This window comes from Natronorubrum halalkaliphilum, from assembly GCF_009834785.1.
Classification (GTDB): Archaea; Halobacteriota; Halobacteria; order Halobacteriales; family Natrialbaceae; genus Natronorubrum; species Natronorubrum halalkaliphilum.
In genome coordinates this window covers 55,441-108,106 of sequence record NZ_WUYX01000060.1, presented here as the reverse complement: position 1 = coordinate 108,106, position 52,666 = coordinate 55,441, and the positions used below count along the sequence as shown (strand labels likewise).

At 64.2% G+C, this 52,666-nt stretch carries 46 protein-coding genes (1 of these 46 cut by a window edge); 19 read left to right on the top strand and 27 right to left on the bottom strand.

What is annotated here, in order from left to right:
• Nucleotides 1-155: 155 nt before the first annotated feature.
• Nucleotides 156-1,013 (bottom strand): SDR family NAD(P)-dependent oxidoreductase, encoded by an 858-nt coding sequence (locus tag GS429_RS17370; protein ID WP_160066608.1) that lies wholly within the window; start codon nucleotides 1,011-1,013, stop codon nucleotides 156-158.
• A gap of 160 nt (nucleotides 1,014-1,173) precedes the next feature.
• On the opposite strand from GS429_RS17370, the gene GS429_RS17365 reads away from it, so the two are divergent.
• Both GS429_RS17365 and GS429_RS17360 read left to right on the top strand, forming a co-directional pair.
• A complete protein-coding gene (locus tag GS429_RS17365) occupies nucleotides 1,174-1,890 on the top strand; it encodes a helix-turn-helix domain-containing protein (protein ID WP_160066607.1) in 717 nt (238 codons plus the stop codon).
• 100 nt (nucleotides 1,891-1,990) lie between these two features.
• Nucleotides 1,991-2,920 carry a hypothetical protein gene (locus GS429_RS17360; RefSeq protein ID WP_160066606.1) on the top strand — a complete coding sequence of 310 codons (930 nt, stop codon included), beginning with the start codon at nucleotides 1,991-1,993 and terminating at the stop codon, nucleotides 2,918-2,920.
• An 89-nt stretch (nucleotides 2,921-3,009) separates the two neighbouring features.
• Here GS429_RS17360 and GS429_RS17355 read toward each other — a convergent pair whose 3' ends face one another.
• Both GS429_RS17355 and thiC read right to left on the bottom strand, forming a co-directional pair.
• Complete coding sequence (locus GS429_RS17355) at nucleotides 3,010-3,909, bottom strand: PhzF family phenazine biosynthesis protein (RefSeq protein ID WP_160066605.1); 900 nt, start codon at nucleotides 3,907-3,909, stop codon at nucleotides 3,010-3,012.
• 147 nt (nucleotides 3,910-4,056) lie between these two features.
• The gene (thiC, locus tag GS429_RS17350) at nucleotides 4,057-5,550 is read right to left on the bottom strand and encodes a phosphomethylpyrimidine synthase ThiC (protein ID WP_160066604.1); all 1,494 of its coding nucleotides are present in this window, start codon (nucleotides 5,548-5,550) and stop codon (nucleotides 4,057-4,059) included.
• A 116-nt stretch (nucleotides 5,551-5,666) separates the two neighbouring features.
• Here thiC and GS429_RS17345 point away from each other — a divergent pair, with 116 nt between their 5' ends.
• Nucleotides 5,667-6,389, top strand: coding sequence for a class I SAM-dependent methyltransferase (locus tag GS429_RS17345; RefSeq protein WP_160066603.1), 723 nt, complete (start codon nucleotides 5,667-5,669; stop codon nucleotides 6,387-6,389).
• A 102-nt stretch (nucleotides 6,390-6,491) separates the two neighbouring features.
• On the opposite strand, the gene GS429_RS17340 is transcribed toward GS429_RS17345, so the two are convergent.
• Nucleotides 6,492-7,841 (bottom strand): chymotrypsin family serine protease, encoded by a 1,350-nt coding sequence (locus GS429_RS17340; RefSeq protein ID WP_160066602.1) that lies wholly within the window; start codon nucleotides 7,839-7,841, stop codon nucleotides 6,492-6,494.
• Nucleotides 7,842-7,975: 134 nt separating this feature from the next.
• Between GS429_RS17340 and GS429_RS17335 the strand changes: the two genes are divergently transcribed.
• Nucleotides 7,976-8,674 carry a phosphoribosyltransferase gene (locus GS429_RS17335; RefSeq protein WP_160066601.1) on the top strand — a complete coding sequence of 233 codons (699 nt, stop codon included), beginning with the start codon at nucleotides 7,976-7,978 and terminating at the stop codon, nucleotides 8,672-8,674.
• Between the two features lie 58 nt (nucleotides 8,675-8,732).
• On the opposite strand, the gene GS429_RS17330 is transcribed toward GS429_RS17335, so the two are convergent.
• From GS429_RS17330 to GS429_RS17300, 7 genes are all read right to left on the bottom strand, one after another.
• Nucleotides 8,733-8,924, bottom strand: coding sequence for a hypothetical protein (locus tag GS429_RS17330; RefSeq protein ID WP_160066600.1), 192 nt, complete (start codon nucleotides 8,922-8,924; stop codon nucleotides 8,733-8,735).
• Nucleotides 8,925-9,085: 161 nt separating this feature from the next.
• Nucleotides 9,086-10,549, bottom strand: a complete 1,464-nt coding sequence (locus tag GS429_RS17325) for an MATE family efflux transporter (RefSeq protein ID WP_160066599.1) — start codon at nucleotides 10,547-10,549, stop codon at nucleotides 9,086-9,088.
• Nucleotides 10,550-10,938: 389 nt separating this feature from the next.
• On the bottom strand, nucleotides 10,939-11,973 hold the full coding sequence (locus tag GS429_RS17320; RefSeq protein ID WP_328821455.1) for a ScpA family protein: 1,035 nt from the start codon (nucleotides 11,971-11,973) through the stop codon (nucleotides 10,939-10,941).
• On the bottom strand, nucleotides 11,966-15,559 hold the full coding sequence (gene smc, locus GS429_RS17315; RefSeq protein WP_160066598.1) for a chromosome segregation protein SMC: 3,594 nt from the start codon (nucleotides 15,557-15,559) through the stop codon (nucleotides 11,966-11,968). The genes GS429_RS17320 and smc overlap by 8 nt, the downstream gene beginning before the upstream one ends.
• A 79-nt stretch (nucleotides 15,560-15,638) precedes the next feature.
• Entirely contained in the window at nucleotides 15,639-15,971 is a 333-nt protein-coding gene (locus GS429_RS17310) for a DUF7518 family protein (protein ID WP_160066597.1), read from the bottom strand.
• Nucleotides 15,972-16,150: 179 nt separating this feature from the next.
• Nucleotides 16,151-16,459: a transcription factor S gene (locus tag GS429_RS17305; protein ID WP_160066596.1), complete on the bottom strand. Its 309-nt coding sequence runs from the start codon at nucleotides 16,457-16,459 to the stop codon at nucleotides 16,151-16,153.
• Nucleotides 16,460-16,738: 279 nt separating this feature from the next.
• Nucleotides 16,739-18,307 carry a CARDB domain-containing protein gene (locus GS429_RS17300; RefSeq protein WP_160066595.1) on the bottom strand — a complete coding sequence of 523 codons (1,569 nt, stop codon included), beginning with the start codon at nucleotides 18,305-18,307 and terminating at the stop codon, nucleotides 16,739-16,741.
• A gap of 680 nt (nucleotides 18,308-18,987) precedes the next feature.
• Here GS429_RS17300 and GS429_RS17295 point away from each other — a divergent pair.
• Nucleotides 18,988-19,998, top strand: coding sequence for a cell surface glycoprotein (locus tag GS429_RS17295; RefSeq protein ID WP_160066594.1), 1,011 nt, complete (start codon nucleotides 18,988-18,990; stop codon nucleotides 19,996-19,998).
• A gap of 143 nt (nucleotides 19,999-20,141) precedes the next feature.
• A complete protein-coding gene (gene glmM / locus GS429_RS17290) occupies nucleotides 20,142-21,476 on the top strand; it encodes a phosphoglucosamine mutase (RefSeq protein WP_160066593.1) in 1,335 nt (444 codons plus the stop codon).
• Nucleotides 21,477-21,511: 35 nt separating this feature from the next.
• Here glmM and GS429_RS17285 read toward each other — a convergent pair whose 3' ends face one another.
• From GS429_RS17285 to GS429_RS17275, 3 genes are all read right to left on the bottom strand, one after another.
• Nucleotides 21,512-22,699, bottom strand: coding sequence for a DHH family phosphoesterase (locus GS429_RS17285; RefSeq protein WP_160066592.1), 1,188 nt, complete (start codon nucleotides 22,697-22,699; stop codon nucleotides 21,512-21,514).
• A 136-nt stretch (nucleotides 22,700-22,835) separates the two neighbouring features.
• The gene (locus GS429_RS17280; RefSeq protein ID WP_160066591.1) at nucleotides 22,836-23,741 is read right to left on the bottom strand and encodes an SDR family oxidoreductase; all 906 of its coding nucleotides are present in this window, start codon (nucleotides 23,739-23,741) and stop codon (nucleotides 22,836-22,838) included.
• Nucleotides 23,742-23,801: 60 nt separating this feature from the next.
• Complete coding sequence (locus tag GS429_RS17275) at nucleotides 23,802-24,227, bottom strand: DUF5791 family protein (RefSeq protein ID WP_160066590.1); 426 nt, start codon at nucleotides 24,225-24,227, stop codon at nucleotides 23,802-23,804.
• 239 nt (nucleotides 24,228-24,466) lie between these two features.
• Between GS429_RS17275 and GS429_RS17270 the strand changes: the two genes are divergently transcribed.
• The 6 genes from GS429_RS17270 to GS429_RS17245 all read left to right on the top strand — a co-directional run bounded on the left by GS429_RS17270 (nucleotide 24,467) and on the right by GS429_RS17245 (nucleotide 32,327).
• Nucleotides 24,467-25,555: a tubulin/FtsZ family protein gene (locus GS429_RS17270; protein ID WP_160066589.1), complete on the top strand. Its 1,089-nt coding sequence runs from the start codon at nucleotides 24,467-24,469 to the stop codon at nucleotides 25,553-25,555.
• Nucleotides 25,556-25,606: 51 nt separating this feature from the next.
• Nucleotides 25,607-27,541: a glycoside hydrolase family 2 protein gene (locus GS429_RS17265; RefSeq protein WP_160066588.1), complete on the top strand. Its 1,935-nt coding sequence runs from the start codon at nucleotides 25,607-25,609 to the stop codon at nucleotides 27,539-27,541.
• 316 nt (nucleotides 27,542-27,857) lie between these two features.
• A complete protein-coding gene (locus tag GS429_RS17260) occupies nucleotides 27,858-28,739 on the top strand; it encodes a coiled-coil protein (protein WP_160066587.1) in 882 nt (293 codons plus the stop codon).
• Nucleotides 28,740-28,937: 198 nt separating this feature from the next.
• Nucleotides 28,938-29,933 carry a signal peptide peptidase SppA gene (gene sppA / locus GS429_RS17255; RefSeq protein WP_160066586.1) on the top strand — a complete coding sequence of 332 codons (996 nt, stop codon included), beginning with the start codon at nucleotides 28,938-28,940 and terminating at the stop codon, nucleotides 29,931-29,933.
• 108 nt (nucleotides 29,934-30,041) lie between these two features.
• Nucleotides 30,042-31,544, top strand: a complete 1,503-nt coding sequence (locus GS429_RS17250; RefSeq protein ID WP_328821454.1) for a DUF373 family protein — start codon at nucleotides 30,042-30,044, stop codon at nucleotides 31,542-31,544.
• Nucleotides 31,545-31,598: 54 nt separating this feature from the next.
• Nucleotides 31,599-32,327, top strand: a complete 729-nt coding sequence (locus GS429_RS17245; RefSeq protein ID WP_160066585.1) for a diphthine--ammonia ligase — start codon at nucleotides 31,599-31,601, stop codon at nucleotides 32,325-32,327.
• A gap of 68 nt (nucleotides 32,328-32,395) precedes the next feature.
• Here the strand turns inward: GS429_RS17245 and GS429_RS17240 are convergent, their stop codons facing one another.
• Nucleotides 32,396-33,898, bottom strand: a complete 1,503-nt coding sequence (locus tag GS429_RS17240) for a carboxypeptidase M32 (RefSeq protein WP_160066584.1) — start codon at nucleotides 33,896-33,898, stop codon at nucleotides 32,396-32,398.
• Between the two features lie 99 nt (nucleotides 33,899-33,997).
• On the bottom strand, nucleotides 33,998-34,186 hold the full coding sequence (locus GS429_RS22515; protein WP_328821453.1) for a hypothetical protein: 189 nt from the start codon (nucleotides 34,184-34,186) through the stop codon (nucleotides 33,998-34,000).
• Between GS429_RS22515 and GS429_RS17235 the strand changes: the two genes are divergently transcribed.
• Nucleotides 34,103-34,513 (top strand): DUF892 family protein, encoded by a 411-nt coding sequence (locus GS429_RS17235; RefSeq protein ID WP_328821456.1) that lies wholly within the window; start codon nucleotides 34,103-34,105, stop codon nucleotides 34,511-34,513. The two genes, GS429_RS22515 and GS429_RS17235, sit on opposite strands and share 84 nt — an antisense overlap.
• A 59-nt stretch (nucleotides 34,514-34,572) precedes the next feature.
• Here GS429_RS17235 and GS429_RS17230 read toward each other — a convergent pair whose 3' ends face one another.
• Complete coding sequence (locus GS429_RS17230) at nucleotides 34,573-35,265, bottom strand: hypothetical protein (RefSeq protein WP_160066614.1); 693 nt, start codon at nucleotides 35,263-35,265, stop codon at nucleotides 34,573-34,575.
• A 94-nt stretch (nucleotides 35,266-35,359) separates the two neighbouring features.
• On the bottom strand, nucleotides 35,360-36,334 hold the full coding sequence (locus tag GS429_RS17225) for a nucleotidyltransferase family protein (protein WP_160066583.1): 975 nt from the start codon (nucleotides 36,332-36,334) through the stop codon (nucleotides 35,360-35,362).
• Between the two features lie 189 nt (nucleotides 36,335-36,523).
• On the opposite strand from GS429_RS17225, the gene GS429_RS17220 reads away from it, so the two are divergent.
• Together GS429_RS17220 and GS429_RS17215 are read left to right on the top strand one after the other, a co-directional pair.
• The gene (locus GS429_RS17220) at nucleotides 36,524-36,820 is read left to right on the top strand and encodes a transcriptional regulator (RefSeq protein WP_160066582.1); all 297 of its coding nucleotides are present in this window, start codon (nucleotides 36,524-36,526) and stop codon (nucleotides 36,818-36,820) included.
• 217 nt (nucleotides 36,821-37,037) lie between these two features.
• Nucleotides 37,038-37,400 (top strand): DUF7344 domain-containing protein, encoded by a 363-nt coding sequence (locus tag GS429_RS17215; protein WP_160066581.1) that lies wholly within the window; start codon nucleotides 37,038-37,040, stop codon nucleotides 37,398-37,400.
• A gap of 7 nt (nucleotides 37,401-37,407) precedes the next feature.
• On the opposite strand, the gene GS429_RS17210 is transcribed toward GS429_RS17215, so the two are convergent.
• Nucleotides 37,408-37,887: a Rieske (2Fe-2S) protein gene (locus tag GS429_RS17210; RefSeq protein ID WP_160066580.1), complete on the bottom strand. Its 480-nt coding sequence runs from the start codon at nucleotides 37,885-37,887 to the stop codon at nucleotides 37,408-37,410.
• A 91-nt stretch (nucleotides 37,888-37,978) separates the two neighbouring features.
• Between GS429_RS17210 and GS429_RS17205 the strand changes: the two genes are divergently transcribed.
• Nucleotides 37,979-39,091 carry a saccharopine dehydrogenase family protein gene (locus GS429_RS17205; RefSeq protein WP_160066579.1) on the top strand — a complete coding sequence of 371 codons (1,113 nt, stop codon included), beginning with the start codon at nucleotides 37,979-37,981 and terminating at the stop codon, nucleotides 39,089-39,091.
• Between the two features lie 73 nt (nucleotides 39,092-39,164).
• Here the strand turns inward: GS429_RS17205 and GS429_RS17200 are convergent, their stop codons facing one another.
• The 6 genes from GS429_RS17200 to GS429_RS17175 form a co-directional block, all read right to left on the bottom strand.
• Nucleotides 39,165-40,547, bottom strand: coding sequence for an MATE family efflux transporter (locus tag GS429_RS17200; RefSeq protein ID WP_328821452.1), 1,383 nt, complete (start codon nucleotides 40,545-40,547; stop codon nucleotides 39,165-39,167).
• A gap of 400 nt (nucleotides 40,548-40,947) precedes the next feature.
• Nucleotides 40,948-41,844, bottom strand: a complete 897-nt coding sequence (locus GS429_RS17195; RefSeq protein WP_160066578.1) for an aminotransferase class IV — start codon at nucleotides 41,842-41,844, stop codon at nucleotides 40,948-40,950.
• Nucleotides 41,837-42,520, bottom strand: coding sequence for an anthranilate synthase component II (locus GS429_RS17190; protein ID WP_160066577.1), 684 nt, complete (start codon nucleotides 42,518-42,520; stop codon nucleotides 41,837-41,839). The genes GS429_RS17195 and GS429_RS17190 overlap by 8 nt, the downstream gene beginning before the upstream one ends.
• The gene (locus GS429_RS17185) at nucleotides 42,513-44,183 is read right to left on the bottom strand and encodes an anthranilate synthase component I family protein (RefSeq protein WP_160066576.1); all 1,671 of its coding nucleotides are present in this window, start codon (nucleotides 44,181-44,183) and stop codon (nucleotides 42,513-42,515) included. Before GS429_RS17185 ends, GS429_RS17190 begins: the two co-directional genes overlap by 8 nt.
• A gap of 154 nt (nucleotides 44,184-44,337) precedes the next feature.
• On the bottom strand, nucleotides 44,338-45,174 hold the full coding sequence (locus GS429_RS17180) for a helix-hairpin-helix domain-containing protein (protein ID WP_160066575.1): 837 nt from the start codon (nucleotides 45,172-45,174) through the stop codon (nucleotides 44,338-44,340).
• Nucleotides 45,175-45,253: 79 nt separating this feature from the next.
• A complete protein-coding gene (locus GS429_RS17175) occupies nucleotides 45,254-46,060 on the bottom strand; it encodes a shikimate dehydrogenase (RefSeq protein ID WP_160066612.1) in 807 nt (268 codons plus the stop codon).
• 170 nt (nucleotides 46,061-46,230) lie between these two features.
• Between GS429_RS17175 and GS429_RS17170 the strand changes: the two genes are divergently transcribed.
• Nucleotides 46,231-46,647 carry a universal stress protein gene (locus GS429_RS17170; RefSeq protein ID WP_160066574.1) on the top strand — a complete coding sequence of 139 codons (417 nt, stop codon included), beginning with the start codon at nucleotides 46,231-46,233 and terminating at the stop codon, nucleotides 46,645-46,647.
• An 83-nt stretch (nucleotides 46,648-46,730) separates the two neighbouring features.
• On the top strand, nucleotides 46,731-47,675 hold the full coding sequence (locus tag GS429_RS17165; protein ID WP_160066573.1) for a calcium/sodium antiporter: 945 nt from the start codon (nucleotides 46,731-46,733) through the stop codon (nucleotides 47,673-47,675).
• Between the two features lie 55 nt (nucleotides 47,676-47,730).
• On the opposite strand, the gene GS429_RS17160 is transcribed toward GS429_RS17165, so the two are convergent.
• Together GS429_RS17160 and GS429_RS17155 are read right to left on the bottom strand one after the other, a co-directional pair.
• Entirely contained in the window at nucleotides 47,731-49,077 is a 1,347-nt protein-coding gene (locus GS429_RS17160) for a DUF7344 domain-containing protein (RefSeq protein WP_160066572.1), read from the bottom strand.
• Between the two features lie 86 nt (nucleotides 49,078-49,163).
• Entirely contained in the window at nucleotides 49,164-51,683 is a 2,520-nt protein-coding gene (locus GS429_RS17155; RefSeq protein WP_160066571.1) for a PAS domain S-box protein, read from the bottom strand.
• Nucleotides 51,684-51,862: 179 nt separating this feature from the next.
• On the opposite strand from GS429_RS17155, the gene GS429_RS17150 reads away from it, so the two are divergent.
• Nucleotides 51,863-52,666, top strand: partial view of a D-aminoacyl-tRNA deacylase gene (locus GS429_RS17150; RefSeq protein WP_160066611.1) — the 5' portion only. 549 nt of this gene lie beyond the right edge of the window; 804 of the gene's 1,353 nt are visible here — the first part of the coding sequence; its start codon is at nucleotides 51,863-51,865; its stop codon lies beyond the right edge, outside the window.

Here is a 52,666-nt window from a genome sequence, read left to right as displayed (position 1 = left end):
GGTCGTGGTCCGCTCGATGAGCGCGTCGTAGTCGTCGATTCCGTACGCCTGCATAAACTCGGAGACGTTGGTCGACTCGACGAACTCGTCGCTGGGTTCGTGAACGATTTCGTCGACGTCCTCGAGACTCGGGTCGGTCGTGTTCTCGCTCATTGTCACTCGTAGGTAAGAGTCATACCCCCATCAAACAACAGGTCGCCGCCGTCCAGATGACGGCCGAGATCGGAAAAGCCGAGGACGAAGAGGTTGCCGACGTCGACCGGTTCCATCATCTCCGTGACGCGGGACTGGCCGAGCATCACGTCCTGAATCACCTCGTCGACCGAAATCCCGCGCTGTTCGGCGGTGTCCTCGAGTTGGGCCGTCACCAGCGGCGTCTTCACGTAGCCGGTGCTGATCGAGAACGAACGAATATTCCCCTCGCCCTCGGCGGCGATCGACTGGGTGAGTCCCCGGAGCCCGAACTTCGCGACGTTGTAGCCGACCTTGTCGCTCGTGACGTAGTGGCCGTGGACCGAGCTCATGTTGCCGACACAGCCCCGGCCGTCCTCGGTCTCTTGGAAGTGTGGAATGCAAAGCTTCGAAAGGTACAGCGGGGCCCGAAGCATGACCCGATGCATTCGGTCGTAGGTCTCCATCGGAAAGTTCTCGACCGCGTCGATGTGTTGCATCCCGGCGACGTTCGCGAGGTACTTGATGACACCCAGCCCTGCGGCCTCCTCGACGATCCGCTCGAGGTCGCCGTCGTCGGTGAGATTACCGACAATCGGCTCGATATCGCCCTCGAGAGCGAGTTCCTCCCCGTGTTCGATCGTTCCCGCGAGCCCGTCCTCGTCGATATCCGTCGCCGCAACGGTGAGGCCGTTTCCGGCGGCGACGAGCGCCGTTGCCCGCCCGATTCCGGAGCCGGCACCCGTCACGAGGCAGACGTTTCGGTCGGTAAACGACTCGTCGTCGACCGTATGAATATCGTCGCGAGACACCGTCGGCGGCGTCACCTGGTTCTGAGACATAGCTCACTCACGATGTATGTACCCTCGACGCATGCTAAAACACAGTTGTTAACATATCAACAGCGTTGTCGTCGATCGACCGTGAGACCACCGCTCGAGGCACTCGACCGTGATAACCGATAGCAAATATTAAGACATTGTATGTGATTCGTTCCCTAGTATGATCGATCTCGATATCGACATGCGGCAGTACGACTGTCCGTTTATCGACACGACTGACGACGTCGATATCGCGTTCTCGGCCGTCCAGTGGCAACTGGACACCGACGACGGGAAACTCGAGACGCGGCTCATCGCAAAAGGGGAGTCGACGGGTACACTCGAGCGGGGGCTACACGAACTTCGGGATCACCCGAACATGACGGAGTGTTACATTCTCTCAAAGCTCGAAAACGTCGCCCAGATCGGCACAACGATCGAGGAAACGAACGCGATGCACACCATTCAGGAAAACGGCGGCTACATCACCGGACCGTTTCAGATCGAGAACGGCCGCGAACGGTGGCACGTCGGCTTCGACGATGACGACGCCGAGGATCGGGCCCTCGCCGAACTCGACCGACACAACGAGTACACCGTCGAGGATCGCGACCAGTTCGGACCGACGGCGCTGTTTGACCTGCTGGAGAACTCGGACAGCGCGCTCCGGTTGCTCGAGGGCTGCCGGTCGCTCACCGAAACCGAACGCGACACGTTCGAGGCCGCCGCTCGGAAAGGATACTACGAGACGCCACGAGAGACGACGCTCGACGAACTGGCGGCTCACTTCGACATCTCGAAGACGGCTGTCTCGATGAATCTCCGCCGAAGCGAGCGAAAGGTTCTGAAGGCGGCGCTGACGGCGCTCGATAATATGGACGCTAGTCGCCAGTTTTGACGGCGCCGACTAAGTTCGGTTTCCGCCGGAGCGAACCGTTCTCTCACTCGCTCGGTATGTGGTCCGAAGTGATTATTCCCCTCGAGTAACTCGTCGGGGTATGGACGTTCGCTATCCGTTCAAGTGGGCACTCGTCTACCGGGCGGTCGCAGCGGGGGCGCTGATATTGGGGCTGGTACTCGTCGTCGTCGGCTTTCTCGCCGGGTTCGGAAGCGCGATCACGTCCCTCGTCGGCGATCCGTTGAATCCGGGCTCCGCGATCGAGCGAGCGAATCCGTCGATCACGGTCCTGTTCTGCGTGCTCGGCGTGATCGTCTGGCAGGTCGGCAAGACGTACGCGCTCTTTCTGACGGTTCCCCGCGCGGCCGGCCGGGCCGCTGCTCGGAGGTTTGACACCGAGCAGGTTTCGAACGAGGTCCTCGCCGGCCTCGACGACCGACTCGCCGAACTCGAGTCCGAACTGGCCGACACCCGACGCGAGATACGGGCGCTCGAACGCGCCGAGCACACCGCGCGGTTCGACGAGCGCGAGCACCTCGAATCGAACCCTGAGAGCGCGGATTCGATGGTCGACGCGAGCGATGCGGACGAGGGAACCGACGAGCGTGTCGATACCGACGTTACTGACGTAACTGCCGATACCAACGATACCGACTCGAGCGCCGCAACCGAGACTCGGCCGGTTCCGACCTCGGTAGCCTCGAGTGAGGTCGAGTCAGCGAGCGACGCGAGCGCAACCCGCGACCACGCGGCCGCGGAGGCCGGTGACGAGGCTGGCGAGGATGACGAAGCTGACGAAAACGGAGACGCTGGCGCTGGCACTGATACTATCGACGGAACGGGCGACGGCGACGACGTTGAGGACGCTCTCCCTGGAACTGGCGACGCGACGACTGCGACGGGTGCTGCAGCGTCGACGACCGACTCGGAGTCCGAAACTAAGGCGCAAACCGAAACCGAAACCGAAACCCGAACCGAAGCGGAAGCCAACCCCGACGCCGCCGGTACTGGCGACACACCAGCCGAATAGTCCCCCCAGCACGCCACCGTCGCGCACAGTCACTCTCTCTCTCTCAGAATCCGATACCCCGCAAGCCCGCAACGACCGGACGGTCCCGATCAGGCCTCGAGTATCTCGTCGTCGTCGTCCTCGGGAACGACGAGCGAGCCGTCGAGCACGGTCACGCCGCGGCCCCCTACCTGCACGCTACTCCCGACGCGAGCGCGAACCAGCCCCGGACGGTCGACGTAATGGCCCTGCTCGAGGCGGAGTTCGTCGGGCAGGTCGCCGTCGAACGCGGCGAAGCGATCGAGGTACACACCGACGGCTCCGCTGGCGGTGCCGGTGACCGGATCCTCCGGGACGCCGGCTCCCGGCGCGAACATCCGTCCGTGCAGCGTCGACTCCCGATCGAGTGCGTCGAAGGTAAAGAGGTAGACCCCCGTGGCGTCGACCGACTCGGCGAGGTCCTCGACGGCGCTCATGTCGGGATCGGCGTCCCCGAGGTCCGAGAGGTACGTGATCGGAACGATCAGGAACGGCAGTCCCGTCGAGGCCACCGCGAGCGGAATATCGTCGCTCGCGCCCTCGAGTGCGGCCTGGTCGACGCCGAGGGCGTCGGCGACGCGGTCGTACCCCACGTCGACCTCGCGGATCTGCGGCGCGTTCTGTGTCATCCAGACCGTCCCGTCCTCGGTCAGTTCGATCTCGAGACGGCCGACGTTCGTCTCGAGGGTTGTCGTGCCGGGTTCGAGTCCTTCGTCGTGGAGGTGTGCGAAGCTCCCGATCGTCGCGTGGCCGCAGAGATCGACCTCCTGAGTGGGGGTGAAGTAGCGAATCCGGCGATCGGCGCTCTCGCTCGAGCGGAGGAAGGCCGTCTCGCTGACGGCCATCTCGGCGGCGATCGCTTGCATCTGATCGTCCGAGAGGCCGTCCGCGTCCGGAATTACACCCGCCGGGTTGCCGGTCAGTGGTTCGTCGGTGAAGGCGTCGACCTGTAGCGCGCGAACCGTGTCCATACCCTCGGGTCGGCCGGGCGTGGTATCAATCCATCGTCGCGTGCCGGCCCCTGTTGCTATCGGGGAGTCATCGATAGCGCCTGATCAACGACAGAAAAGCTCACGGCTGTGCCGTGACCACACCGAGAACCGGGACAGCGGACCGTATCAGTCGTCGCCAGTCCCTTCGACCGCGCGGTCGGGCCAGTTCTCGTCACCTGAGTCGTCGGACGATTCGTGGGTTCCCACGGGCGGGCGATTTACCTCCGCTGCGGGCGAGGACTCGAGATCGGTCGTCGACTCGAGGTGCTTCATCTCGCCTGCGTCCCCGGGCTGTTCAGATCCCTTCGGACTCTGACTGCTTCGGGAATCGCGACGCGATTCCCGTGCGTCCTGATCGATCCGCATCGAGCAGAACTCGACGCCACACATCGAGCAGAACCGGGCTTCCTTGTAGTTGTCGCCGGGCAAGGTCTGATCGTGGTAGTCCCGGGCCCGGTCAGGGTCCAGCGCGAGGCGGAACTGCTCGCGCCAGTCGAACTCGTATCGCGCTTCGGAGAGGGCGTCGTCCCAGTCTCGAGCGCCGGGACGGCCGTTGGCCACGTCGCCCGAGTGGGCGGCGATCCGGTAGGCGGCGAGTCCGTCGCGGACGTCTTCTTCGTCGGGGAGGCCGAGGTGTTCTTTCGGGGTCACGTAACAGAGCATCGCCGCGCCGGCCTGAGCCGCCATCGCCGCGCCGATAGCGCTCGTGATGTGGTCGTAGCCGGGTGCGATGTCGGTCACCAGCGGCCCGAGGACGTAAAACGGCGCGCCGTCGCAGACCTCCTGCTGGCGTTCGACGTTCTCGGCAACCTTGTCCATCGGGACGTGGCCCGGCCCTTCGACCATCACCTGGACGTCGTGCTCCCAGGCGCGACGCGTCAGGTCGCCCAGCGTATCCAACTCGGCGTACTGGGCGTCGTCGCAGGCGTCAGCGATACAGCCCGGCCGGAGGCTGTCGCCGAGGCTGAAGGTGACGTCGTGCTCGGCGAAGATCTCACAGATTTCGTCGTACACCTGAAAGAGCGGATTCTGCTCGCCGTTTTCTTCCATCCACTTCGCCATGATCGAGCCGCCGCGGGAGACGATCCCGGTCTTGCGCCCGTTGGTCAGCGGCAGATGCTCCGCCAGAATCCCGGCGTGGATCGTCATGTAGTCGACGCCCTGCTCGGCCTGTTTCTCGATGATCTCGAGCAGCAGATCCGTCGTGATCTCTTCGGGACTCTCTGCCCGTTTGACGGCCTCGTACAGCGGCACCGTCCCGATCGGCACCGGCGAGTAGTCGACGTGGGTCTCGCGAATCTCGTCTAAGTCGCTTCCGGTCCCGAGATCCATGACGGTGTCCGCGCCGTAGTGAACCGCGGTGTGGAGCTTTCCCAACTCCTCCTCGAGATCGCTGGTCGTCTCGCTGTTGCCGATATTCGCGTTGACCTTCGTCGCGAACTCGCGGCCGATGATCATCGGATCCAGCGCCTCGTGATTGGTGTTGGCCGGGATCACGGCCTGTCCCTCCGCGACCTGCTCCCGAACGAACTCCGGCTCGCGGTTCTCTCGCTCGGCGACTCGTTCCATCGCGTCGGTGACCGTTCCCTCGCGGGCGGCTTCGATCTGGGTTCGCGCCATCGATAACTAGGTTGTATGACCTAGTTATATAGCTCTGACGTTGCCCGTCGTCGGACGGCCGGCACGGACAGGGTCGAACGGACGATTTTTACGCTCCTGTCGCTTCCGCCCGACCAATGTCGAATCCGACCGGCCGTCCAGTCGCCCAGGGGGCCTACGACGAACTCGCGGCGGGGTACGATCGTGAGGGCGATACGAAGCCGTCGAACGCGTACCTCGAACGGCCGGCGACGTGTTCCTTGCTTCCCGATCTCGAGGGGGCGCGCGTTCTCGACGCCGGCTGTGGTGCCGGACACCTCGCGGCCGAACTCCGAACTCGCGGAGCGACCGCGGTCTGTCTCGACGCGAGTCGCGAGATGCTCGCGTACGCACGAGAACGAATCCCCGCTGCTGACGTCTTGCAGGCCGATCTCGGGAGCGGGTTCCCCGTCGCCGACGACGCCTTCGACGGGGTCGCTAGTTCGCTTGCATTTCACTACGTCGAGGACTGGACACCACTGTTTCAGGAACTCCGCCGCGTTCTCAGGCCCGGCGGCTGGCTCGTGTTTTCGGTGCAACATCCCCACGCGGACTTCGAAGAGTACGCCGAGGCCGAAAACTATCACGAGCGGGAACTGGTGTCGGCGGTCTGGGACTCCTTCGGTACCGAGGTGACGGTCCCGGCGTACCGTCGTCCGCTCTCCGCGATGGTTTCCCCCGCGCTCGAGGCCGGCTTTCGACTCGATCGCCTGCTCGAGCCGACGCCGACGGACGCGTATTGCGAGGCGAATCCGGAGCGATACGAGTACGAGGCGACGCGGCCGAACTTCCTCTGTTTCCGGTTTTTTGCGCCGGCGTAGTCTCTCTCCGGGGATTTTCGTCTCTGCGCGCTCTCACTCGGCCTTTCGTACTTTCCTACGCGTCGATGTCCTCGGGACCGTAACCGCTCATCTCGTAGGCCCTCACTCGAGCGCGCATACGGACCCGCCGCGAACCCGAACGGTCAGCGAGTCGACGTCGTCCGGAATCGAGACCGGGACGGTCACCGTCGCTCGAGCGCGAGAGTCGGCATCGTCACTGCCGCTGTCATTGTCATTGGCATCGACACCGTCGCCAATCGATCCCACCGAAACCCTCCTTCGTTCGCCGTCGATCTCGAGCCAGTACCGACCGGGCTCGGCGACGACGCTCGCGGTGACGTCGACGGTTTCGCCCCGCCGGAGTTCGTCGTCGAACGCGACCGACTCGAGCGAGAACGCGGACGACTCGAGGTCGACGGAAACGGTGTGATCGAACGCCGTCGTGGTGACCGGAATCGCCGCGCCGTCGTCGGCGTCGTCGCTCGGTTCGGCGGCGAGGATCTCGACGCCGAGTTCTGACTCGACCAGCGCGATCCGATTGCAGATCGTCTGCTCGGCCGAGCCGGCAAAGAGCAGGCCGACGAGCGTCCCGTCCTCGAGGAAGACCGGGGAGCCGCTGTCGCCGCCCTCGGACATGTGGCCGGCGACGAGTTGCTCCCGGAGCAACACCGGGCCGTGAACCTCGCCGAAGTTCACGCGAACGCTGGCGCTCGTCGCCTCGATGTCGGCGCTCGTCACGCCGGTCGTGCGCCCGGTCTTCGTCACTGTCTCACCCTTCAGTTCATCGTAGCCCTCGCGTTTGATCCCGGTCGGCCACGTGTCCTCGAGTTCGAAGTAGGCGTCCGTATCTCGGTCCGGTCCGGCCGACCGGGCGGCCACGTCGACGCGCACGCCCTCCTCGATGGGGACGTAGCCGACGAGGTCGCCGACGGCGTCGTCGGCGGTGCCGCCGTCGCGCGGCGAGGGCTGGCGGATCGGCGCACCGGGGTCCGCCTCGTTCGACCGGGCGTAGACGTGGTTGTTCGAGAGTCGGACGAGGTCCCCCGATCGAACGTCGTCGCGCCAGACGGCGTCTCCGTCGTCGGGGTCGGTAACCTGAGCGGGATACGGCCCGGCCGTGCCCGCCGTCAGGTTCGCGTTGCTCTCGCTGACGCCGGCGGGGACGGGACGATGACGGCCCTCCCGACCGGGGGCCGCCTCAGGAAGCGTTTCGAACGTCGACAGCGCGTCGAACCCTTCCCGCTCCTCGTCGTAGCCCGCGTCGACGACGTCGACGGCCACGTCGTCCCCCGCGTCGGTCACGCGTTTCTCGACGCGGTCCTCCTCCGTGAGACGCTCGGCCGGCTCTTTCTGGGTGACGAAGACGGTGACTCGGTCTTCGTTCGCGTCGTAGTCGACGCCGATCACGTTCTTGCACTCGAGGAGATACTCGTAGTCTCGTGTGGAACTCATCGATGACAACGCTCGTTATTTTACAACGAAACCGTCCGAATTATTTAGTTTGTGAGTCAGTCGCAGGATCTGGGACGAAACCGGTTTCAGCCCACTTATGGGGGTTGGCATCCTGCTACCGAGTACGCACCACCATGTCCGACCTACCGGACGATTTCGACTGTACGATCACGACGTGGGAGTACATTTACAGCCTCTGTCGCGACGTCCGCGACGAGGTTCGCGACGACGCGTTCGAACCCGACGTCGTCGTCGCGCTCGCTCGCGGCGGCTGGTTCGCCGGCCGGTGTCTCTGTGACTTCCTCGGGTTGGACGACCTGACGAGCCTGAAAATGGAACACTACGTCGGTACCGCCCAGAAGAGTGGCGAACCCACCGTCCGTTACCCCATGCCCGAAGGCAGCGTCGAGGGCAAGGACGTCCTCATCATCGATGATATCGCCGATACCGGCGGCTCGATCGAGCGCGCCCACGAGTACGTTACTGACCGCAACGCCGGAGAGGTTCGCACCGCGACGCTCCAGTTGCTCGGCACCAGCGAGTACGAACCCGACTACGTCGGCGAGCACCTCGAGGAGTGGACCTGGATCGTCTACCCGTGGAACTTCATCGAGGATATGGTCGATCTCATCTCGAGCGTGATGGAACGGGCCGATCAGGAGTCGTTTACCCAGGAGGAGATTCGTCACTATCTCGCCGACTTCCACGGCATCGAGCGCATCGAGATGGAGATCGCGCAACCGAATCGGATTCCCGAAGTACTCAGCGAGATGGAACGGCGTGAGGTACTCGAGTCGGCCGGGCCGGGCGAGTGGACGCTCGCCGCCGAGTGAGCGTAGACTGAGTGGGTGGGTGTGCGGGTGAGTCGAGTCCCTCGAGTACGAATCGACGTTACGAGGTGTCCAGCGCCGGCGGCACCTCGACGGCGACGACTTCGTGTTGGGTCTCTCGCTGGTGGTCGGTACCGATTGTCGTCGCGGTATCGCGCCCGTCGGCCGTGTCTTCGAACGCACAGCCCTCGCACTTCACCAGATATCGTTTCGTCCCGTCGTCCTGATCGGTTGGCTTCCTGTTCGCGAGCATACCATCCCGTTCGACACGGACTCGCTTGAGCCATTTTCCAAAAGGGTTTGGAGTGAAGCAAAAGCTGTAAGTCCCTGAGAGTGGCCGATCAGAACGGGAACTGGACTCCGTCGGACGATTTCGAAACCACAGACTGCGGACAGGTACCGAATCGGACGCGTTCACTCCGCGACCGATTCCGTCTCGCTCGAGTCGGTCGCCTCCGTCTTCGATTCCGAGTCCCCCTTCTCGCCGTCGTCGACCAGCGATTCCTTCCACGTTCCGCGGGTGAACCACGCGACGGCAGTGAGTGCGCCGACGACGTCGCCGACGACGACGCCGGTCCAGATACCCGTGGTTCCCCAGCCCGCGACGAAGATCAGATAGTAGGTGACGGGAACGCGAACGATCCACAGCCCCAGGACGGCGAAGGCCAGCGCCGTTTTCGTGTTTCCGGCCCCGCGGAACGCTCCCTGTATCACCTGCATGACGCCCATGAAGACGAACGCGAACGCCGCGAACTGGAGATACGTAACGCCGTAGTCGATCGTCTCGGCTCTCCCCTCCGCTTCGGCCGTGACGAACACCGAAACGAACGGCTCAGGAAAGAGGAACGCGAGCGCGCCGGCGACGAACATGATTCCGCCGATCACTCCCGCACCGATCCACGTCGCTTTCGCCGCCCGATCCGCTCGCCCGGCGCCGAGGTTCTGGCCGACGATCGAGTCCGTCGCCTGTCCCATCCCCATCGCCGGCAGGAACGCCAGCGAAATCAGCCGGTTGCCCAGCCCGTAGGCCGCCACGACCGCCGGCGGAAAGGTGACGACCATCGCCGTCATCGCGACCAGCGCGAGCGCGGTCATCGACTGCTCGATCGCCGTCGGCACCCCGAGCCGCGTGATTTCGGTGACGTACTCGAGGCGCGGACGGAGGTGTCCGAACTCGATGTTGGGACCGACGTTCGTGTAGTACAGCAGGTAGAAGCCGATCACCGTGGCGATCCCCCGCGAGAGAACGGTCGCGACGGCAGCGCCCGCGATCTCGAGGCGAGGAAGCGGCCCGACCCCGAAGATGAGCAGCGGGTCGATCACGAGGTTGATGACGACGCTGATAGCCATCACCCGCATCGGCGCGCGGGTGTTGCCGTAGCCCCGCATGAGCGCGGCGAAGACGAAGAAGCCGAACACGAAGGGAACGCCGAGGAAGAAGATCTGGAGGTAGTCGGCGGCCAGCGGGAGGATCGCCGCCTCCGTGTCGCTGTCGGCGGGGAGGATATCGAGCATGGGTTCCGTCGCGAAATAGCCGATAATCCCGAGAGCGACCGCGACGATCGAAATGAACGATATCGTTTGGCCGGCAATCAACCCGCCTTTTCCGCTTTCGGCACCCGTATGCTGGGCGATCAGGATTGCGCCCGCCGTGGTGAAGCCGGCCCCGACCGCGATCACGAGAAAAAGCAGCGGAAACGCCAGACTCACCGCGCCGACGGCGTCGGGCGAGAGCGCGCCCAGCCAGAAGGTGTCGCCAACGTTGTAGGCGACCTGCAACAGCTGGATGACAACGAGCGGCCACGCCAGCTTGAACATCGGCCCGACGAGTGCGCCCTCCGTAAGGGATCCCTCGTCCGGCTGCTCGCCGGAGGACATACAGGAAGAGTGTAACCTGAGATACTTGATGGCTCGTGAGTCATGGTATCGATACTCATTACCACCGTCCCAGCACTGCCCCGAAAATACGTGCGTCCGGTCGGAGACGGAACCACCTCGTGGGTGCCCGTTTTGTGCTATTCCGACGGCGACCTAACGGTCGTCACCGCAATCACGGCGGCGAAACCGTTGTTCGGCACAAACCGTGACGGCCACCTGCTGCAGTGATACTGTCGGACAGCAGTCACTGAGAAGTCGGCCGCGAATTCGCGGCCGTCCTCGGGGACGACGGCCGCAGTAGCGCGACCGATCTTCGAATCGTTCTGTCCGGCAGTATGAGAACGAGACAACCCCTACTTCCACTGGGCCACACATCGAACAGCGTCCGTTCAGTCCGCGACCGCTTCGGTCGCTTCCGTCTCGACCGTCGCATCCTGCACCCAGAGATCGCCGAACAGTTCGTCCTGCTCGAGGCGGACCCGGCCCCGATGGGCGAGAAAGAGCAATGCGAGATACGTCATTACGCGCGTCCCGCCGACGGTCTCGATTTCCGCGTACAGCACCTCCTCGCGGCCCTGTTCGTACTGGCCCTCGAGTTCGGCTTCGACGTCGTCGATGACGCTCTCGATGTCTTCCTCGTGGGTCGTGTGGGTGACGTCGTCGCTCGTCGGTTCGTCGTCGACCCGGAGCCCGTCGTCCGCGTGGTAGTTCAGTTCCTGGACGCCGCGATCGTACCCGCGCGGCGAGTCGGTCGTGTCGTAACTTCGGGACTCCTTCCAGCGCGTGTCGCGTTCGGCGCTTCGAAGCTCCCGAACCAGTTCGTCGAGCGTTTCCGGCTTCCCGCGGGCGTGTTTGCGCTCGAGACGGCGCTCCATCTCGTTCTCGAGGCTCTCGACGGGGTCGAAGCCGGGTGCCGGACCGCCGTCCTCGCCGCCGTCCATCGGCCCCTCGTCGGCGAAGGGGGCTTCCCACGGTGGAAGCTCCTCCTCTTCGGGTTCGTCCGGCGCGAACAGTTCGTCGCTTTTCATCCGCAGGAGGACGCTCGCGTAGAACAGCGCCCGCCCGGACGTCCGCAGGTCGGCCTCGTCGAGGGCGTCGAGGAACTTGTCGGTCACCGCGACGATGTCGATGTCCCAGGGATCGATCTCGCCGTCTTTGGCGAGTTGTACCAGCAACTCGACGGGTTCGACCTCCTCGGCCTCGTCTTCGTCGTCCCCACCCTCGACGTCGCTTTCGGCCTCGAGTTCGTCGTCTTCGGAGAATTCGAGTACCGACTCGTCGGGACCGGGTTCGCGGTGGCCGTCGCTCGCGTTCGAACCCGAACCCGACGCCCCCGGCCGTTCGCGATCCTCGTGACCGGCGATATTCAGCGGGATATCGTCTCCGCCGTCGGTATAGAACTCGTCGTCATCGTCGTCAGTCACTCACGGGCACCTCCTCACTCGTTCCGTCGCCGCCGTCGTCGCTCAGGTCGATCCCCGTCACCGCGCTGACGTTGTTCTGTTGCATCGTCACCCCGATCGCTCGCTCGGAGCGGTCGAGCATGGCCGAACGGTGGGAGACGACGACGAACTGGGCCTCGTCGGCGAGTTCGTCGACCATCTCGCCGATCCGCTCGGCGTTGACGGCGTCGAGGAAGGCGTCGACCTCGTCCAGCGCGTAGAAGGGAGCCGGGTTGTGCCGCTGGATGGCGAAAATAAACGCGAGCGCGGTCAGGGACTTCTCTCCGCCGGACATGGCGTCCAGTCGCTGAATCGGCTTGTCCCCGGGCTGGGCCTTCATCGTCAGTCCGCCGTCGAACGGATCGGCCTCGTTCTCGAGGTGGAGTGTTCCGGTCCCCTCCGAGAGCTTCTCGAAGATTTCGGTGAACTGGGCGGCGATCTCGTCGTAGGAGTCCATGAACGTGCGTTTCTTCTGGGTCTCGTACTGCTCGATCCGATCGCGAATCCCCTCGGCCTCCTCGACCAGCGTCGCCTTCGCGTCCTCGAGTCCCTCGAGATCGGCCCGAACCTCGTCGTACTCGTCGATCGCGAGCATGTTTACCGGCTCCATCGCCTCCATGTCGGCCTGCAGGAAGTCGATCATCTCGAGGACCGTCTCGTGGTCGGGGACGTCCTCGGGGTCGTAGTCGCCGACCTCGGACTCGAGACTCTCGATCTCCCACTCGAGGTCGCCGACGCGGTTGCGGTTGTCCTCGAGTTTGCTCTCGACCGCGTTGACCCGATCCTGTTGCTGGTCGCGTTTCGTCCGCGCGTCCGACAACGCTTCTTTGAGGTCGCTGCGCTCGGCTTTGAGCTCGGTAAGCTCCTCTTCTAGGTCCGCGACGGCCTCGCGTTTTTCCTCGAGTTCGTCGCGTTTCTCCTCGATCGTCTCCTTGCACTCCTCGATCCGGTCTTCGTGTTCCGCGGTTCGATTCTGGGCCGTTTCGATGTCGTCGTGGAGGTCCTCGATGGCGTCTTCGGCGTACTCCTTCTCCAGACTCAACTCGTTGAGTTTACTGTCGATCTCGTCGATCCGATCCTCGCGCTCGTCGATCTCGGCCTCGAGTTCCTCGATCTCGGCGGTGAGTTCGGGGATCTTCGAGTCCGCGAGTTCGGACTCGAGTTCCGCGATATCGGCCTCGATCTCCTCGACCGCGGCGGTTTTCTCCTCTATCTCGCCGGAGATTTCGGTCATCCGCTCGTCGACGGACTCCCGTTCGTCCTCGAGTTCTTCGAGGTCGTTCTCGAGCGTCTCGATCTCGTCTTCGATGGACTCGCGGCTGTCCTCGAGCTTCTCGATCTCGTTTTCGATCGATCGCACCTCGTCGGCCGCGTCGGTCTTGCGGTCGCGGGCGTCGTCGAGTCGCTCCTCGACGCCGCGCAGGTCCTCGCGCAGGGACTCCCGTTCGTCCTGCAGTTCGGTGATCTGTTTCGCGACGCGCTCGAGTTGTCCCTCGCCACCGCCGGTAAAGGAGTAGCGCGAGCCGCCCCCGGAGCCGCCGGTCATCGCGCCGCTTTTCTCGACCAGGTCGCCGTCTAGGGTGACCATCCGATAGTCGCCCATGTACGAGCGAGCGGTCTCTAAGTCCTCGACGACCAGCGTGTCGCCGAGGACGTAGGAGAAGACGCCCGCGAACTGCTCGTCGAAGTCGACGAGGTTGTACGCGAAGTCGACAATCCCCGGATCGCTGGGCGCGTTGGGCAGCCGGCGCTGGCTCATGTCCGTCAGCGGGAGGAAGGTCGCCCGACCCGCGTTGCGGGACTTGAGGTGGTCGATACACTGCTGGCCGATGACGTCGTCGTCGACGACGACGTTCGCCAGTCGGCCGCCCGCCGCGGTCTCGCAGGCGACGGCGTACTCGCCCGGGACGTTCCCTAACTGGGCGACCGCGCCGTGGACGCCGTTGATCCCCGCGTTGAGGATCGTCGTCACCGCGCGGCCAAAGGAGGAGTCGCCGCTCTCGCCCGCGTTGGCCTCAAGTTCGGCGTACTCCTGTTGTTTCGCCTGGATCTCATCGTCCAGTTCGTCGACGTCCGACTGGAGGCGTCGCTTCTCGTCTCTGAGGTCGTCGACGACGCCCGCGATGTTCTCGCGGTTTTTCTCCGCCTTCTCGAGTTCCCGTTCGAGGTCGGTCCGCTTGCTCTCGATTTCGGGGATCTCCTCGCGGCGCCGCTCGATCGTCGCCTCTTTCTCGCTGATCGCGTTCGACCGTCGGCGAGCCTCGTCCAAGAGCCGGTCCTGCTCGCGCTGGAGGTCGTTCTTTTCGGTCTTGGCCTCCTCGAGGTCGTCTTTCCGCTCGGCGAGGTCGGCTTTCAGTTCGTCGAACTCGGTGTCGACGGCGTCGATCTCGGCCTCGAGTTGCTCGCGCTCGGCCTCGCGTTCCTGAATCTCGCTCTTAATCGAGGCCTTCTCGAGTTTGTGCTCGCGCATCTCGTCGTCGAGATCGTCGATCTGCTCTTGCTTGCGATCGATCTGGACGAACGCCTCGCGGCGGTTGGATTCGGCCTCCTCGATCTGCTCCTCGCTGGCCTCGATCTTGTCCTCGAGCCGCGAGATGTCGCCTTTGATCTCCTCGATCTCGCTTTTGATTCGGAGCTGTTCGTCCTCGCCTTTTCGTTCGATCTCGGCGTTGAGATCCTCGAGATCCTCCTGCAGCCGAACGACCGCGCCCTGGCGCTCGTCGAGTTCGCGCTGGAGGCCCTCGAGTTCGTCCTCGAGGTCCTCGACGCGACCCTCGGCGGTCGCCAGTTCCTCGCGTTTCTCCTCGAGTTCGCTGGCCTTCTTGTACCCCTCGTACTCCTCCTTCTCGCGGCGGAGCCGACGGTAGCGCATGGCCGTTCGTCGTTCGTCCGCGAGCTGGTCGAGGCGGTCGCGTTTCTCCTCGATGCGGAGTTCGGCCTCGTCGATCCGCTCCTCGACGACCTCGAGTTCCTCGAAGGCGTCTTCTTTCTTCGCGTCGAACTCCGCGACGCCGGCGATTTCGTCGATGATCTCCCGGCGCGCGTGGGGCGTCATATTGATGATCTCGGTGACGTCGCCCTGCATGACGACGTTGTACCCCTCCGGCGTGACGCCGGCCTGTGCGAGCAGGTCCTGAATGTCCGAGAGGTTGACCGACCGATCGTTCAGGTAGTAGTAGGAGTAGTAGTTGTCCTCGGTCTCCTTGACCCGGCGACGAATGCGTATCTCGTCGACGTCGCCGACGTCCTCGCTGCCGGCCGCGTTGACGACCTGCGAGCGCGTCAGCGTCCCGTCGGAGTTGTCGAGGATCACTTCGACGGTCGCCTCGCGAGGACCGGCGGAGCTGTTGCCGTCCTCGTGACCGGGGTTGTAGATCAGATCGGTCAGTTTCTCGGCGCGGATCCCGCGAGTGCGGGCCAGTCCGAGCGCGAAGAGGACGGCGTCGATGATGTTCGACTTCCCGGAGCCGTTCGGTCCGGTGATGACCGTAAAGTCCTCGTAAAACGGAATCTTCGTCTTGCGGCCGAAGCTCTTGAAATTGTCCAGAACGAGTGCCTTGATATACATTCTCTTAGCGAGTCCTCCGTCCCGTCAGGGAAGGTAGCTAACCCGCGCGGTCGATCGGGGCCGCGGCGGTGCCACGTAGTTATGCGACAATAATGTCGTCGCTACCTGAGTCTTCCGCTTCGTCCTGAGCCGACGCGTCCTCGCTATCGGCGTCGGCCGTCGCTTCGGCGACCTCGTCGGGTGCCGCTTCCCGGGTCTCGACTTCGGCGTCCGATTCCGAATCTGGCTCCGACTCCGATTCGGACCCACTGCTCCGTCGGTCCGGAACCCGAGTCGGCGTGTCGGCATCCAGTTCGGCCTCGAGAACGCGAATGCGCTCTTTCGCTTCGATGAGTTCGTCCGTCAGCCCGTCGACCGTCGACTCGAGTTCCGCAACCATCGATTCGAGTTCATCGACACGGTTTTTCGACATATCATCTAGCGGTCCGTCAGGACACATAAACGTACGTCAGACAAAACTAATTGTTCTGGCACATTCTTCGCAGTTGATGCGTGTGTGCGGTCGGGGCAGCGTGCCTCCAGTTTGGCGCCGAGCGCGCCAGCGGGCGTCGTCGTGTCTCGTTTCGCGAGGGAGACGGCGTTCCGGGGCGGTCAGTTGTCGTCTTCGCGCCACTTGTGCTCGCACTCCGAACAGATGAAAAACCGCGTTTCGGACTCGTCGGCCGCCCGAATCTGTTGCATATACCAGTAGGCACGGTCGTGACCACACTCGGGACACCGGGCGTCCGTCTCCGGGAGCGACGTCTCTCCGGAGGACTCGATAATCTCGCTGGCCTCCTGATCGTCCGTGACGACGTAGTCGTCCGCGTCGCCTTTCGGTTTCGTGTAGCCACAGCTGCCACACTCCCAGATGCCGTCGTCGGCTTTCATCATCGAACCGCAGTCGTCACAAAATTCCATCGTTGTCCGGGCTACGTGGGTCGAGTGACTTAAGCGACCCGTTTAGCCTCGGTTTCGGCCTTGGCCACGCCTCAGCATCGGAACGGGTTCCGGCGTCGATGACGGTTTCCGTATCGGAACCGGGCTCGGTTCCGGTTCGCCTCGAGAAACATCATATGCGGTCGCTCGAGGGGAAACGCGCAAAAATAAAAATCGATTCGCAGTTTGCGATTTACGATCCGCGATTTCGGATCCGCGGTCGACGGGTATCACCCGCAAACCGTCAGCCGCGACCCGTCGTTAGTTCGGCTGTCGGCGCGCGATGAGCAGTGCAACCGAGAGCAGTGCCAGAACTGCAACTGCCGGTCCGAAGCCGGGGACCGGGAGCAGGCCACTGTCATCGTCGACGGTCAGCGTACCGGCGCTGGTTCCGCTGACTGCGATCTCGAACTCACCGGTTTCCTCGAAGGATTCGGTGAACGTGACCGTTTCCGAATCGCCACTGTCGACAGTGACGTCTTCTTCGGCGACAACGTCGCCGTCGACGGTCAGCTCGGCGGTGAACGTGCCGGAGTCGCCGCCGCTGTTCTCGACGGTTGCCGTGACGTCGACGTCGTCACCGACTTCGATCTCGTCCTCGCTCAGCGAGGCGGAGGTCACGTCGAACTTCGGCTCGAGCGAGTCGTAGACGGAGACCGTTCCGGCGGTCGCATCGTTGACCGCGACCTCGTAGTCACCTTCGCTGTCGAAGGTGTGGGTGAAGCTAACCGTCTCTTCACCGCCCGGCGTCAACACGACGTCTTGCTCGTCGACGACGTCGCCGTCGATGATCAGTTCGGCGGTGAAGGTGCCGCTCTTGTCGGCGGTCTCGGTGACCGTCGCGGTCACGTCGACGGAGTCGCCGGTCGTGATCTTGGTGTCACTCAGTTCGGCGTTGGAGACGCTGAACTCAGGTGGGTCTTTGGGGTCTGGATCCGGACCGGGGCCTGGGATACCTGGGACACCCGTGTCATCTTCTCCAATGGTAAGCGTTCCTTCGGAGGTCACGTATTCATCTGCTTCGCCAGTTGTCGCAACGTGAACCCACTGGTAGTCTCCGTCGGTCCAGTTTTCGTGGGTCCCGACATCGATCGAGACATCATCGCTGCCAGCCACGACTGCTGTTGCGGATGCGTTCAGAATGGTATCTCCTGCCTCGAACTGCTCGTCACTGAACGGAGTCTCGTTTGTAGCGTGTTGGATGATGGTATCGAAGTCCAGCATCCCGCTGAATCGGTCCGAATCGACACCGTCATCGACCGAAACAACACCCTCTACGCCACCGATATCGGACTCGATTTGGACATCATCTTTCGAGAAGTCCTCGCCGAACTCTTCCTCGACGGTCACGTCTAGTCGAGAGTCAGCGAACGTCTCGCCATCATAGAGCGCGATCATGTGACCGACGTCGTCACCGGAAAGTCCGGTCTCATCGACGGTGAAAGTGGCGTTTTCACCTTGATCGACTGACGATGGCTCAGTGACCTCAGATGTGTTCTGATGAACGAGGAAGCCCTCGACACCGATGATAGTGGCTGGACCCTCTGGATTCAGGTTTTCGTCGTCGACGGTCAAGCCATCCCCGTCTTCAGTCGTCGCCATTAGTGCGACATACTGTCCAGCGTCTGCATCATCGTACTCAATACCAGCAAGCTCCCCGTTATCGTCTAGATTCTCGGTTGTCACCTTTTCGAAGGCGATATTGTCGTTCAGATCCTGAAGATCGCCGTCGTTGATCGACGCGATCATTTCAAGATCGTCAACAGTGGCACCCGGTGCGACCTTACCGACGATGACTCTGACTTCTTCGTCCTCATAGTCGCTAGTCATTGCACCGGAAGCACCCTCAAAGTCGAGTGTTACGGTCCCGGGATCAAACACGCCGATCTTATCACGGTTTGCTTTCACTTGCTCGTTAGTATCACTGATATATGTCTGCTGGTTCTCGACGACTGTCGCAGCGCCGTCCAGATCAGCACGGAAGGGAAGCACTGACCGTTCCCAGACCGAAATATCATCGATACCCGTTTCGTATTCGTTCGATTCTATACCGATCTCAGTTTCCTGAGTGTCGTCCGTTGCCGCTGGAGTCGACGTAGCTCCCACTACACCAACCAGCGGTGCCGCTATCAAGATGAGCACCATCCCGACAGTGACAGCTGTCTTAGACATGGTCCAATGACTGTCATCATGTTAGTTATCTCTTTCTATTTATGACAAGGATATGGTTATACACTGTCGCTGTATATCAGTCACTCAGTAGTAATTCGTCCGATCAAACCCTGGTTCCCTCTTGCACATTTAACCTAAAATAGTGATAAATTATGTTTTTCATTGATACATCCGTTTGTAGTAGGGTGTTATATTCGATCCATTTGAACCGGTACGTTCACATAACCGTAACCTCATGGTGGAAAACACGAATAACTCACTTCGGCCAACCGAGTGAACGCTCATCCATGAATTTAGCCCGACCATATCGATTGCTGCTTTTCGTTAGTATTGCACTCATGACGATTACGGGGTCCGTTGCTGCGGGGCCGGCCCTCGTCGTTGCTGATTCCGACGATTACGATCTGTCTGTGCCAGGTGCAACGGACACTCCACCACAGACAGTTTCGGTCGGCGACTCAACACACGAAGTTTCCGCTCTCGCAACCGTTGATTACGGAGATTCATTAGCCGTTGACGTTACAGCACCCGAGGGGACCGATTTTGACGTGGATCTGTATAATTCCGATTCACACGTCGAAACCTTCGAGAGCGGTTCGGGAACTGAACGGGTGACGTTCGATACAGACGACGTTGATCCCGGTTCCTATATGCTTGCGCTGTATATCGACGGAAACCACGTTGATATCTTTCCGGTGGTGATCGCTAGCCATGATGTCACCACTTCTCATCCAACAGAGGTTAATTCAGACGGGGAGGTGACTATCGACACTACTGTAAGCGAAATCAGTTCCGCAGAGACTCTCTCGGGGGTCGAAGTTGCAGTCTGGAACGATGATACGGTTATTCGTAACGAAGCGACAGCAACTGGTGACGACTCGTATCAACTGACGATTTCCGGATCGCAACTCGAAGAAGGTGAATCGTATAACGTCTACGCGATTGCACAGGGGACAGACGAAGTTGAAGGTGAACCAGAAGCTCTCGGGGTCAGCTATGGAAGTACCCTTACTGTCACGGATAGTGATGACAGTGACGAGGACGACGATGATAAAACAGACGACAATGGTGATTCCGAAGAGGATGAGACCGATGAAGGAGAAACCGACAGCGAGGGAAGTGACTACGATGGCACTGATGAGGAGGAGAATGAAACCGATGACACCCAGAACGAGACGAATCAGTCCGAACAGTCGGACGACACTGACGACAACGTCGTCCAACCCAACACAGATGACGATGAAGACGACGAATCGGATGCCGACTCTGTTCCCGTACTGGGCGTTCAGTTCCTTCTCCTCGGAACGCTTTTCATTGGACTAGTCTGTCGAACCATCGTCCGAACGTAGAAATTCAACTGACAACGCGATCTGTTAGCGTCTATAATTAGCTCTTGTCCCGTCGTCGGCACTGGAATACTTCGGACAATCGGCTTCCATTTCCTGAACTCGAACTCGAGTTTCTATAAGGCCTCCTGTCTTACCACCCGAGCATGTTTGGAACGAGCGGCATTCGCGGCGAGGTCGGCGACGAGGTAACGGCCGAACTGGCGCTGTCCGTCGGCCGGGCGCTCGCTTCGGAGGGGTACGAACGCGTCGTCGTCGGCCGCGACGTCCGCGAGAGCGGCACGGTACTGGTCGACGCGCTCACGGCGGGGATCCGGGAGTGTGGCGGGGACGTCCTCGAGGTCGGCATCGCGCCGACGCCGACCATCGCGCGCGGGGTCGACTGGCTCGAGGCCGACGCGGGAGTCGTCGTCACCGCCTCGCACAACCCGGCCAAGGACAACGGGATCAAGCTCTGGGCCCCCGGCGGGCAGGCGTTTGACACCGATCGCCGCGCCGCGATCACGGACCGCGTCGATAACGAACGCTACGATCTCGAGCCCTGGACCGGCCTCGGCGACCGGACGCGCCACGAGGGACTGCTCGAGCGACACAGCGAGCGGATTCAGGAGACCGTCGCCGACCTCGACGGCCTCCAGGTCGTCGTCGACGTCGGCAACGGGGCCGGCAGCGTGACGGCGGACGCGCTGGTGGAACTGGGCTGTGACGTCCGGACGCTCAACGCCCAGCAGGACGGTCGATTCCCGGGGCGGCCGAGCGAACCCAACGCGGAAACGCTGACGGACCTCCAGCGGCTCGTCGGCGCGACGGACGCGGATCTGGGCATCGCCCACGACGGGGACGGCGATCGGATGGTGGCGGTCGACGAACGCGGCGAATTCGTCCCGAAGGACCTCTTGCTCGCGCTGTTCGCCCGGGAGGCGGCCGGCGACGGAGAGCGGGTCGCCGCGCCGTTGAACACGAGTCTCGCCGTAGACGACGCGCTCGAGACCGTCGGTGCGTCCGTCACGAGGACCGCCGTCGGCGACGTGTACGTCGCGGAGCGGGCGACCGAGGACGGGGTCGTTTTCGGTGGCGAACCCAGCGGCGCGTGGATCTGGCCCGACGAATCGCTCTGCCCCGACGGGCCGCTGGCGGCGTGTAAACTCGCCGCGATGGTCGGTCGGGACGGCCCGCTCGGGGAGGCGGTCGACTCGCTCGAGACGTACCCGATCCGGCGGACGTCGATCGAAGTCGAGGACAAGGCGGCCGTCATGGAGCGCGTCGAAGCGGCCGTCCGGGACCGCGGCGCGGCGTTCGACGCGCTCGACGGGATCCGAATCGAACACGAGGGCGGGTGGACGCTCGTTCGTCCGAGCGGGACCGAACCCGTCGTTCGGATCACGGCCGAAGCGCGCGATCCGGAGCGAGCAGACGCGCTGTTCGATGAGACCCGGGACCTCGTCGCCGACGCAGCGAGGCAACTCGGCGCGGTCGAGTAGCGCGCCTCGTCGGCCGTTCGTGGACCGCTTTGGCCCTATCGTTCGCCCGCCATCGCAGCGAAGAGCCGCTCTTCGAACTCGGTCTTGCTCGTCCCGTCGGAGGGGCCGATCCCCGCCATGTGCTCGACGGAGAGCTGCCCGCCGCCCATTCGCGCGTGGCCGCCCGCGCTGGCCATCGGAATGTCACTGACGGCGTGCCGAAGGGTTTCCCCCATGTGCACGCGGTCGTCCCGTGACCGGCCCGAGAGATGGAGGGTCCCGTCGTTTTGCCCGTAAACGACGACCGCCGTGACGCCCTCGAGATGCATGAGTTCGTCCGCGGCTTGCGGAATCGCGTCGGTGTTCGAGACGGTGCCGACGTCGCAGACGGCGAACGGTCCCTCGACCCGCTTTTCGGTGATCGCCGTCGCCTTGATCTGTAACACGTCGTCGCTGACCTGCGGGTTCGCGATTCGATCCAACAGGTCCTCGTCGATTCCGGAAAACAGCGCGGCGCAGGCGTCGAACTCCGCCCGCGAACAGCCGTTGGTTAACTGGTTCGTGTCCGACTGGATGCCGTAGAGCAGACCGGTCGCGAGCGCTTCGGAGACCTCGAACCCGGAGCCGTCCGCGGACCCCATCGCCGCGCCGAGTTCGTCCAGATATTCGACGATGATCGTCGAGGCCGCCCCGTAGTCGGTTCGAACGTCGGTGAACTCGGTGCCCGCACCGTTGCCGGGGTGGTGATCGACGACCGCGACCGGTTCGACGGTTTGGGAGCCGGTAAAACCGCGCGGCGTGTTGTGATCGACGAGAACCACCGCGTCGGCCGCGAGCTGTGAACTCGATTCGATAGTGTCGAGATCCAGATCGAGAACGGTCCGAAACGCACGATTTTCCTGATGACGAATTTCGCCGGCGTACTGCAATACGGTCTCGGTTCCAACGGAGTCTGCGATCCGGGCGACGCCCATCGCACAGGACATGGCGTCCGGATCCGGATTGGGATGCATTAACACCGCCACTTCGTCGTAGTTGCTCAACAGCCGCTGCAGCCGAACGCCCGGCGGGCGGCGAAACCAGCGGACGACCCACCAGCTACCGAGGATAACCGCGACGCTCGCCAGGACGAGCAGCGACAACACGAGCGGTTCGAGCGACTGTAGCCCGTCGGTGAGAGTCTCGATTGCCAGCACGTTCACCTCGACAAACGCACTGCTGGTCGAGGTGTCCGTGACGCTCATACCCCACCATCAAATCGAACCCTCAAGAAATTACCGCCTCAGACGGTCTGCTGACCCGATGTACCGGTGTGCCCGCAGGGCAGGGTCGCGGATCCGCCGGAAACGACGGACAGCAGTCCGTCTCGGACGACCGATTTCACTCGATCGGGCCCACTTCGGCGCGATACGTCTCGATCGCGTCGCGATACCCCTCCCGGTAGGTCGGATACACGAACTCGTAGCCCAGCTCCCGCAACGTCTCGTTCGAACACCGCTTGCTCGTCAGAATCCGTCGTTTCCCCGCGGCCGAAACGTCGCCGTCCTCGAGCCGTTCGGCTTTCGTCTGCTTCGGGGGGTGCGCCACGCCACACTCGTCGGCCAGCCAGTCGGCGAACTCCCACTTGTGGGCGGGTTCGTCGTCGACGACCTGGACGGTCTCGCCGCGGGCGAGGTCCTCCTCGAGCAGGTATCGCACGGTCCCCGCCGCGTCGTCGCGGTGGACCATGTTCAGGTACCCCTCGGTGACCGGTCCCTCGAGATAGCGCTCGAGGCGGTACCGGCCGGGCCCGTAGAGCCCGGCGTAGCGCGCGACGGTTCCCTCGTAGCCGTACTCGGGGGGTAACTCGAGGGCGATTCGTTCGGCTTCCGCGAGCACCTCGGTTTTCGCCGTCGTCGGCTCGAGCGGCGTCTCCTCGTCGACCCAGGCGCCGTCGTGGTCGCCGTGGACGCCCGTCGAGGACGTGTAGACCAGTCGCTCGGGCGAATTCTGCCGCTCGCCGAACGCTTCGATGGCCGTCCGAAGGCCCTCGACGTACACCTCGCGGGCAGCCTCAGCGCCGCGGCCGCCGCTGCTGGCGGCGAAGACGATAGCGTCGACGTCGGGTACCGCCTCGAGCGACTCGGGATCCGTAATATCCGCCTGTACGGCCTCGAAGCCCGCGTCTTCGATCCGCGCGATGCCGTCGTCGGATCGGCGGACGCCGATCGCGTCGTGGCCGCGGTCGGCGAGCTGTCGACCCAGTTCCAGTCCAACGTGGCCACAGCCCAGAATTGCGACGTTCATACGTTAACTCGTGGGCGGCCGGATATAATTTCGGCGTTCGGAGCGAAACTGAGCGCGGGATCAGGGAGCGCCGTCGGCGATCACGTACTGGATCTGGACGAACTCCTCGAGCGACATCGGCGCGCGCCGTTCGATCTTCTGCTGGATCTCTTTTGCGTCCATATCGGACGCCATCTCGCTTTCGACGGCGTCGACGTCGAGGACGGCCGTCGACATGCCCAACAGCAGGTGTTCGCAAGCGATCGTCACCATCTCGTCCGGCTCAGGCTCGCCGTCCTCGAGGGACTGAATTTGAGCCGCTTGCGCGAGCGTGAGGTCGGGCGAGCCGCCGTCGAGGAGTTCGGTGGCGGTCTCGCTGTCGACGTCCGTCGCCGCAGCGACCTCGTCGGCACCGCGCTGGTCGACGACGGCCCGGAGGTCCGCTTCGTACTCGGCGCGGAGATCGGCGGGCGAGTCGGGCACTGACATCCGTTGTTCGTAGAACATGGGAGACAAAACGGGCAGTGCGCTGAAAGGTATTGCTGTCGAGGGCCGTTCCCGCCCGGAATCGCGGCCGCACGAACGTACGGCAAACGCCGACCATTGTCGGACGATTGTCGATCCGTGTCACAGGAGAGAGCGGCGGAGGGAAGCGAACAGGAGTAGTTCGACCGAAGAGTTCACTGGTATAAACACTGTCCCTGCTCACCGGAACGTTCAATTGGCTCCCATTACATGAGAGTGATATGAAAGTTGCCCTGATCGGTGTTGGTCAGGCCGGCGGAAACGTCACTGAACGGCTCGCCCGGTTCGACGCGGACATGGGATTCGGAGCCGTTCAAGGCGCGCTGGCCGTCAACTCCGCGGAAGCAGACCTCCAATCGCTCGACGTCGTCGACACTCAACTGATCGGCGCGGACCGCGTCAATGGCCACGGCGTCGGGGCCGACAACGAACTCGGCACCGAAATCATGCAGTCGGATATCCAGCAGGTCCTCGGCTCGCTCGACGGCCGCATCACCTCGAGCGCCGAAGCGATCTTCGTCGTCGCCGGCCTCGGCGGCGGAACGGGAAGCGGCGGATCGCCCGTCCTCGTCCACCACCTGAAGCAAGTCTACGACGTGCCCGTCTACGCGCTCGGCGTGTTGCCCGGGCGCAACGAAGGGGCGCTCTATCAGGCCAACGCCGGTCGATCCCTGAAGACGCTCATCCGCGAGGCCGATTCGACGCTGCTCATCGACAACGACTCCTGGCACGAACAGGGCGAGAGCATGGAAGGGGCCTTCGAGACGATCAACGGCAAGATCGCCCAGCGGGTCGGTCTCCTCTTCGCCTCCGGCGAGGCCGTCGAAGGCGTCGGCGAGAGCGTCGTCGACTCGAGCGAGGTCATCAACACCCTCCGAGCGGGCGGCGTGTCGGTCCTCGGCTACGCCACCGAAGTCGCGAGCGAGGACAGCGGCGAGAACATCAACACCGCCATGAGCGTCTCCCGACAGGCCCTGCTGACGGGAACGAGCCTGCCGGACGCGACGGCGGCCGAAGCGGCGCTGCTGGTCATCGCCGGCGAACCCGACCGGATCCCCCGCAAGGGTGTCGAACGCGCGCGGCGCTGGCTCGAGGACGAGACCGGTAGCATGCAGGTCCGCGGCGGCGACTTCCCGCTCGACAGCGATCGACTCGGTGCGCTGGTCCTCCTCGGCGGCGCGGAACGGTCCGAGCGAATTCAGGAGTTTATGGACCGCGCACGCGAAGCGAAGCAGGCCCAGGACGCGGACGAAGAGCGGACGGATCCCGCAGAACAGTTCGCCGACGACCGACTCGAGAACCTCTTCTAACTCGCCGAAACGTCGGAACAGCTTTTTGCCTCGGGTTCCGTGACGGTGCCAATGGGTGACAAGTGGACTGGTGGCATCGTCGATCAGCGAGGCGGCGACGATCCACCGGCGGCGGCGGTCTGGCAACCGATTTCGGTCCCCGAACGGTACGGGTCGACGGTCGACGCGGACGGGTCGATCGCCTACCGAACGACGTTCGACGATCCGCGCGACGACGGAACCGAGCGAGGGTGGCTGGAGTTCCGCGGCGCAGAGACTCGAGTCGAACTCTGGCTGAACGGCGAACGAGTCGGGCGAACCGACCCGCATTTCGTTCCGCTTCGGACCGCGTTCGATCCGGCGCCGGAGAACGAACTGGTGGTGGTCTGTGAGGGGGACGATTCGCTCGAGGGACCGAGGGGGACGGAGACGGAAGCGAAAGGAACCGGAAGCGAACCGATCGAAACGGACGACACGCCGCCCGAGCGCACAACGCCGTCGCCGGAACGAGCGTGGGACCTTCGTCTCGAGTCGCGACCGCAGACGTTTCTCCGGACGCTCGAGGCCCGGCCGCGACGCACCGAAGACGGTGGCGTCATCGACGTCGAAATCGACGTCGACGCGGGCGAGCCGATCGACGAGACGATCACGCTCTCGTTGCGTCCCGACGGCTCCCACGGCGGCGGGGCCATGAAACGGTGTTCGGTGCGGGCGGGCGCGGGCGAGCGGGTGACGATTACGGACTCGCTCGAGGTCCGGGAGCCGTCGCTGTGGTGGCCGCGAGGGTACGGACCCCAGCACCGGTACACGGTCCGCGCGAAACTCGGCGACGACGCCGTCGCACGGACGGTCGCCTTCCGAGACGTCGAACGCGACGGTGCGGGAATGGTCGTCAACGGGCAGCGGGTCCGCCTCCGCGGATTCACGCGAACGGCCGGCGGAGACCCGGTCGCCGACGTCGAACGAGCTGTCGCCGCGAACGCGAACCTCGTTCGGGCTCGCGATCACGTGCCGACGGACGACTTCTACGAAGCCTGTGACGACGCCGGCGTGCTCGTCTGGCAGGATCTCCACGCGAGCGGAGCCAACGCGGATTCGTTTCCGTCGGTCGAACGCAGTCGCGACCTCGCGGCCGCACTCGAGGAAACGTTCGGCCACCATCCGAGTCTCGGATTCTACGGCCGACCCGGCGAGCCGTCGGCTCCCGTCGACGGGCTCTTCGGCGGCGGACTCCTGACGCGGCTTCGATTCCGGTATCGGCTGTGGAAAACGACCGCCGACGAGGCGTCGACGGCCGGAACCGCCGAAGCGATTTCCGAGGCCCGCCCCGTTATCTCGAGCGTTGGACCGCCCGGAACGGACGCCGACGCCGCGTTGCTCTTTCCCGGCTGGCGATACCTCGAGGCCGACGCGATCGAGTGGCTACTCGAGACCGACCCCGACCTGGGGTCGATCGTCGGGAGCTTCGGAGCCGGGTCGCTGACCGAGGACGGCGACACCGCCGCCCGTGCCGACGATCTCGGCTTCGACCCGGCGATGCTCGAGCGCTGGCTCGGCGAAAGTGGCGACGCCGAGGCGTCGCAGGCCCACCAGGCGCAAACGGTAAAGACAGTCGCAGAGGCGCTTCGGCGCCACGGCTGCGGCGTCCTCGCGGCGACGAGGCTCCGCGATGCGACGGCCGGCGGCGGAACGGGCGTCCTGGCCCACGACGGCGAGGCAAAACCGGCCTACGCAGCGCTCGCGGACTCGTTCGAACCGATTCAGGTCGTCCTCGACGGCCCGCCCGCGACCGGACCCGTCGGCGTCACCCTATGTAACGACACGCGCGAGGCCCACGAGGCGACCGTCGCCTGGCGGGCCGGCGATGCCGACGGCGAGATGACCGTCAGCGTCGAACCGCTCGAGACGACCGACGCTGGAACGGCGAACATTCCCGAGACGGCGTCGCGAATCGAACTGGCGGTTCGCGTCGGTGAGCGAACGATCACGAACCGGTATCGTTTATAACTGCTCGCCGAACCCATGGCAGAGCCCAACACAGTCCGTAGCGGGCCCTGCTAACGGTTTTCAGGGGTTCCATTACCGGTACATTTAAATTGAAAGGGCCAGTAGGTACGGCTACCAGAACGCCACCGGGGCGCGTATCGCTCGACGATCGATGACAGGAAATCTTATTCACCGAGGTTTCGCAGATCGTAAGCGGTCGCTCTATACGGCCGCCCGCCTCTCACGAAAAAACGCTCCCGACCGACGGGTAGCGTTCGCGGTTGGGGCGGCGGGCCGTTGCTCCGGTGCGGGTATGGCACAGAGGTTTGACTAACACATGGTAGACGAATCGAAAAACATCGAACTGACAGAAGACGACCTAGAAAACAAATCGAAAGGACAGCTCATCAAGATGGCCGGCCAGCTCCGAGACCGGCGAAACGAGCTGAACCAGATGGCCTCCGAGCGGGCTTCCAAGCGCGACGACCTGAACGCCAAGACGCGAGAGAAGGTGGACGAAGCCCAGGAGCACCGCGAACAGCGCGACGAGCTCAACGAGCAGGTCCAGGAACACAAGGACAGCCGCAACGAGCTCAACGCCGAGGCAAACGAACTGTTCGACAAGGTCGAGAAGCTCAAATCGGACATGGAGCTCGACGAGGGGAAAGACCTCGAGGAGCTCGAAGAGGAAATCGAGCAACTCGAGTTTAAACAGCAGACCGAAGTCCTCTCGAGCGAGGAAGAAAAGGAGCTCATCGAGAAGATCGAGTCCAAGCGCGAGGAGTACGAGGAGCGCAAGGGGAAGCTCGAGCAGAACGAGGATCTCGAGGAGCTCGTCGAGGAAGCCGAGGAAGTGCGATCGGAAGCCTCCCAGCACCACCAGAAGGTCACGGAGCTCGCGGACAAGGCCCAGGAACATCACAACCAGATGATCGAGGCCTATCGCGAAGCCGACGACATCCGTGATAAAGCCGACGAGATGCACGAGTCCTTCGTCGAGGCCCAGGAGGCCGCCGACCAGCACCACGAGGACTTCGTCCGCGTCCAGAAGCGCCTGCGCGAACTGGACAAGCAGGAAGAAGAGGAGCGCAAGTCCGAGCGCGACAAGAAGAAAGAGGAGGCCAAGGAAGAGGCCGAAGAAATCTATCAGAAGTTCAAGGAAGGAGAAACCCTCGATACCGAGGACCTGATGAAGCTCCAGAAGACGGGGCTGCTCTAACTCGGTTCGTCCACCTGTGTCTTTCTGCGGTTATCTATGTCCGATGAGCGCCGGCTAGCGATGCATCCGCGCTCGAACTGCGTTCGAGAGCTGTACGCGAGCGAACAAGAACGCGCGCGTGAACGTGAAAACGAACACGAACACGTATCCTTAACTCGACGGCACTCACAGTGACTGTCATGAAAGGAGGTGCTACCGATGGCTAGCGGTGGTGGAATCGCGCGCCTGTTGATCGTCGCGCTCGGTGCCGTGGTGTTCGCCGCGATCGGGGTCGCGCTGTTCGTCGTTTATCCGGAGTCGCTGGCCGACCTGCTCGGCGTCCTCGTCGCGCTCGCAGTGATCGTCGTCGGGATCCGGATCGCCGGCAACATCGCCGGCTCGCTGTTCCCGGGCTACGACGTCGCCGAAGTCGCCGTCGAAGGCCCGATCACGCGCGACGGCGGAGGCGGCGGACTCCCCTCGAGTCCGCGAGGAACGCCGGCGGACGACATCGTCGAGCAGATCGACCGGGCCGACGAGGACGACAACGTCGACGCGCTCTTGCTGAAGCTGAATACGCCGGGCGGCGAGGTCGTCCCGAGCGACGACATCCGACTCGCGGCCGAGCGCTTCGACGGCCCTACGGTCGCCTACACCACGGATGTCTGTGCGAGCGGCGGCTACTGGATCGCAAGCGGCTGCGACGAACTCTGGGCCCGCGACGGCTCCATCGTCGGTTCGATCGGCGTCATCGGCTCCCGGGTGAACGCCAACGACCTCGCCGAGAAGGTCGGCCTCTCCTACGAGCGCTTCGCCGCAGGTGAGTACAAGGACGCTGGAACTCCACTGAAGGAACTCGAGGAGGACGAACGCGAGTACCTGCAGGGGCTGATCGACGACTACTACGAGACGTTCGTCGAGCGGGTCAGCGACGGTCGCGACCTCGATAGCGAGTTCGTCCGGGACACCGAAGCCCGGATCTACCTCGGTGAGGAGGCCTACGAGATGGAACTGGTCGATCACCTCGGCACGCGCCGCGAACTCGAGACGGAACTGGAGGACCGATTAGATCGAGACGAGATCTCCGTCGAGGAGTTCGAACCCGACCGCCCGTTGATGGCTCGCGTCGGCACCGGTGCCCAGCAGGTGGCGTACGCCTTCGGGGCCGGGATCGCGGGGCTCGCTCGGGACCGGGAGTTCCGCTTGCGGACCTGACGGGTCCGATTTTGGGACCTCGAACCCGGAACGACAACCGATGAAGTCAGTGCGAACCAAAGCTCACGAGTACGTGGTTTTATCGTTACACAGAATGGAACGGAAACCGTGACAACGCTGGTCGTCTGTCTCGACCGGACCGACGACGTGGGTCGCAAGACCGGTCTTCGGTCGCCCGTCGTCGGCTGGGAGGCAGTCCGCGCGCTCGTGACTGATGTCGGACTGGCGGACCCGGAGGATTCGGGCGTCAACTCCCTGCTCGAGACCTTGCGCGTCGCCCAGAACCTCCGCGACGAGAACGAAGAGGTCGTCGTCGCGGTCGTTTCGGGGGACCGGGAGTCGATGGTCTCGGCGGACCGCGCAGTCGCCAGTCAACTCGACGAACTCATGGTCGACTACAACCCCGAGTCGGCCGTCGTCGTCATCGACAGCGCGGAGGACGAACGACTGGTGCCGATCGTCGAGAGCCGTCTCCGGGTCGATTCGGTCGACCGAGTCGTCGTTCGGCAGGCCCGAGACATCGAATCCACGTACTACCTATTAAAGCAGTTCCTCGCCGACGAAGAGCTGCGACAGACCGTGCTCGTCCCGATCGGATTGACGCTGCTCGTCTTCCCCATACTCGCAACCGTCGTCGGCCCTGCGGAGGGTGCCGCTGCGATCACGACCGTTATCGGGGTGTTCCTGCTCTACAAGGGGTTCAACATCGACGAACTCGTAACCGGATTCGCCCATCAGGTGCGCGAATCGCTGTATTCCGGGCAGGTTTCGGTCGTCACCTACGCCGTCGCCGCCGGCCTGACCTTCGTCGGGCTCTTCGCTGGCGCGCTCGGGGTCTCGAGTCTGGACGACCCCTCCGGGGTGGTGATTCCGGCGGGGCAGTTCGCCTTCGACAGCGTCCCGTGGCTCGCGATGGCCGGTCTCACGGCGAGCGCCGGGCGGCTGCTCGACGAGGCGATTAGCGACGAGCCGGTCCGGAGCTCCTATCTCAACCTTCCGTTTATCGTCGTCGCCGTCGGCCTCGTCGTCCGCGGGTTTTCGGCGTACTTCCTCGAGCAACAGGGCGTTATCGACTCGGTTGTGGTCCCGGCCTACGAGTTCGGTGCGCTGTCGACCGAGGCGTTCGAGATGACGGCCGGTCAACGGCTGGCCCTGTTCGTCGTGACCGCGATCGTCGTCAGTCTCGTCGGTGCGCGCGTCGCGTCGTACTTCAGCGGTTCGCGGGACGACGCGGAACTCGCCGACGGCGGCTCGGGTGCGTCCGAGATTACTGACGGCGGACCGCCGACGGGTCCGGAATCGAAACCGACGCCGATGACGGAGTCGAACCAGGTACCCGAAACGGGCTCTTCCGCCCGGTCTTCCGCGCTCGAGTCGGAGTCGGAACGGGAAGCGGGAACGGAAGCGGAGTCGGAAACCGAAACGCAATCTGCTCGCGACGACGCCTCGAGCCACGATTCGGATCCAGGGGAGGATTCCGGTTCGAATTCGAATTTGAATTCGGATACGGATACGGATTCAGCTAGCAATACCGACGCAGACGTCGACGCCGACACCGACACTGATACCGACGCGGACGCCGATACCGAACCGAACTCCCGATCCGAATAAGCCCCTCTTACTCCGACTCGGTATTCATTTACCCGTCTACGCCAACCACCCTGCATGAGCGACGCAGACGGCACGTGGATCAGTCTCTTCTCGGGCGGTAAGGACTCCTCGTGGGCGCTGTATCAGGCCCTCGAGGAGGGACTCGATGTCTCTCGACTCGTCACCGTCCATCCGACCGGCGACTCCTACATGTATCACGTTCCCGCGACGGACCTGGCCGCGCTCGCCGCCGAGAGCACCGGAATCCCATTGGTCGACGTCGAACCCGGCAATTTCGAGGCCGACGCGGCGACCGACTCGAGCGCGCAAGGCGACGACGAACTCGAGCCGCTCGAGGCGGCCCTAACCGACCTCGACGAGGAACTCGAGGGCGGAATCGCGGGCGTCACGGCGGGAGCCGTCGAAAGCGAGTACCAGACGAGCCGTATTCAGGCGATGTGCGACCGACTCGGCTGTGAGCTGTTCGCGCCGCTGTGGCAGAAAGACCCTCGAGAACTGGCCGACGCGATGCTCGAGGCCGGGTTCGAGATTACGATCATCCAGGTTGCGGCCGCCGGACTGGACGAGTCGTGGCTCGGACGGACGCTGGATCGGGACGCGATCGAGGAACTCGAGACCGTACACGAGGAGTACGGCGTCCACATCCTCGGGGAGGGCGGCGAGTTCGAGACGCTGGTGGTAGACGGGCCGCACATGGACCAGCGGATCGACCTCGAGTACGAAACGGAGTGGGACGGCACCCGCGGTCGACTACGGATTACGGATGCGAAACTGCAGCGATGAGCGATGGTCGATAATCGATGAGTGACGGGTGATGAGTGACGAGCGACGAATGAGGAGGCCCGACCCGGCTACAGATCGTACAGGCGCTCGAATTTCTCGCGGGCGTACTCGACGAAGTAGTCCGCGGTGAGCGGTTCGCCGGTCGCTCGCTCGATGAGTTCAGGCGTTTCGTAGCGCTGTCCGTGGCGGTGGACGTGCTCGGTCATCCAGTCGTGGATCGGCTCGAACTCGCCCTCGCGAACCAGTCCGTCGACGTCGAGGTCGTCACGAACAGCGGCATCGAGTTGCGCTGCAACGACGCTCCCGAGGGTGTAGCTCTGGAAGCAAGCGAACCGCGACGTCCAGTGGATGTCCTGGAGACACCCCTCCGCGTCGGTGTCCGGTCGAACGCCGAGGTAATCGTCCATTTTCTCGTTCCAGACGGCGGGTATCTCCTCGACGGCGAGGTCGCCCTCGACGAACGCGCGGTCGATCTCACACCGCAGGATGATGTGCATGTGGTAGGTGAGTTCGTCCGCCTCGACGCGAATGCGATTTTCCGGCCGTATGCGGTTTGCGGCCTCGAAGGCCTCGCGGACGGTGAGGTCGTCGTGGCCCTCGAGGTGGTCGGTCAGTTCCGGCAGGAACCCCTCCCAGAACGGTTCCGTGCGACCGACGTGGTTTTCCCAGAAGCGCGACTGGGACTCGTGGATGCTCATTCTCGAATTGCCCAGGGGCGATCCGTACTCGTCTTTCGGCAGTCCGAGCTGGTAGGTCGCGTGGCCCAGTTCGTGGATGGTCGCGGTCAGCGCGTCCATCGGGTCCGTCGGTTTGAACCGAGTGGTGACCCGCGCGTCGAACTGATTGCCGGCCATGAACGGATGCGGTGCGGTATCGAGGCGTCCGCGCGAGCGGTCGTACCCGAGGTAATCGAGCGCAGCCTCACTGAGCGCCCGCTGATCCGCGTCGGGATACTCCCCGTCGAACGGATCGGCCAGGTTCGTTCCCGAGGCTCGAATCTCCTCGACCAGTGGCGGGATCTCCGATCGGAGCGTCTCGAAGATGTCCTCCATCGTCCCGATGGGCAGGAAGGGATGGCTCTCCTCGTACATCACCTCGTAGGGCGGTGTCTCGGGGTCGATGTGTTCGGCCTGCTTCCGCTGGAGATCGCGGATCCGCTCGAGGCGAGGGGCGAACGTCTCGAAGTCGTCGTCCGCCTTGGCCTCCTGCCAGATCCGTTGGTTCTCGGCGGCGGTCCGGGCGATGTCTTCGACCAGTTCCGACGGAACGTTCGCGGCGCGGTCGTGCTCGCGCCGGATCTCCCGGACTGCGGCGGCCTGTCTGTCGGTCAGCGACGCGTCCTCGAGCGCGTCGAGCCAGCGGGCGACGTCGTCGTCGACGAGCAGGTCGTGACGCGTCGCGGAGATGGCGGAAAGCTGGCGCGATCGGCCGGGAGAGCCGCCTTCGGGCATCATCACCTGCTGGTCCCAGTTGAGATACATCGAGGCGTACTGGAGGTTCGTGAGTCGCCCGTAGCGGTCGATGAGAGCGTCGTAAGCGGCCGGTGGATCAGTTGTGGTCTCTCCTGTCATGTCCGTCGACCTGACGAAAGGGACGAACGATTATAATAACCGGCGACGATCGTTATCCGCGGGCGAGTGGGCCGGCAATGGCGTCGAGCGACACGGGTTTCATTCGACGGGCGAATCCCTTTGCGCCTCGGCGGCGACGCCACCGATGGCATGATCGAATCGTAACGCGACCTGTTCGTCCTGGAGCTTCGGGAACTCTACCACATCGAACGCGAACTCGAGGACCTCCAGGCCGAACTGGCCGAGGCGGCGACCGACGAGGAAATCGAGGAATTCTACATGGCCCACGGCGAGGCCACGACCGAGCAGATCGGTCGCATCGAACCGCTGTTCGAGCCGGTGCAAGCCGAACCCGGTCCGATCGAGAACTCGTCGCTGGAGGGGCTCCGCGAGCGACGCGAGGAACTGATCGAGGACGTGCGGGATCCGAACCTCGGCGACCTCGTCGAGGCGGAACTCGGCCGCGCGATCGAACGCCTCGAGATCACGAAACTCGAGACGCTGCTGACCCTGGCCGATCGGATGGACCTGCCCGCGGAACTCGTCGATCCGCTCGAGGAGACGAAAGCGGAGGCGGAGAACGGACTCGAGGAACTGACCGCACTCGCCGCGTAAGCGTCGGCTAGCAGGCTGGTCCGGTACACACTCCACCTCGAGACGTTCTCACGGGACCGTTATCGATCGTCGACGACGGCTTCGCGTTCGTCCGCGTCGGCGAACGTCCACCACGCGAGTCGGTCGATCTCGAGGGGCGAATACGACGAGACGAGCGCCAGCCACTCGCCGGACGCGATCGTCCGCAGGTCGGTCCCGGTATCCAGCGGCGACGACTCGAGGTCGTCGGCGACGGCCTCGAGTAACGCCGCGACGTTCGCATCGGGCCTGATCGCCTCGACGCCGGCGAGTTGGCGCAGATACTGAAAACTCGAAGGACCGACGCCGGCTATCGAGCCGACCGGATCCTCGTCGTACCGGTACTGATCGGCGTCGCTGGCCCAGGCTATCAGCGCCGCCAGATCCTCGTTTTCGGGCCGATCCGCGAGCACGCGGGCGGCCTCGAGGAGAACGTGGCGGTTTCGCTCGGCGCCGAACGCGGCGACCAGTTCCTCGTCCTCGAGATCGAGTGCGGCGAGCTCGTCGAAGGAGTCGACGCGCCCGCTCGCGACGAACGCCTCGCGAAAACGGGTGACCGCGGGTTTGATACCGTCACCGAAGCGCTGGCCGGTCGTCGAGGCAGCGGCCTCGGCGAGGAGGAGTGTGGAATCGTCGCCGGTCCAGCGGCGGTGCTCGCGGAACGTAGCGGCGAGTTCCCCGCACGGAACCTCCTCGGCATACCGGTCGAGAACCGCCTGAACCGCCTGACTCATGTCTCTTGAGGACATACATCACACGGCGGACTGATAGCTGTACCGACTGGTCCGATAACAAGCAGTTCGCCACCGTCTGGCGAATTTGCCGTATTCACTCCGGCGAGCCGTTCGTAATCGTCGTATGCGCACCGATGAGCGCCCCCGCGAGATCCAGCTCTTCGAGATGGGTTCCCTCGTCGATGATCGAGCGGCGGATGTCCGCGTTGCGGACCGTCGCCTCCGGAAAGATCACCGCGTGTTTGAGATCGGTGTTCTCGAGGGTCACGTCACCCATGACGTGGACGTTGTCGCCGATGGTGGCGTTTTCGAGCGTCGCGGAGTCGGCGACAAGCGACTCGCCATCGAGGTGCCAGGCGACGGCATCGAGATAGCTCTCGGGCGTGCCGATATCGAACCACGCGCCCTCGAACGTGTAGGCGTAGGTCGCTTCGCGGTTCTGGAGCCACTGGACGAACCAGCCGGGTTCGTCCGGGTTGTTCCCCTCCTCGAGGTAGGTCGGAAGCAGGGAGAGCGAATCCTGGGGGAACGCATAACAGGCGATCGAAACGAGCGTGCTGTTGGGTTCGTCGGGTTTCTCCTGAAAGTCGACGACGCGGTCGTCCTCGAGTTCGACCAGGCCGTAGGATTTCGCCTTTTCGCGGGAGCCGACGTCGTAGGCGGCGAGCGTCGGCCCATCCCGTCGCTCGAAGTAGTCGACGAACTCGGCGACGTCGAAGCTGATCAGGTTGTCACCCGCGATGACCAGCAGGTCGTCGTCGACGTTCTCGCGATCGATAAGCTGTGCGAGCGCGCCGACGACCCCGAACTTGTCGTCTTCTTCATCCGTTTCCTCGATCGAGAGGGTTGGTTTCTCGAACTCGCTGTCGGCGAGGTGCGCCTCGAAGTCGGCGGCGAACCGTTCGTTCGTACTGACGTAGACTTCGTCGATCCGCTCGTCGGCTTCGAGTTCGGCGAAGATTCGATCGATGACGGTCGAGTCGCCGATCGGGAGGAACATCTTGGGCCGATGCTTCGTGATCGGCCACATTCGGGTTGCGTACCCGCCGGCAAGGACGACGGCCTTCATGGCCGTTCTTTCACTTGCCTGTGGTAAGTGGTTTGCCCTTTCAGCGATCCGAAATCGCCGCCGGGCGTTCGGGTCGTTGTCCTGACGTTGAGGTCCTGTGATACGGTTTACTGTAGTCAATTACCGCCGATCACCGTCGACGGTCGCGAAGAGCGAAACGGTAAAACAGCGACGCCCGTTTCTTCCGGTATGCGCGAGGCCGACGAAACGACACGACAGCGACTCGCCGATGCCCTCCGTGCCGAGCCCGCAACCCCAAGCGAGCTCGCCGTCCAGCTCGATCTGACGCCGGAGTCGGTGCTTCGCCACGCCGAACACGTCTCCCGATCGGTCGACAGCGCGACGACGGACGAGCAGTTCCTCGTCGCTCCGCCGGCGTGTCGGGAGTGTGGCTTCGACGGCTTCGACGACTTGCTCAATCTTCCCTCGAGATGTCCCGACTGTAAGAGCGAGTCCGTCTCCGAGCCGACACTGACAATCGAGTGAGACCGTTCGCCTATTCCGACAGTTATCAAAATTTGACAAACTGAAACGGATTCGATACTAATATTTAGTGGGGAGGCGAGAACCCGGTACGAACTCTCGACCGAATGGACAAACAACGCACACGACTATCGACACCTGTCACCGTCTCTCGTCTCCCGTCTTCCGCCTTCCACACTTCAGGTGTCGTCCGCTCGAGAGCCACCACGGAGGAATACAAATGACTGCCACATCCCATCCCGATTCCGACTGCGTTGATTTCGTGCTGGCGGTCCTCGATAACCTGGACGGCTGCGAGGCGTCGGCCGGAACGGTCGACGAAGCGTTCACGCTGCTCGCCAACCACCGCCGTCGCCTGCTGCTCGAAGTGATGCGTACCTACGGTGAGGAACTCACGCTGCCGGACGCGGCCGAGGAGGTCGCCGTCCGCGAGACCGGCCGAAAAGTAACGGAGCTCTCCGCCGAGCGCGTCCACGAGGTCTACATCTCGCTGTACCACGACCACCTGCCGCGACTGGTCGATGCCGGCCTGCTCGAGTACGATCAGGAACGCGATCTGGTTTCGCCGGCCGTTCTCCGCTAACTACGCTTCAGATTTTGACGTTCGACGTCGACGTCATATCACCGTCGTCGTCGAGCGGGCCGTCGCCGACGAACTCGTAGTCGTCGTCGGTCAGATAGACGTTGCCGTCTCGGACGTCGACTTCGAGATCCGAGAGATACGCGCCTTCGCAGGGTCCATGGGTACACTGCCCGGACCCGGCGTCGAAGTACGCGCCGTGGTTGGCACAGACGAGTTCGCCGTCTCGCATCGGTGCGCCCGATCCCTTATCGATCTTGATGTGAGTGAGATGCTGGCAGTAGTTCAACCAGCAGGAAACCGGCGTCTCGTCGTCGCCGTCGAGGCGACGGTCATCGCGGTCGTCCGAGCCACAGCCGCCGTCCTCCTCGGCACCGCTCGCGACGAGAATGGCCTCCTGCTGCTCGCCCGTTCCGTTCGTGACACGAAAGAGATGCGTCGAATCCGCCGGAACGTCCTCGAGTGCAGCGATCCGTTGTGACGCGTCCATCGCCACCTCCGTTATCGGTCTGCCGTGGTGAACGTTACGATCCGCTTCACGTCTGACGCAGCTTTAACACCCTGAGAACCAAACGACGGCTATGGACTCCCTTCTCATCTACGGTTCGTATGGCTACACCGGTCGGCTGATCGCGCGTGAAGCCGTCTCTCGAGGAGGGTCGCCCGTCGTCGCCGGTCGCGACGGTCGCGCGGTCACGCGACAGGCCGACGAACTCGGCGTCGAAGGGCGTACGTTCGATCTCTCCGACGACGTCGGGGCGCAACTTCGAAGCTTCGACGCCGTATTGAACTGTGCCGGTCCGTTCGTAAAGACGGTCGATCCGCTCGTCGAGGCCTGCCTCGAGACGGAGACGGACTACCTCGATATCACCGGCGAGTTTCAGGTGTTCGAGCGACTGCGCCAGCGCGACGCCGCGGCTCGAGACGCCGAGATCACGCTCCTTCCCGGCGTCGGCTTCGACGTCGTTCCCTCGGACTGTCTGGCGGCGTTTCTGCACGACCAGTTGCCTTCGGCGACCGACCTCTCGTTGGGGATCAAAAGCCGCGGCCCGCTCTCGCGGGGGACCGCCAAGACGCTCGTCGAAAATTTCGGCGGAGACGGCGTCGTTCGGCGGAACGGCCGACTCATCAAGGTACCCGCGGCGTTTCGTACCCGCGATATCGATTTCGGCGACGGCCCCGAACACGCCGTCACCATCCCGTGGGGTGACGTCGTCACCGCTGCTCATAGTACGGGTATCGATTCGGTCGAAGTGTACGCGGCGGCCCCGCCGTGGGCGACTCGCGCGATGGGGTTTGCCGACTCGCTGGGCTGGGTCCTCGAGCGACGGCCGGTCGAACGCGCGTTCAAGCGGTTGATCGACGCCCGTATCGACGGCCCCGACGAACGAGAACGATCCAGGGGTTCCGCAACGGTCTGGGGCGAGGTCATCGACGAGTCGACCGGCCGTCGCGCACGCGCCCGACTTCGGACGCCGAACCCCTACGCGCTGACGGCCGAGGCTGCCGTCAGTGCTGCCGAGCGCGCCGTCGACGGTCGCGGTCGGAACCGAATCCCGACCGGCTTCCAGACGCCATCGTCAGCCTTCGGCAGCGAGTTCGCGACCGAGCTTTCGGGAACCGAACGGGAGGTACTCGAGGTCCCGGCCGAGCTGGACGAACCCGAGCAGTCGGCGCTCGAATCGGACGACTGAGACAGTTTAGTGTAGTGATTTTCGGAGACCCGGAGCACGCAACAGGCAGCACGCAGCACGAACGTGGCCTGCACTAATCTTCGCTCGGCGTACTGCCGCGTTCGTCCATCATCGACTGCGTGCGCTCGATCCAGCTCCCCCGATAGAAGCCGACGGTGACGTAGGCCGTCGCCCAGACGTAGTAGACGACGATGGAAGCGTACACCGCCGGGACGCCGTAGCCGAGGTAGATGCCGCCGATGGCCGACACGCCGAGCATGCCGACGGCCATACCCGAAACGCGGGCGATGAACGGCGTCTTCGTATCGCTTCCGCTGGTGAGCGCGCCCGCAAGGACGATGTAGAGCGCGGTGACCGGTGCCGCGAGGGCGTAGGCGCGGGCGAAGCCGGCTGCGTAGGACAGCGTTTCCGGGTCGTCGGTGAACAGGGAGACGAGCCACTCCGCGCTGATGAAGAGGAAGCCGCCGAGTGAGCCGACGGTTACCACGCCGAGCGCGGCGGCGGCCCAGCCGTTGTACCGCGCTCCGGCGGGATCACCCTCACCCAGCGTCTGACCGACGATGATGCTCGTTCCCGTCCGATAACCCCGGGAGAGCGGACCGGTGAGCTGCTGGTAGACCCGACGGCCGATCTGGTAGGCGGCGTTGACCTCCGTCCCGAAGAACAGCAGGATCGAATTGAACGGGAACTCGAGGGCCGTCGCTACCATCCCCTCGGCGATCCGCGGCGCGCTGATCGCGAGCAGCTGTCGAGTGATCGTCCACTGGCGCGGGCGGACGAATCCGGCGGGCGTCCACGAACTCCAGATGGCAGCGACGAGTACGAGCGCGGAGAAGACGTTGCCGAAGGCTGTCGCGATACCGACGCCGATAATGTGTAGCTCCGGTACAGGCCCGAGTCCCAGACCAAGGACGACCGTGCCGACGATATTCAGCCCGTTCGAAACCACGTTGACGTACATCGGCGTGCGCGTATCGCCCGCTCCCTGAATCGACCGCGCGGCGACCAGCGCGACGTGTCTGGCGGGCGTCGTCGCGAAGATAATCGCGAGGTAGAGTCCACCCATGCGGGCGACCTCCGACTCCGCGCCCAGGATATCGATCGCCAACTGACCGAAGAGAAAGCCGAACAGTACGAACGGCACGCCGGTGACCGCGCCGAGGAGGACCGCCTGCGTGACCGCTTCGTCTCGATTCGTGGTCGCTCCGCTGCCGGTGTCCTGGCTCGAGAGCGCGATGACACCGCTGCCGAGACCCAGTCCGATCCGGAGCGGTAGTCGAGCGTAGAGGTCAGCCAGACCGACGGCAGCCACCGCCGCGGGCGAAAACAGTGCGGTAACGACGATGTCCGTCGTCCGCATCAGCGTCCGGAGGAACTGCTCGACCATTACCGGCCACGAGAGGTCGAACACGCGTCGCCAGACGTCGAACAGCCGTCGTCGTCCCCCGGAAAGCACGCTTTGGACTCACGCATTGTCGTGTATGAACCTGTTGAAGGCGGCATTCGAGGCGGATGGAATACCTCAAGGACCCGTCGCGCCGGTCAGTTTCTAAGACCTTTTTGGGAACCTGCCGCGTTTTCATATATCGATATACCGTTCATGGACCCGACTCTCCGGAATCGGTTCCGGGAGGGACCGCCGATGGGGCTCCCTGCCGGTTTTGCTCACGGCTGTCCCGCTGGCGATGGTTGCCCGTATACTGTTTGCAAGCAGTCACTCGTTCCCCAGAAACTCCTCACGAATCAGAATACGACCTACAGAGCGGCGATAGCGTTCGGTTCGAGAGTCTTCACCGTCGCGCTCTTGCTACAGCTGATTCGGCATCGGCGCGTTCGCTCTCCTCGAGCGAGGCCGATCACTCGTAACACGCCGTCTCGACGCGCTCGTCGTACAGTCGTGTGAGTCGATCCGTGATCGGTCCGCCGCCGATATCTCGGCCGTTCACCGACGCCACCGGTCGTAGCTCCCACGTTCGGTTCGTGAGAAACGCCTCGTCGGCCTCGAGAACGTCCGCGAGCACGTACCGATCTTCCCGCACCGGAATCCCCGCCTCGGCAGCTAACTCGAGGACGATTGCCCGCGTGATCCCCGGTAACACGGAACCGTCGGTCGTCGGCGTGTGGACCGCGCCGTCGCGGACGAAAAACAGGTTACTCGTCGCGCCTTCGGCGACGTGACCCTCGAGGTCGGACATAAGCGCCTCGTCGGCGTCGGACGGCTGATCGTTCTCGCGCAGTTCCGCACGGGCCAGAATCCCGTTAAGGTAGTTGTGCGTCTTCGCCGCGGCCGGTACCGACTCGTCGGGCATTCGGCGCGTCTCGACTGTCTGTACGGTCGCCGGCTCCGCCCAGACCGACTCACCCTCGAGTCCGCCGCGCGGAAGGGGGCTCACGTAGATCACGACCGTCGGCTCGACCTCGGATCGGGGCGTGAGTTTACCCGGCTGGACGCCTCGAGTGATCGAGAGTCGGACGTAGGCGTCCTCGAGACCGTTCGCGTCGAGCGTCTCCGCGATCCGACTTCGGAGGTCGTCCTCGTCGAGTCCGTGCTCGAGCGACAGCGCCTCGCAGGTCTGCTCGAGTCGGTCGACGTGGGCGTCCCACTCGAACAGCGTCCCGCCGTAGGCCCGCAGCGTTTCGAAGGCGGCGTCGCCGTACCGGAAGCCGCGGTCGTCGACGCTGACAGTGGCCTCGCCGGCGGGGACGAGTTCGCCGTCGACGTGGTAGATGCGGTCCGCGTCTTCGTCAGTCATCCCGCCCCTCCGCGGCGAACCGACAGAAGTTCGCGATCATTCGTTTTCCGACCGCGAGCGAGATGCCGTCCTCGTTGCTGTTTCCGTTTCCGTCTTCTCCCTCGCCCCCATCCCCGTTCCCGACGCCCTCGTGGCCCCGCGTAAGGATGCTTTCGGGGTGGAACTGGACGCCGATATGGGGTTTCTCGCGGTGGCGAACGCCCATCAGAACGCCGCGTTCGTCGGTCGTTCGGGCCGTCTCGGTAAGCGAGTCGGGGAGATCCGCCCGGTCGACCGCCAGCGAGTGATAGCGCCCGACCTGGAATGTCTCGGGCAGTCCCGCAAAGATCCCGTCGCGGTCGTGGCTTACCGTCGACGGCTTCCCGTGAACGACGTGGGGCGCGCGGACGACCGGGGATCCGTTCGCCGCACACAGCGCCTGGTGGCCCAGACAGACGCCCAGAATCGGGTACTCGGTCTCGGCGAACAGCGGAATCGAGATCCCCGCCGCTTCGGGCGTTCCGGGTCCCGGCGAAACGACGATGCCCGTCGGATCGATCGCCTCGAGGTCCCCGAGGGTGATCTCGTCGTTCCGGCGAACGACGACTTCCGGCGCGGCCTCGCCGACGTACTGGACGAGGTTGTACGCGAAGGAGTCGTAGTTGTCGATCACGAGGATTCGGGTCTCGTCACTCATCGATCTCACCGCCGTCAATCTCCTCCTCGAGTACGGCACCGCTCGAACCGCCGTCGGTCTCGAGTGCCATCCCGGCCCGCTCACCGAGGGCTTCGTCGACGGCCGTGATCAGCGCGCGGGCTTTGTCCAGGGTCTCGTCGTACTCGCGTTCGGGGTCCGAATCGTGGACGATTCCCGCCCCCACCCGGAGGTGGTACTCCTCGGCGTGGCGGACCAGCGTCCGGATGACGATGTTGAGCGTCGCCCGGCCGTCGAAGCCGAAGATCCCCATACTTCCCGTGTAGGGGCCGCGGCGGGTCGTTTCGAGCTCGTCGATGATTTCCATCGTCCGCGGTTTCGGCGCACCGGTGATCGTCCCGCCCGGGAACACCGCCCCGACGGCGTTGGCCAGCGTCTCGTCGGGCCGGAGCCGACCGGTCACGTTCGAGACGAGGTGCATGACCTCGGAGTAACGGTCGATCCGTCGATACTCGTCGACTTCGACCGAGCCGTACGCACAGACCTTCCCGAGATCGTTTCGCTCGAGATCGACCAACATCGCGTGCTCGGCGCGTTCCTTCTCGTCGGCGCGGAGATCGGCCTCGAGCGCGTCGTCTTCCTCGGGCGTCGTCCCGCGGGGTCGCGTGCCGGCGATCGGTTCCGTCCGGACGAAGTCGCCGTCGCGCTCGAGTAACAGTTCGGGACTCGCACTCACCAGATCGGCGGCGCGTAGCTCCAGCAAGCCCGAGTAGGGTGCCGGGTTGACCCGCCGAAGGGCGTCGTAGGCTGCGACGGGGTGGACCGCAGCAGGGGCGACCAGCCGCTGGGAGATGTTCGCCTGAAACGTATCGCCATCGCGGATGTACGCTTTGACTCGTCGCACACGCTCGGCGAAGGCCTCGCGGCCGCAGTCGCTCTCGAAGGTCGCGGCCGGCGTCTCGGCTGGCGGCTCGCCGACGGTCGGATCTCCCTCGAGCGCGGCTCTCGCGAGGTCGAGTGCCCGCTCGCGGCCGCGGTCGTAGGCCGCCTCGATCGCGTCGTCAGCGAGGACTGGACCGGCCGTGTCGCCCTCGAGTGTGAGTCGCGGGCAGGCGGTTACCCGCAGGGTTACGTTCGCGTCTTCGCCGTCACCGGTGTCTGCATCGGTATCGACGCCAACAGGAGCTTCCCAGGCCGCCAGCCGATCGTAGACCCCGACCTCGAGTCGCGGCAGGCCGCGGTCGTCGTCGGCCGATTCGGGGAGCCTCTCGAGTTCGCGAACGATATCGTAGGAGAGCCAGCCGATCGCTCCGCAGGGGTAGGGCACGTCGCAGTCACCGCGACTCAGTTCGGTCTCGTCGAGGACGCCCTCGAGCGCCGTCAGCGTCGGGGAGCCATCTTCGCCGTGCGATCGGGTGACCGCATCCGGGGCGACCGTCAGCCGATCGACCGGGTCGACACCGAAGTAGCCCCAGCCGGGTTGGCCGCCGGTCGTCTCGAGGAAGACGCCGCCTTGACTGCCGGGACTGCGAGCCCGACGGTAGGCGAGAAACGGGTCCGTGACGGAGACCCGGACCTCGATTGGGACTCGAACCGTTTCGTCGCGCGTCGTCGGTGCAGGTGCCGTGGATCCGTCCCGCTCGAGGGACTCGGAGACCGCCTCTCGAAACGACTCGAGCGAGGTGACGACGCGCGGATCGCTCATAGCTGCCGAAAGGTGGGGGGAGACTAATCCTCTTGCGGTTTCGGGGAAGTATCCGGGTCCAAAAACGGGGGTAATCGAGATGCAACGAACAAAACAAACTGCAGCGAGACGGCGGGGCTGTCGGGGTGGGTAGGGTGTCGAACGACGCGTTCGCTCACCTGACTTCGGCGCGGTCGATCCAGCCCTGAATCCGCTTTTCGGAGATATCGGTCGCTTCGGACAGTTCGGCCGCGTCCGCGCTGGCGAGGTCGCCGACGGTCTCGACGCCCGCACCGGTGAGCCGATCGGCGTAGGCGGGGCCGATCCCTTTGATCGAATTGACCGGTTCCTGGTTGCTCGAGTCCTCCTCGGAGTCGTCTTCGGCCGTGTCCGCGTCGGCGTCAGCGTCCGCGTCCGTTGCCGGCTCCTGCTCCGTTTCCGCTTCGGTCTCTGATTCTGATTCCGATTCCGGCTCCGATTCCGATTCCGGCTCCGCCAACGGCTCATCGTCCGGTTCGGCGGTCTCGTCGATCTCGTCCCCGAGTGTACCCGGCTCTGCCTCTTTGACCGGGACCTCGTCCTCGTCGATGCCGGATGTCTGTTCCTCCGCGGGCGATGCGGCCTCCGTTCCGGGGCCGGTCGCCTCCGCCGGTTCGGCTGCCTCCTCGGGATCGGCGCTCGGTTCCGTCATCGAGCCCGTCGAACCCGCCGCGTCCGAGCCGGCAGCGGCCGATTCGTCGGCCGCGGCATCGGTGTCGGCGTCGGTGTTCGCGTCGTCGCCGTCGGATGCGGACGCGGACGTCGATTCACCCCCCGCGGGCTCCGAACTGGCCGTCGAACTCGACGGCGCCGGCGGTTCCGTCGCCGACTTCGTTTCGGTCGGGTCGGATTCGGCACTGCCCTCCTGCGATCCTTCCCGTTCGACCGTTACCCCGACCTCTCGACTGCGTCCTCGCTCCGGGTCCGACTCCCCGAACCCGAGCAGCGACTTCAGCTTTTGGAGGATTGCCATTAGCTCGATATAGTCGGCTCCATCACTTAAATTCGCCTGATACGATCGGCGATTAGCCCGTAGACGAACTCGGCGCCGGTTACAGCTCGGACCGAAGCGCCGCGTTCATCACGTCGACCGGGGCTGCTCGGTCCGTCCACAGCTCGAAGGCTTCGACGCCCTGATAGAGCAACATCCACGCGCCGTCGACGGTCGTCGCCCCCGCGTTCGCCGCCTCTCGCAGCAGTCGCGTCTCGAGGGGCCGATAAACGGCGTCCAGCACGGCCAGCTCCTCGTGGAGCGCCTCGGCTGGCACCGGCGTCTCGTCCGTCTCCATGCCGACGCTCGTCGCGTTGACCAGAACGTCCGCGTCCGCGAGTCGGTCGGCGAGCACGTCGGCCTCGAGTCCGTACCCGGTCGCCCCCGGAACGTCGTCGGCAAGTTCGTGAGCCGTCGTCTCGGTCCGGTTGGCGATTTCGACCGTCGCGCCGGCGTCCGCGAGGCCGAAAGCGATCGCTCGGCCGGCCCCGCCTGCACCGACGAGAACCGCGCGCGTGTCCTCGAGCGCCACGTCGTGCTCTCGCAGGGCACGCAACGCGCCGGCCGCGTCGGTGTTGTGACCCGTCGGCTGTGTCCCGGTGAAATCGATCGTGTTGACCGCGCCGATTCGACTCGCCATGTCGTCGGCGTCGACGCAGTCGAGGACGTCCTGTTTGAACGGAATCGTCACGTTCAATCCAGTTAGTCCGAGCGCGTCGGCTCCGTCGACGGCGGCCGCGAGATCGTCGACTTCAGGCTCGAAGGTGACGTACCGCGCCTCGAGATCGAGTTCGTCGTAGGCGGCTTCGTGCATCGGCGGCGACAGCGAGTGCCCGACCGGGTTGCCGAGCAACCCGAAGACGTCCATAGCCATGGCAGACACTCGAGGCGGCAGCGCCATAATCGGTGTGACTTCGCGGTGTGGCGTGGGATGATGTGCTGTGCCATGGCGTGGCCCCACCAGCACGGCTTCGACGACGACACCGCAGAGCGGGAACCCGCCCCGGCGCTTATCCATCGGACCAACGAATACGCCGTATGGACGTTCTCGTTCCCATCGACGACTCGGAGCCGGCTCGCGCAGCGCTCGAACACGCCGTTCGCGAGTATCCGGACGCGACGATCACGGCGGTACACGTTATCGACCCGAACCTCTCGACGTACGGCGAGGGCGGGATCTACGCCTACGAGTCGATGGTCGAGTCACGGCGGGAAGACGCCGAGGACCTGTTCGCGGATGCAGCCGAAATCGCGGCCGACGCCCGCGGTTCGATCGCGACGGAGACCGTCGTCGGCGACCCCGCTCGAGAAATCGTCGCGTTCGCGACGGACCACGACGTCGATCACATCGTCGTCGGAAGCCGCGGCCGCTCCGGGGCGAGTCGCGTGTTGCTCGGCAGCGTCGCCGAGCGCGTCGTCCGTCGGGCCCCCGTTCCGGTGACGATCGTCCGTTAAACGGATAGGTACTCGACTCCGTATCGAACCGAGAGACGCCCCTTTTCGGGGTTCTTTTACCGCAGTCACGAGTAGCGCCGCGCATGCTCTCCGGAATCCCGCTCTACCTCGCTCTCCTCGCGGTCGGGGTCGTCGTCCTGTACGCCGGCGCCGAGTTGCTCGTCGCCGGCGCCGGACGGCTCGCACTGGGAATCGGCCTTCGAGCGGCGACCGTCGGCGTGACTGTGATCGCCTTCGCGACGACAGCGCCCGAACTGTTCGTCTCGACCATCGGCGCGCTGAACGTCTCGACCGATATCGGACTCGGGGCCGTTATCGGCTCGAACATCGCCAACATCGGGCTGGTCCTCGGCGTCTCCGCGCTCATCAAGCCCCTGCAGGTGCGTTCGATCGTCATGCGCCGCCACGTTCCGTTCATGCTCCTCGCGGCGGTCCTGCTCGTCGTCCTCGGTGCCGACGGCACGATCGGCCGACTCGAGGGTGCTATCTTCCTGCTGGTACTCGGCGGCTTCACCGCATATTTGGTCTACTACGTCAACGTCGATCCGGCACCGACGGTCGACGACCCGGCCGCCGGAGACGGGATCGCGGCCCGCGACGTGGCGCTCGTCCTCGGCGGACTGGTGGCGCTTGTCATCGGCTCGCGGTGGCTGGTCTCCGGCGGCACCGGTCTGCTGTCGGAGCTCGGTTTTTCCGACCTGTTCATCGGACTGACCGTGCTCGCCCTCGGCACCTCGTTGCCGGAACTGGCGGCCTCGGTCGTCGGTTCCGTTCGCGGCGAGACCGAGTTCGCCATCGGGAACATCGTCGGGTCGAACATCTACAACATCCTCGCGGTACTGGGGATCGTCGCCCTGATCACGCCGATCGAGATCGCCCCGAGTACGCTCCGTCTCGAGTTACCCGTCCTGGTCGTCTTTACCATCGTGCTGGTTGCCATGATGGGGTACGGCCGCCGACTCACGCGACTGGACGGCGCTGGATTGGTCGCCGGCTACGTCGTCTTCCTGTACTTGCTTTTCCCGTAGGACGACAAAAAGCAGCCTCCCGAACGCAATTCCGCGCCTCGCAACGACGCCCCGCTCACAGCGGCAGCGGCGTTTCCTGATCGGTCACGGCCTCGCCGTCGGCACGCCGCGACTCGAGGCGGTCGAGCCGCGGGCCGACGTGTTCGCGGACGAGTTTGACGAGCGTATTCTCCGCTCCCTCACCGGTGATCGCCGTCGCGCGGAGATCGCCGTTTTCGTCGTCGATCGTCACGAGCATCACCCGTTCGCGGTCGGCGAACACGACGCGCCCGTGGTGGAGTTGCTCGACTGGGAAGTTCAGCCAGTCGGACTGCGGTTCGCAGACTGTCGCCTCGGGAATCGCAGACTGAACGGTCTCCTGTACTTCGGCCGATTCCGAGCCGATATAGACGTCGACGCCGCGCTCGGCGGCGGCCCGCCAGCGCTCGAGACAGCGCCGTTGGATCATGCCGCCGTCGGGAACCGTGACGAACAGTTCCTCCTCGGCGTGGTCGGCGATATCCTGCCCGGCGGCGACGACGTTTTCTTGTCCCTCGATCGTCCAGCACGCGCCCGAACTGGTCGCGTCGTCGGCCGTGTCGTCGGAAGCGAGTCCGGCCGTCTCGGCGTCCGCCAGTTCTCTGGACGTCTCGAGCATCGCGCCGATCTCTCCGAGCGGGCTCGCGGCGAGCCAGTCCGATCGCCACTGCGGCGCATCGGGGGCGATCGAAACGGTCTGGCTCGAGCGATCATATTCGACGAGGCCAGCCTCCGCGAGCGCGGGCAGATCGTTGTGGACGAGTCGCGTGGCGAACGGCTTCCAGTCGGATTGGGCGAGATCGACGAGTCGAGTATCCGCATCCGCCGTCCGGGCCGCAAGCATCGCGGCGAGGTCGGCGACCGCGAGTGGCTCTCGTTGCCTCGCAAGGATCGCGCAACTGGTCCGGCGACGTGCGGGCTGCAGCGCCTCGAGCGTTCGGTTCAGTGTCGCTTCCCGGCTGGTCGCCCCGGCAGCGAGTTCGTCGAGGAGCCGAGAGACCCACTCGGCCTCGAGAATGGGGTGGTCGGCGAGGGCGATGGTTCGCGCGCCGTCGGTATCGCTCTCGCTCTCGGTTTCGGTTTCGGCCCCATCTTCAGCCCCGCTCTCGCTCTCACTCTCACTCCCAGTATCGACCGCGGTCAACAGCCCCTCATCGAGCAGTCGCGGGACGTGACAGTGAAGAAGCTCGATATGGGCGTTGCGAACCTGTTCGTCGGTGACGATCGGCGTCCCGTGTTCCGTGACAGCAACCTCGACTGCGAGCGTCTCGAGCGAGAGCGGCCCCGTCCGTTCGGAGAGGGCCGCAAGCAGGTATCGCCGCTTGGGGGTGGCGAGAATGTCGAACGCAGTAGTCGTCTGTTCTGTGTCGAGGCGCGAACTCATTGATTGCTAGAGACGACCGGCGGGGGAAAGATGTGTACCAGCGTGCTCTGGTATGACTGAGGGGTATTTCGACGGAATTGTGACAGTCACCCATCCTGTTCAGTTTCCGACTGTCTCCCCTCTTCGAAGTAGGCTGTCAGGAGTTTCTCCTGTGCGACCCGGAGATGCTGGTGAAAGGTCTGGCGAGCGATCCCGAGCTGATCGGCGATTTCGCTGGCGTCGCTGTTTCGCGTCGGCCACTCGAAGTAACCGCCGTAGTAGGCCGCCTCGAGCGCCGTTCGCTGCTTTTCGGTCAACTCGTCTTGGACCTGCCGTCGGAAGTCACCGCGAGTCTCGACCGACCGCTCGACGGTATGTTTCGAGACCAGTCGCGTGTCGGGGTAGGCCGACGTGACCGCATCGACGAGGTCGCGCACCTCGACGTCGGGACTGAGCTGGACGACGGTGCTCGAGACGCCGTCGGTGATGATCTGCGAGCGCATTCGAGCGCCGTAATCCGCGAGCAGACTGATGATCGTGGAGCCGTGGATCGTGAGCTCCCAGTGGTGTCCGTTCTCGACGGCGTCGATGCGGCGGACCTCCCTGACCGCGGGGTGATCGGTGACGAACGATCGAACCCGTTCCGGACCCGCGTCGGTGATGGTAACGTAATAAACGAACGTTTCGTCGGTGACCGGGAGCACGTGATCGAACGTCAGTCGAGAGCCTGTCCAGGCCGAGAGATCGATGCAGACGTCCTGACGATCCGTCGATTCGAACTCGAGTTCGACGACGGTGTCCAGATAAAGGAGTCGGCGGATCGCCATCGCGTTGATCGCATGACCGATAGTTCCTCCGAACTCCTGTAACACCTCTCGCTCGCGCTCGGCGAACGCCGTCGGCTCCTCGGCGGCGACGACGAGCAGCCCGAACGTTCGGCCGCTCGCCGTGATCGGAACGGCCGCAACGGAACCGTAGTCGTGGCTGCGGGCGTCGGTCCGCCAGTCGTCGACCGAACTCTCGCGAAGACGGTGATAGCACTGAACGGATCCCTCTTCCGACGGCGAGCGTCCCGGCCGTTCGGTCGGCGGTTCGCAGAACGATTCGAGGATGGATCCGGCCGCCGTCGCGTCGATTCCCGCCACCGCTCGTGGCTCCCGCGGCCGTCGTTCGGTCGTCATCGCGGTCTCTCCGTGACCCAGTATCGCGAACCGATACGCGTCCTCGGCCGCGAACGCTTCGACGATCGCGGTTTCGATCTCGTTGCGAGTTTCCGCTGCAACCATCGTTTCGTCTATCGTTCGGATCGTCGCGTTGAGCCGTTCGAGGCGCTCGAGCTCACGTTCGCGGGCCTTACGTTCGCTGATGTCGCGGCCGACGCCGGTAAAGCCGAGGACAGTCCCGGTATCGTCGGTGATTCGAGCGCTGTTGAACTCGTAGGGGATGTGGGTGCCGTCTTTCGTCAACACTCTCCCTTCGGCGGTGACTCGTTCACCCTCCGAGAGGATTCGACCGATCGCGTCACCGATGTGGTCGCGATCGGCCGGCGCGATGAACTCGAGGGGACTCATGCCCTCGAGTTCGTCCCCGTCGTAGCCGGTGAGCTGCTCGAACCGCTCGTTCCAGTGGATCAGGTTTCCGTCCGTGTCGTAGGCATAGAGCACGTCCGGCTGAGCCTCGAAGATGCTCTCGGTGAGCGCCTTTTCCTCGCGAAGCTCTCGTTCGCGGGCCTTGCGCTCGCTGATGTCGCGGCCGACGCCGGTAAGCCCGAGCGTCGAGCCGTCCGCATCGGTCATTCGGGCGTTGTTGAACTCGTAGGGGATCCGCGTGCCGTCTTTCGTTAGCAGGTCGGCCTCGACGGCGACGTAGTCGTCTTCGTCCAGGATTCGCTGGACGGCGTCGGCGATCCGATCGCGGTGTTCGGGAACGACGAACTCGAGGGGGCGCATCTCGGCCAACTCCGATTCCGCGTACCCGGTCACCTCCGGCACTCGATCGTTCCACTCGAGGAAGTTCCCCTCGGTATCGAACGCGTAGACGATGTCCGGCTGTGCGCTGAAGACGCTCTCAGTGAACGCCTGTTCTTCGCGGAGCCGTTGCTCGCGTTCGTGTTCCTCGGTGCGGTCGTGAAGGAGCCTCGCGTATCCCCGCAGATCGGCAGTCTGATCGTGGCCATTGTGATCGGAATCCTCACCGCCCCCGAACTCGCCGACGCCGTCGTCCCGAATCGGGACGAGTATCTCGCGAACCCAGATCCGTCCGTCGTCGCTTCTGAGACGCCACCCTTCGTCTTCGGCCCGTCCGGTCGTTCGCGCTCGCTCGAGTAGCTCTTCTGGACGGCCGATCTCGCGGGTTTCGGCGGGGAAGAAGACGCGGTAGTGGGCCCCGAGAACGTCGCCCTGGCTGTAGCCCAACAGCTCTGTTACACCCTCGTTCCAGCTGACGACGCGACCGTCCTGGTCGAGCAGCGAGACGGCGTGATCGCTGACGAGGTCGGTCAGCCGCCGAACGTCGAGACTGAGCGCCGGTGGCGAAACGTCGTCGGTCGGCGACGGGCCCGGATCCGATTCGTCCGGTTCGTCCGGTCCCTCCGGATCGCCGTTCCGTTCCGAGGATGAATTGTCCATGTGATCCTGGGGCTGCCAGTAATGGTGATTGGTACCACTTCTATCCCGGAAAAAGCGACGGTGGCCCTCGCCACGGCTTTAACACCCGTGAGCCGATGGTTCGACTCAAGGCGCGGGCGCGGGCCCGCGCTCGCCGACGAACCGACGACGTTACCGGTTCCCGGCCCACCCACTCGAGTATGACCGACCTCGCTATCGTCGAGAGCCGGGCCGACCGCGCGTCGGTCCACATCTGCGATCAACTCCGCGAACTCGCCGACTGGGAGGCCGTCGACGACGACTCCCGGCCCGCGTCGGCGGGCGGTGGCACCGTCTACCGAACCGACCGCGCCGAACTGCGTTCCTTCGACGACCTGCACCTCGAACTCGAGCGGCCCGTCGACGCCTTCGACGGCGACCCCGACCTGCTCGTCTTCGCCTCGCGCCATTCGGGCGATACGGGGGCGCTGCTAACGGGCCACTTCACGGGAAACTTCGGCCCGGCCGAGTTCGGCGGTGACGACGACGCCGTCGCCGAGGCGTGTCCGAACGCCCTCGCACGGCTGCTCGAGGCCTTCGACGAGTACGCGCCCGAGGCGTACGACGTCGGGATGGAGTGTACCCACCACGGCCCCACCGACGTCGGCTGTCCGTCGCTGTTCGCCGAACTCGGCAGCGGCGACGAGCAGTGGGACGACCCCGACGGAGCCACGGCCGTCGCCCGCGCGATCCTCGAATTTCGGGACGCCAGCCCGCACCGACCCAAACAGGTCGTCGGCTTCGGCGGCAACCACTACGCCCCGCGATTCGAGCGGATCGTCCGGGAAACCTCGTGGGCCGTCGGCCACATCGCGGCCGACTGGGGCCTCGAGGCGATGGGGCACCCGACGGCCCACCGGGAGGTGTTCGAGGCCGCCTTCGAGAAGAGCGGCACCGAAATCGCCGTGATCGACGGCGAGTGGCCGGTACTCGAAACGACGCTCGAGGAGTCTGGGTACCGAGTC

Excerpts from the sequence above, each read along its gene's own strand:
- GS429_RS17355 (WP_160066605.1), bottom strand. The coding sequence starts at position 3,909 with ATGGACACGGTTCGCGCGCTACAGGTCGACGCCTTCACCGACGAACCA.
- GS429_RS17270 (WP_160066589.1), top strand. The coding sequence starts at position 24,467 with ATGAAAGTTGCCCTGATCGGTGTTGGTCAGGCCGGCGGAAACGTCACT.
- GS429_RS17240 (WP_160066584.1), bottom strand. The coding sequence starts at position 33,898 with ATGACAGGAGAGACCACAACTGATCCACCGGCCGCTTACGACGCTCTC.
- GS429_RS17245 (WP_160066585.1), top strand. The coding sequence starts at position 31,599 with ATGAGCGACGCAGACGGCACGTGGATCAGTCTCTTCTCGGGCGGTAAG.
- GS429_RS17280 (WP_160066591.1), bottom strand. The coding sequence starts at position 23,741 with ATGAACGTCGCAATTCTGGGCTGTGGCCACGTTGGACTGGAACTGGGT.
- GS429_RS17265 (WP_160066588.1), top strand. The coding sequence starts at position 25,607 with ATGGGTGACAAGTGGACTGGTGGCATCGTCGATCAGCGAGGCGGCGAC.
- GS429_RS17210 (WP_160066580.1), bottom strand. The coding sequence starts at position 37,887 with ATGGACGCGTCACAACGGATCGCTGCACTCGAGGACGTTCCGGCGGAT.
- GS429_RS17370 (WP_160066608.1), bottom strand. The coding sequence starts at position 1,013 with ATGTCTCAGAACCAGGTGACGCCGCCGACGGTGTCTCGCGACGATATT.
- GS429_RS17365 (WP_160066607.1), top strand. The coding sequence starts at position 1,174 with ATGATCGATCTCGATATCGACATGCGGCAGTACGACTGTCCGTTTATC.
- GS429_RS17285 (WP_160066592.1), bottom strand. The coding sequence starts at position 22,699 with ATGAGCGTCACGGACACCTCGACCAGCAGTGCGTTTGTCGAGGTGAAC.
- GS429_RS17190 (WP_160066577.1), bottom strand. The coding sequence starts at position 42,520 with ATGAGTGACGAGACCCGAATCCTCGTGATCGACAACTACGACTCCTTC.
- GS429_RS17180 (WP_160066575.1), bottom strand. The coding sequence starts at position 45,174 with ATGGCAATCCTCCAAAAGCTGAAGTCGCTGCTCGGGTTCGGGGAGTCG.
- thiC (WP_160066604.1), bottom strand. The coding sequence starts at position 5,550 with ATGGCGCGAACCCAGATCGAAGCCGCCCGCGAGGGAACGGTCACCGAC.
- GS429_RS17330 (WP_160066600.1), bottom strand. The coding sequence starts at position 8,924 with ATGCTCGCGAACAGGAAGCCAACCGATCAGGACGACGGGACGAAACGA.
- GS429_RS17155 (WP_160066571.1), bottom strand. The coding sequence starts at position 51,683 with ATGGACAATTCATCCTCGGAACGGAACGGCGATCCGGAGGGACCGGAC.
- GS429_RS17275 (WP_160066590.1), bottom strand. The coding sequence starts at position 24,227 with ATGTTCTACGAACAACGGATGTCAGTGCCCGACTCGCCCGCCGATCTC.
- GS429_RS17230 (WP_160066614.1), bottom strand. The coding sequence starts at position 35,265 with ATGAGTCAGGCGGTTCAGGCGGTTCTCGACCGGTATGCCGAGGAGGTT.
- GS429_RS17205 (WP_160066579.1), top strand. The coding sequence starts at position 37,979 with ATGGACTCCCTTCTCATCTACGGTTCGTATGGCTACACCGGTCGGCTG.
- glmM (WP_160066593.1), top strand. The coding sequence starts at position 20,142 with ATGTTTGGAACGAGCGGCATTCGCGGCGAGGTCGGCGACGAGGTAACG.
- GS429_RS17165 (WP_160066573.1), top strand. The coding sequence starts at position 46,731 with ATGCTCTCCGGAATCCCGCTCTACCTCGCTCTCCTCGCGGTCGGGGTC.
- GS429_RS17170 (WP_160066574.1), top strand. The coding sequence starts at position 46,231 with ATGGACGTTCTCGTTCCCATCGACGACTCGGAGCCGGCTCGCGCAGCG.
- GS429_RS17160 (WP_160066572.1), bottom strand. The coding sequence starts at position 49,077 with ATGAGTTCGCGCCTCGACACAGAACAGACGACTACTGCGTTCGACATT.
- GS429_RS17260 (WP_160066587.1), top strand. The coding sequence starts at position 27,858 with ATGGTAGACGAATCGAAAAACATCGAACTGACAGAAGACGACCTAGAA.
- GS429_RS17310 (WP_160066597.1), bottom strand. The coding sequence starts at position 15,971 with ATGTCGAAAAACCGTGTCGATGAACTCGAATCGATGGTTGCGGAACTC.
- GS429_RS17175 (WP_160066612.1), bottom strand. The coding sequence starts at position 46,060 with ATGGACGTCTTCGGGTTGCTCGGCAACCCGGTCGGGCACTCGCTGTCG.
- GS429_RS17325 (WP_160066599.1), bottom strand. The coding sequence starts at position 10,549 with ATGTCCTCCGGCGAGCAGCCGGACGAGGGATCCCTTACGGAGGGCGCA.
- GS429_RS17220 (WP_160066582.1), top strand. The coding sequence starts at position 36,524 with ATGCGCGAGGCCGACGAAACGACACGACAGCGACTCGCCGATGCCCTC.
- smc (WP_160066598.1), bottom strand. The coding sequence starts at position 15,559 with ATGTATATCAAGGCACTCGTTCTGGACAATTTCAAGAGCTTCGGCCGC.
- GS429_RS17295 (WP_160066594.1), top strand. The coding sequence starts at position 18,988 with ATGACGATTACGGGGTCCGTTGCTGCGGGGCCGGCCCTCGTCGTTGCT.
- GS429_RS17345 (WP_160066603.1), top strand. The coding sequence starts at position 5,667 with ATGTCGAATCCGACCGGCCGTCCAGTCGCCCAGGGGGCCTACGACGAA.
- GS429_RS17215 (WP_160066581.1), top strand. The coding sequence starts at position 37,038 with ATGACTGCCACATCCCATCCCGATTCCGACTGCGTTGATTTCGTGCTG.
- GS429_RS17305 (WP_160066596.1), bottom strand. The coding sequence starts at position 16,459 with ATGGAATTTTGTGACGACTGCGGTTCGATGATGAAAGCCGACGACGGC.
- GS429_RS17300 (WP_160066595.1), bottom strand. The coding sequence starts at position 18,307 with ATGACTAGCGACTATGAGGACGAAGAAGTCAGAGTCATCGTCGGTAAG.
- GS429_RS17360 (WP_160066606.1), top strand. The coding sequence starts at position 1,991 with ATGGACGTTCGCTATCCGTTCAAGTGGGCACTCGTCTACCGGGCGGTC.
- GS429_RS17340 (WP_160066602.1), bottom strand. The coding sequence starts at position 7,841 with ATGAGTTCCACACGAGACTACGAGTATCTCCTCGAGTGCAAGAACGTG.
- GS429_RS17195 (WP_160066578.1), bottom strand. The coding sequence starts at position 41,844 with ATGACTGACGAAGACGCGGACCGCATCTACCACGTCGACGGCGAACTC.
- GS429_RS17225 (WP_160066583.1), bottom strand. The coding sequence starts at position 36,334 with ATGAAGGCCGTCGTCCTTGCCGGCGGGTACGCAACCCGAATGTGGCCG.
- GS429_RS17335 (WP_160066601.1), top strand. The coding sequence starts at position 7,976 with ATGTCCGACCTACCGGACGATTTCGACTGTACGATCACGACGTGGGAG.
- GS429_RS17185 (WP_160066576.1), bottom strand. The coding sequence starts at position 44,183 with ATGAGCGATCCGCGCGTCGTCACCTCGCTCGAGTCGTTTCGAGAGGCG.
- sppA (WP_160066586.1), top strand. The coding sequence starts at position 28,938 with ATGGCTAGCGGTGGTGGAATCGCGCGCCTGTTGATCGTCGCGCTCGGT.